A 54,338-nucleotide genomic window follows, 5' to 3' on the forward strand; every position below is an offset into this window, starting at 1 on the left:
ATCACCACGCTGATGCCGGCCAGCGCGATGTACGCCTGCGCCGACTGGCTGTGGTCCGGCATCCCGCTGCGCTTCCCCGCGCTGCGCGTCCTCATCGTGGAGGGCGGCGTGGGCTGGCTGCCGATGCTGGCCGAGCGCGCCGACTACGCCCTCGACCACCCCGTGGCGGGCGAGGCGCAGTGGGAGGGCGGGCTCAAGCCGAGCGAGGTGCTGCGCCGCAACTTCTTCTTCGGCAGCCTGGACGACCAGGCCCTGTCCGGCGTACGGCTGGCGGTCGGCCTCGACCACGTCCTGCTGGAGAGCGGCTACCCGCACTCCGACTCGACCTGGCCCGACACCCAGACCGCCGTCTCCAAGAACCTGGGCGCCCTGCCTCCCGCCGACATCGCCAGAGTCGCCTACGGCAACGCCGCCCGCCTGTTCGGCCACCCGCTGCCCTCGCGGGCGTGGCTCAGGCGGGAGGAACTGTAGCGCCCTGAATGATCTTGCGCTCCCAGTCGACGTAGCGCCCGCTCTCGCCGAGCAGCGACCCCATCAGCCAGAGGAACACCCCGAAGTCGTCGGCCACGCCGATCAGCACCAGGAAGTCGGGGATGACGTCGATCGGCGAGACGATGTAGACCACGCCGAGCGCGAGCAGCGCCAGCCTGCCCTTGGCCATGCCGGGGTACTTTCCGCGCGTCACCGCGCCGAGCATGCGCGGGATCGCGCGCACTCTTGCCATCAATCCGGGCGTACCCGGCTGACTCACTTCGCGGTACGTGCGCCAAGCCGCTGCGGCGCGGGTCACTTTCGCCATCGTGAGCACCTCCGTGGTGGCGTCTACCCAAGACTTCTCACGACATAACGTGTCACGCTCGGCGATTCGTTCCCCCGGTGGTCAGCGCATGGCCGGGTGCTCGAACGGCGTGGCGGCCTCGATCTGGGCGGCGAGCCGTACCAGGAGGTCCTCGCGGCCCGTGGCGGCGATGAGTTGCACGCCGACGGGGAGGCCGGCCGGAGTCCGGTGCAGGGGCAGGGAGATCGCGGGCTGTCCGGTCGCGTTGATCGGCGAGGAGAACGAGACGGCCCGCGTGGTACGGCCGAAGGCGGTGCTCAGGTCGTCCGGCGAGATCCAGCCCAGCGGGTACGGCGTCACCCCGATCGTGGGGGCGAGCAGCAGGTCGAAGCCGGAGGCCCCACCACTCGGCCATGCGGCGGCGGAAGGCGTCCATCCACTGCAGGGCGGTGATGTGCTCGACCGCGCCGCGGCGCCGCCCGCCCTCGGCCATCAGCCGGTTGCGCGGCTCCAGCTCGGCGAGATCCACCGGCTTGCCCCGCCAGGCGGCGATGTTCTCCAGCTCGGCGGCGACGTTCGCGGACACGATGGCGGCGAAGTGCAGCGGGAAGTCCGGGTCGCCGAGCGGCTCGGGGCAGCCGGGCAGCACGTCGTGGCCGAGCGACTCCAGTAGGGTCGCCGCCCCGGCGACGGCCTCGGTCAGGGTGGCGTCCTCGGGCACGTCGCCGCGCGGGTGGGCGCTGACGAACCCGATGCGCAGCCGTCCCGGGTCCGCGCCCACCTCGGCGGCCAGCGGGCCCGGCAGCGCGGGCGCGTCGTAGGGGTCGCCGGGCACGTACCCGGCGATCAGGTCGAGGGCGGCGGCGGTGTCGCGGACCGTCCTGCTGACGAAGCCCGCCACCGAGAACCCGCTCCAGCCCTCTCCCGTGGCGGGCCCGTAGCTGGAGCGCCCCCGGGTCGGCTTGAGCCCCACGAGCCCGCACAGGCTGGCCGGGATGCGAATCGAGCCGCCGCCGTCGCTCGCGCTCGCCAGCGCGACCATCCCCGCCGCGACCGCCGCCGCCGAGCCGCCACTCGACCCGCCGGGCGACTGGCCGAGGTCGTAGGGGTTGCGGGTGGGGCCGAACGCGACGGGCTCGGTGGTGATCGTGGTGCCGAACTCCGGGGTGTTGGTCCTGCCGAGCACCACGAACCCGGCCGCGCGCAGCCGGGCCACGCTGTGCCCGTCGGCGGCCACACGCACCCCGTCCAGCGTCCGCGAACCCGCGTTGTACGGCTCGCCCGCCTGCCCCCAGCCGAGATCCTTCAACAGGATCGGCACGCCGCGGAAGGGCCCTTCGGGAGCCTGGTCCGCCTCGGCCAGCGCCGCCTCGAAGCGGCGGTGCACTACCGCGTTCAGCTCGCCGTCGTGCGCCTCGATCTTGGCGATCGCCGCCTCGACCAGCTCCCGCGGCGAGGCCAGCCCCTCCCGTACGGCCTGCGCCTGCCCGACCGCGTCCAACCGCAGCAGTTCGTCCATCGCTATCCCTTCGGTGCCAGCCCGCGGACGGCCTGGGTGATGGAGACCTCGCCGCCGGGGATGGGGGCGAGGACGGGGGTGTCGAGCCCGTTGGCGACATACTCCTCGATCCGGGCACGGCAGGTGGCCGCGTCGCCGTGCACGATCAGCGCGTCCACGACCTCGTCCGGGATCGCCCTGAGCACCGCCTGCCGGTCTCCGGCCCGCCAGGCCTCGTGCATCGGCCGCAGCACCTCGTCCCGGCCGAGCCAGTCGTGGAAGGCGGCGTAGGCGGGGACGGTCAGGTAGGCGGCGAGCATCCGGCGGCCCATCTCGCGCACCTTGGCGGCGTCCTCGCTGACGCAGACGAAGATCCTGGCGATCAGCTCGGTGCCGGGGCCGATCTCGGCGCGCACCCGCCGGACGTCGTCCGGCGAGAGCCAGTTGGTGATCGCGCCGTCGGCCTCCTCGGCGGCCAGGCGCAGCATGCGCGGCCGGAGCGCGGCCAGCACGATCTTCGGCGCGATCCTCGGCGCGCGCTCCAGCTTGAAGCCCTTGACCTCGAACGTCTCGTACGCCTCGGTGACCTTCTCCCCGGCCAGCGCGCTCCTCAGGAAGCGCAGCGTGTCCCGGGTGCGCGCGTACGGCTTGGCGAACTCCGCGGCGTTCCACCGCGACACGATCGCCGGCGAGGACGAGCCGATGCCGAGCACGAAGCGCTCGGGGGCCAGGTCGGCCAGTGTGGCCGCGGACATGGCCAGCACGCCGGGCCCGCGCGTGTAGACGGGCACGATCGCGCTGCCGAGGCGCAGTCCGGGCGCCCACTCTGTGGCCATCGCCAGCGGGACGAAGGCGTCCGCGCCGTTGACCTCGGCCGACCAGACGTCGGTGTAGCCCAGCGCGGGCAGTTCCCCGATCAGTTCCCTGGCCTCGGCCAGCGAGCGGTCGAAGAAGGGGATCGTCATGCCCCAGTTCTGAGTCATCGCGGGCCTCCCGGCTGTAGCTTGCCCCGGTATGCGGGGGCTCCGTCAAGATACCAACCGGGCGGTATGTTCAGCCGGAAGCCCACAAGGCCGTCTGAAGGCCGCGCACGGCCCGCCCGGCACCCGGGGAGGGGATCACTCCCGCAGCTCGTGTACCGCCGCGATGAAGTCCTTGGTGATGCCTCTCAGCCCCGGCAGGTGGGACAGCCCGACCAGACGATCGACCAGCGGCACCGTGACCTCGATCAGCCGGTAGGTGCGCCGGCAGCCCGGCGAGGTGTCGTGCACCCAGAACAGCACGATCCCCATCGACATCAGCCAGAGCAGCTCCGGCAGCTCCTCGCGCAGCTCCGCGTCCATCCGGTCCCGCGAACCCTCGACCACCTGCCGGTAGATGGCCACGGACGCCTCCCGCGCGGGCGACGACTGCGCGCTGAACGGGCTCAGCGGATTCGTCGGCTCGGCCGCGTGCTTGAAGAACTTCACCGCGAACTCGTGGTACGGCTCCGAGACCCGCACCCACTCCCGGAAGACGCCGCTCAGCCGCGCCGCGAACGACCGCTCGGTGGCCAGCAACTCGCGGCAGGCCCGCTCGTGCTCGTCCTGGGCCCGGTCGTAGTAGGCCTGGATCAGCGCTTCCTTGGAGGCGAAGTAGTAGTAGGCGTTGCCCACGGAGACCCCGGCCTCGGCGGCGATGGCCCGCATCGTGGTCGCGTCGAAGCCGCGTTCCCGGAACAGGCGCAAAGCCGTCTCGACGATGACCTCTCGGGTGCTCTCCGATCCTCGGTTTCGGGGTTCGGACACGCACGTCACTTTACGTTAGGAGCGGCCCTTTCGGTCACGCGACAGCACCGTGATCACCGCCACAGGGTAAAGATCCACTCCGAGCGCGGATCATGTGGGCTCCACGGTGGCATTGATCCTTCTGGCGGAAGGGCAATCCGCGAGAAGGCATCGATATGTGGATACGTTGGTCGGTGCGGCTGCTCATCGCCGCGCTCATCGCCGTACAAACCTGCATCATCGCGGTGGCAACGGCCGCCTCCGCCGCACCCGTCACCCCAGGTGACCGGGTACGGCCGGCGCCGCCACCCGTGATCAGGACCTACGAGATCGAGGGAGTAATCGAGACCGCCCGCTGGTACGCCGCCAGGCTGGACCAGAGCACGAGCGACGACCTGTCCAGGACCAGGCTCCGCGAAGCCGGACGCATCTCACACGGACTCGCGATGGGTCTGCTGAGAGACGCGGGCCTGCGCCGGAAGTCCTCAGGCCACTGCACGGACCGGAGGATCCGTGTCTGCACCTCACTGGAGGCGGTCAGATCCGCCACGCTCCACCGGGTGATCGAGCTCAAGAGGGCCAGCGGCTGCCCCATCATGGTCACCGGTGGCACCGAGACCGGGCACGCGCCCGGCCCGTTCAGCCACGCGAGTGGCCACAAGCTCGACATCTCACGCAACCGATGCGTCGACCGCTTCGTGACCGGCAACTACCAGCCGATCTCGGTCCGCGGCGACGGCGCCCGCCTCTACCGGGCATCCGACGGCACCGTCTTCGCCGACGAGTCCGACCACTGGGACATCCTGTTCCGCTGACCGCGAGAGCCCGGCACCCTGGAAGCAGGGTGCCGGGCTCAAGCGGAACAGGTCAGAACTCGGCCGCGACCAGCTCGGCGATCTCGGCGGCGTTCAGCGCCGCACCCTTGCGCAGGTTGTCGCCGCACACGAACAGGTCGAGGGTGTTCGGGAAGTCGAGCGCCTGGCGGATCCGGCCCACATAGGTCGGGTCGGTGCCCACGACGTCGGCGGGCATCGGGTAGACGCCGTTCGCCGGGTCGTCCAGGACGACGACGGTCGGCGCGGCGTCGAGGATCCGGCGCGCGTCGGCCACCGTGATCTCACGCTCGAAGCGCGCGTGCACGGCCAGTGAGTGCGTGGTGATGACCGGCACCCGGACGCAGGTCGCCGAGACCTTCAGGTCCGGGATACCGAGGATCTTGCGCGACTCGTTGCGCAGCTTCAGCTCCTCCGACGCCCAGCCGCCGTCCTTGAGCGAACCCGCCCACGGCACGACGTTGAACGCCACCGGCGCGGGGAACGGCGACTCCTCGGGCAGCTTGTTCTGCAGCGCCTTGCGCACGTCACCGGCGCTCTGGCCGATCGTGCGGTCGCCGGCGAGCGCCTCGACCTCGTCATACAGCCGGGCCGAACCGGCCACCCCGGCGCCCGAGACCGCCTGGTAGGAGGCGACGACGAGCTCGCTCAGGGTGTACTCGGCGTGCAGCGCGCCCATCGCGGCCATCATCGACAGCGTGGTGCAGTTGGGCGTCGAGATGATGTTCCGCGGACGGCTCGCCGCCGCCTGCGGATTCACCTCGGGCACCACCAGCGGGACCTCGGGCTCCATCCGGAACGTCCCCGACTTGTCGATCGCGATCGCGCCCCGCTCGGCCGCGACCGGCACCCACACCGCGGACACCTCGTCGGGCACGTCGAAGATGGCGATGTCGACGCCGTCGAACACCTCCGGCGCCAGCGCCTGGACGACCACGTCCTCGCCGCGGACCTGGAGGACCTTGCCGGCCGAACGCGGTGAGGCGACCAGGCGGATCTCGCCGTAGATGTCCTCACGGCCGGAGATGATGTCGCGCATGACGGTGCCCACGGCACCGGTCGCCCCGATCAGCGCGAGAGTCGGCTTCCTGCTCATCGTCCACTACCTCCATACACCACGGCCTCAACCTGCTCCGAATCGAGGTCGAACGCGCGGTGCGCGGCGGAGACCGCCGCGTCCACGCCGTCCTGCCCCACGATCACCGAGATGCGGATCTCCGAGGTGGAGATCATCTCGATGTTGACCCCCGCGTCGGCGAGAGCCGCGAAGAACGTCGCGGTGACGCCGGGGTGCGAGCGCATGCCCGCCCCGATCAGCGACACCTTTCCGATCTGGTCGTCGAACAGCAGCGACTCGAACCCGATGCGCTCCTGGATGCGCTTCAGCGCCGTCAGCGCCGTCGAGCTGTCGGCCGTGGGCAGCGTGAAGGAGATGTCGGTGCGACCCGTCGCCGCGGCCGAGACGTTCTGCACGATCATGTCGATGTTGATCTCGGCGTTGGCCAGCGTTTTGAAGATCGCGGCAGCCTCGCCGACCTTGTCGGGCACCCCGACAACGGTGATCTTGGCCTCGCTCCGGTCGTGTGCGACGCCGGAGATGATCGGCTGCTCCATCTCGGTTCCTTCGGTGTAAGGGTCGGACACGACCCACGTGCCTTCCTTCTGGCTGAACGAGCTGCGCACGTGGATCGGCAGGTTGAACCGGCGAGCGTACTCGACGCAGCGCAGGTGCAGGATTTTCGCGCCGCAGGCGGCCATCTCCATCATCTCGTCATAGGAGATCCTGGGGATCTGCTGGGCCGCGGGCACGATGCGCGGGTCGGCGGTGAAGATGCCGTCGACGTCGGTGTAGATCTCGCAGACGTCGGCCTCCAGGGCCGCCGCCAGCGCCACCGCCGTCGTGTCGGAACCACCGCGGCCGAGCGTGGTGATGTCCTTGGTGTCCTGCGAGACGCCCTGGAAGCCGGCCACGATCGCGATGTGGCCGAGGTCGAGCGCCTCGCGGATGCGGCCGGGCGTCACATCGATGATGCGCGCCCTGCCGTGCGTCGAGTCGGTGATCACGCCGGCCTGCGAGCCGGTGAACGAGCGGGCTTCGTGGCCCAGGTTGGCGATCGCCATGGCCAGCAGGGCCATGGAGATGCGCTCGCCCGAGGTGAGCAGCATGTCCAGCTCACGGGCCGGAGGCAGCGGCGAGACCTGCTGGGCCAGGTCGAGCAGCTCGTCGGTGGTGTCACCCATCGCCGAGACGATGACGACGACGTCGTTGCCGGCTTTTTTCGTCGCGACGATCCGCTGCGCGACCCGCTTGATGCAGGACGCGTCGGCGACGGACGAACCACCGTACTTTTGCACAACGAGCGCCACGAGAGTCTCCCGGTCTGGACTGTGAGCTGCCAGTCTACTGGCGGCCCCAGATGAGCCCGGGGATACGGACCACTATGTGGACATCAGGCGGTGGTGACCTCTTCTGCGACATCCAGGCGGGTGTGTGCCGCAAGCGCCTGAAGTGCACGCATGGCCGCGCCCGCGTGGTTGCCCCAGGTGTTGAAGTAGGAGTACTGCCACCACCACAGCGCCTCGTGCGGGCGGCCCGCGTGGAAGTGACGCAGCCCGTGGATCAGGTCCGCCGCCACCGCCGTCAGATCGTCCGACAGGCGATAGGGGGTGACAGCGGTGTCCTTGTACGGGTCGAACACCTCGGCGTAGTCGTCGACGGCGCCGAGCCGCTCCGCCAGCGCCGTACGGACGCCGTCCACGTCCGGGTCCTCGCTCAGCGGCGGCTCCCAGTTGCCGGAGAGGATCACGTCCTGGCTCGCGCCGAGCTTGGCGCCCGCCAGGCTCACCTGCGCCACCTCGACCAGCAGCAGCGACCAGATGCCGTCGCCACCCTCACCGCCCGCGACCCTGGTCAGGCCGTCCACATAGTTCTGCGCGTGTCCGGCGATCTCGTCGGCGAGAACGCTCCACTCGTCAGACATCCAGCAGCCTCCGTCCTTCGAACGCGCGGCCCAAGGTCACCTCGTCGGCGTACTCGAGGTCACCGCCTACCGGCAGACCGCTGGCCAGTCGTGTCACTTTCAGACCCATCGGCTTGACCAGACGGGCTAGGTAGGTCGCCGTCGCCTCCCCCTCCAGATTGGGGTCGGTGGCGAGGATCAGCTCGGTCACCCTGCCGTCGGCGAGGCGGGTCATCAGCTCGCGGATGCGCAGGTCGTCGGGACCGACGCCGTCGATCGGGCTGATCGCGCCGCCGAGCACGTGGTACGTCCCCCGGAACTCGCGCGTCTTCTCGATCGCGACGACGTCCTTCGACTCCTCCACGACACAGATCACCTGGGGATCGCGCCGGGCGTCCCGGCAGATGCGGCACTCCTCCTCGGAGGCCACGTTGCCGCACACCCTGCAGAACCTGACCTTCTCCTTCACCTCGAGCAACGCGTGCGCCAGCCGCTTCACGTCGACCGGGTCCGCCGCCAGCAGGTGGAAGGCGATCCGCTGCGCGCTCTTGGGACCGACGCCGGGCAGCATGCCCAACTCGTCGATCAGGTTCTGGACGACCCCTTCGTACATGGCCTAGAACCCCGGTAGCTGACCGAGGCCGCCGCCGCCGAGCCCCTGCGCGAGCGGCCCGAGTTTCTCCTGCTGGAGGTCGGCGGCCGCGCGGACGGCGTCGCGGACGGCCGCGATGGTCAGATCCGCGATCGTCTCCGCCGTGTCCTGCGGGTCGCTCGCGTCGATCACACTCGGGTCGATTTTGAGCTCCAGCAACTCGCCCGAACCGTTGACGAGAGCCCTGACCAGGCCGCCCCCGGCCGAGCCCTCGATCTGCGCCTCACTGAGCTCCTGCTGGGCGCTCACGAGCTGTTGCTGCATGAGCTGGGCCTGCTCCAGCAACTGCTGCAGATTGACATCCCCTGGGTTCACCGTCGTGCGCTCCTCGTAGCTCCGCGTCCGTGACTTCCACGAGCCTACGGTGTTTGAGCGCTGTCATGCACGGGCGGGAGCAGGTGTTTTGGCGCCGCCGATGCTCTTGGCCGGGTCCCGGCCCCCCTCCAGCGTCCAGGACCCGGCCACGCACGCCGACCGGAGCGGCCGCACCATGCCGACGTGTCCCGTCAAGGTATCCACCCCGACGTTGCACACACGTTGCGTTCGCTCAATCACCCTGCGCAATCCCCCGAACGGGTTGCGCGAAGCCACCCCCAGCCCGGATGCTTCGCCCATACGCTGACTACTGGGAGTGGCTGATGAGTAACGCCGACCTCGCCGCCTACTCCCGCCGCCCGCGACCCACACACGAGGCGGCGGTGACGGACGGCGGAACGCCGCGAGCCCTCATCTCAGCGTCCTGGAGACGATCCATGGACGCGGGCGTCGACCCGGACGCCAGCACCGCCCCCCTCGTCTTCGACGCCTCCCGCCTCGGCGACGAACGCGCCGCCCACCCGCTCGCCCCCCTGCTGCCGCTGCTGGCCGAGACCCTGCACGGCGTCACCGACGAGACCGGCCTCGTCATGATCGTGACCGACGCCGAGGGCCGAATCCTGTGGCGCGACGGCAACCACGCCACCATGAGCAGCGCGGACATGGTCAGGCTCACCGACGGGTTCCAGTGGGCGGAGCGCTCCGTCGGCACCAACGGCATCGGCACCGCGCTCGCCGCCCGCACACCCGTCAGCGTCTTCTCCGAGGAGCACCTGGTCAAAGCGCTGCACGTGTGGTCGTGCAGCGGCGCGCCGATCATCGACCCGGACACCGGCGACGCCCTCGGCTGCGTCGACGTCAGCGGCACCTCCCCCGCCCTGCACCCCGCCACCGTCGCCCTCGTCGGCGCCGCCGCCCGGCTCGCCGAGAGCCACCTCGCCCTGCGCATGCACGAGCGGGACATGCTGCTGCGGCTCCGGTACGACTCGCTCAGGCGGAACTCCGGCGTCCTGGTCACCGCGACCGGCCGGATCATCGCCGGCGACGCCGCAGGCGCGCTCGGCAGCCGCATCCACCTGCCCCCACCCGGAGGGCGGGTCAGCCTGCCCAACGGCCGCACGGGGCGTCTGGACGCGTTCTACGACGGCTTCCTGCTGCGCGCCGCCGACTGCGACGAACCCGCCGCGCTCAGGCTCAGCCTGCTCGGCGACGGCCAGCCGACCGTCCGTCTCGGCGACCAGCACCTGACGCTGTCGCTGCGCCACGCCGAGATCCTCGCCCTGCTCGCGCTCAACCCGCGCGGGCTCACCGCCGAACAGCTCTCCTTCTACCTGTACGGCGACGACGGCAACCCCGTGACCATCCGGGCCGAGATCCACCGGCTGCGGGCCCAGCTCGGGCAGGCCATCGCCGCCAAGCCGTACCACCTCGCCGCGCCGGTCGAAGCCGACTTCCTGGAGCTGAAGCGGCTGCTGGGCGGGCACGACCCGGCGGCCCTGGCCCGCGCGTACACCGGGCCGCTGCTGCCCCGCTCGGAGTCGCCGGAGATCCGCAGGGAACGCGACGAACTCGAAGTCCAGGTCCGCGCCCGGCTGCTGCGCAGCGGCTCCCCCGACGACTTGTGGATCTACGCCCAGACCGCCAACGGCCGCACCGACCTCCAGGTCCTCGAACGCGTCACCGCCTCCCTTCCCCCCGCCGACCACCGCGCCGCCGCCGCCCGCATCCGCCTACTCTCCGACTAACCCCATCCCCTCTCCACAACAAGCCCCCTTCCTCCACCTGCACACCTCGTCTTCTGTACGGCAAGCCCACCCTCCCGCCACCCTCCGCACGTGGCCGGCGCCCCTCCAGGGCCACGCTCCTCAAGCGCACATGGAACGGTCCACAAACGCCACCCGACAAACCTTGAGCTCGCAGTCCAGCTCAGATGTGTGAGGCTCGCGGTGTCCGACTCAGGTGTGGTCGATTTCGCCGATGACCTGAGCGCCCAGTTCGCGTTGGAGTAGGGCCATGCCGCTGAGTGCGTCCACGTCGGCGTCCGCGTCGTTCAGTGGGTCGACCTCGTCGGACTCGGGGCCCTTCTGGCGGCCGGGGATCGCTTCGGGCCATCCGGCCGTGCCGCCGTTCTGCCGCCCGGTGCGCGGTCCTGCCTGGGCCGCCGCGTGAGCGGCCGATCTGGCCGCCGCCCTCGCGGCGCTGGGGGCAGCAGCTCGGGGGCTCGCCTGCGCCGGGCTGGGCGAAGGCGGAACCCCTGGGTCGGGATCGTCGGGCGCGGTGGGCCAGGACTCGTCCGTGACCTGCCTCTCCCCTGCGCCTCCTGCTGATCCGGAACCCTCCTGGGCCTCGCCACCCCACTGCCGGGCCGCTTCCCCAGCCTGTCCCTGACCTGCCTGCGCGCCAGCCGCTCCTTGCCCGGCAGCCGCATCCTGCCCCAGGCCGGCCGCCTGCCCCGAGCCGCCCTGCCCATGACCACCGGTCCCCTGGGCACCAAACCCCTGACCGCCAGCCCCTTGGGCACCAACCCCGTGACCCCCGGCCGCCTGGCCGCTGGCCTCTTGGGTACCGAACCCCTGATTCCCGCCCCCGGGACCACCAGATCCTGGACCACCGGCCGTCGAACCGTTGGTGCCGCCTGGGGCTCCACCCGGCTGGCCTTGTGCCGGGCCGGTGTGCCCGTGAGCAGGACCTGAGGGCTGGCCGGGGGACGTGGGCCGAGACGGAGGCCCCTGGGGGGCGCGGGCAGCGCCCTGGTGGCCGGGGGCGCCGCCGACAACCGCTTCGACTCGCCAGGTGCCGCCGAGCACGTCGCCGAGCGCACTGGCCACCACGGCGTCCTTGCCGCCGCCGGTGAAGTTCTTCATCGCGCCGACCTGGCTGAACCCGAGCGTGACCAGGTTCCCCTCGACGCCGACCAACTGGGCGTTGGTGTTGACGTTCGCCCAGACCACGATGCTGCGCTGCTTGAGCGCGGCCAGCACAGCGGGCCACTGCTGCTGCAGCCCCGACGTCCCTGACGGCCCGGTCGCGGGAGCGTGAACGGGGGCGGGCGAAGCGGCGGCCTGAGGCTGAGCCGCCTGCGCCGCAGCACCCGGCCCAGCCTCCGGAGCTCCCGGCCGAACGGTCTCCGGCCAGTCGTCGGCCCCTTGCGAGGAACCGCCCTGTGAAGGACTGCCCTGCGAAGAGCCGCCCGACGAAGAACCGGCTGTGGAAGAGGCCGTCGGGGAGGAAGCGGGTGGGGGGGACGAAGGCGCGGACGGAGAAGGGGCAGGCGAGGCAGGGGCGGCGCTAGCCGTACCGTATGGAGGGGTTTGGGGGAGTGTGGAGGGGCGGGCCAGTTGGGCTACGACGCCGCCGCGTTCCAGGCGTTCGAGGCGGGTCAGTAGGGAGCTCTCGTCCTGGGTGGCGGCGGGGAGCAGGACGCGGGCGCACATCAGTTCCAGCAGCAGGCGGGGTGAGGTGGCGCCGCGCATCTCGGTGAGCCCGGCGTTGAACACCTCGGCCGCGCGGGTCAGCTCCGCGGGGCCCATCGACGCCGCCTGGCCCACCAGCCGGTCGAGTTCGTCGGCCGGCCGGTCGAGCAGGCCGCTGGTGGCCGCCTCGGGGACGTTCGCGAGGATCACCAGGTCGCGGAAGCGTTCGAGCAGGTCGGCGGCGAACCGGCGGGGGTCGTGGCCGCCCTCGATCACCCGGTTCAGCGTGTGGAAGACCTGGGCGCCGTCGCGGGCGGCGAACGCGCCCACCACCTCGTCGAGTAGGTCGCCGTCGGTGTAGCCGAGCAGCGAGACGGCCTTGGCGTAGGTGATGCCGTCGTCCTCGGCGCCCGCGAGGAGCTGGTCGAGGATGGACAGTGAGTCACGCGCCGAGCCCGCGCCCGCGCGTACGACCAGCGGCAGCGCGGCCGGCTCGAACGGGACGCTCTCGGCGGAGAGGATCTCCTCCATCAGCGCCTTGAGCGTCGCGGGCGGCATCAGCCGGAACGGATAGTGGTGCGTGCGCGACTTGATCGTGCCGATGACCTTCTCGGGCTCGGTCGTCGCGAAGATGAACTTCAGGTGCGGCGGAGGCTCCTCGACGAGCTTGAGCAGCGCGTTGAAACCCTCGCGGGTCACCATGTGCGCCTCGTCGATGATGTAGATCTTGTAGCGCGCGGACACCGGGGCGAAGAAGGCCCGCTCGCGCAGGTCGCGCGCGTCGTCGACACCACCATGGGAGGCGGCGTCGATCTCGATCACGTCAAGGTGCCCGGGGCCCGTCGGGGCGAGCGCCACGCAGGAATCGCACTCTCCGCACGGATCGGGCGTCGGCCCCTTCTCGCAGTTCAGGCTTCTCGCGAGGATGCGCGCGCTGGAGGTCTTGCCACATCCGCGCGGGCCGCTGAACAGGAAGGCGTGGTTGATACGGCCGGTCCGCAGCGCCTGCCTCAAGGGATCGGTGACATGCTCCTGGCCCTTGACCTCCGCAAAGGTGCCGGGTCGGTACTTGCGGTAGAGCGCAAGACTCATACGACCATCCCGCCTGCGAGGGGCTTGAAACGAAGAGACCCCCCGCACACCCGCCAGAGCCCGCTTATCCTTGCTGCCTTCCGGCCCTGGGGAGGTTCACAGGATGACGCCGCGCGAGGGGTCCTTCGACAGTCTAGCCCCGGATCGCAGTGCTCGCTGCCGCTAAATGACTGTCACTTCTCCGTCCGGAGTCCGGTAGGCTTCTCGACGGAGGATTCGCGTAGTGGCCGAGCGCGCACGCTTGGAAAGCGTGTATGGGGCAACCCATCAGGAGTTCAAATCTCCTATCCTCCGCCAGTTCAGAAAGGGCGGACCGTGATCACGGTCCGCCCTTTCTGGCGTTCGGGGCGGTATAGACGCCCTGCCCACTACGCCGTGATCATGGCTCGCGACCGGTCGGTGGCCAGTGAGATGGCCATGCCGCCGAGCACGGTCCCGGTGACGTACCGCTGGATCCGCAGCCACACCGGCTTGCGGAGCAGGAAGGCCGCCAGCGAGCCCGCCGACAGCGCGATCAGGCCGTTCACCACGGTCCCGACGGCGATCTGCACCGAGCCGAGCGCCAGGCTCTGCAGCAGGACGTTCCCGGCCGCGGGGTCGATGAACTGCGGCAGCAGTGACAGGTAGAGAATCGCGATCTTGGGGTTCAGCAGGCAGGTGAACAGCCCCATGCCGAACAGCCGTCGCGCCGGCTCGGGCTCCAGTTCACGCGTCTCGAAGACGGAGACTCCGCCCGGCTTGAGCATCTTCCACGCCAGCCACAGCAGGTAGGCGGCGCCGGCGAGCTTCAGCCCGGTGTACGCGGCGGGCACGAGCGCGAAGACGGCGGTCAGCCCGAGGCAGGTGGCGGTCAGGTACACGGTGAATCCGAGCGCGACCCCCGCCAACGAGATCATCCCCGCGCGTGGCCCCTGAGTCAGCGACCGGGACACCAGGTAGATCATGTTCGGGCCCGGCGTGAGCACCATGCCGAGCGAGACCAAGGCGATTCCGAGCATGCCGGCAGCATTCATGTCGAGGACAGCCAACCCCGTCCGCAGATCTATTCCACCACTACGGTGCGTATTCGACCCCCTACACGGGGATGATCCCCTCTGCCCGATGTCCAGGCGGAGGGGGACGCCAGACATGCAGTTCGACGACGACGCCAAACTCGATCCATCCCAGGTCGAGGACGTCCGAGCGGGCGGTCGGGAGCCTCGGGGCGGCGGCCGGATGCCCAGCGGGTGCTCGCTGCCGATCGGCGGCAAGGGCGGCGGGTGTCTGCTGCTGGTGCTGGCCGTGGCGGCGCTGTTCGTGTTCAGGATCGTGCCGACCCCGTTCACCGGCGACAGCGAGCAGCAGCAGGGGGCGCCGACGGCGCAGGCCTCGCCGAGCGGCAACCTGGCGGCCCGCTGCAAGACGGGCGCGGACGCCGACCAGTCGGAGGACTGCCGCATCGTCGGCACGGTGAACAGCATCCAGTCCTACTGGACGCGGGCCTTCCAGGAGCGCGGCGGCAAGCCGTACAGTCCGGCCAGGACCGTGCTGTTCTCGCGGGCGGTCAGCACCGCGTGCGGCGCCGCGGACTCGGCGGTCGGGCCGTTCTACTGCCCCGGCGACCGCAAGGTGTACCTGGACCTGGCGTTCTTCGACACGCTCCAGCGGGACTTCGGCGCGCAGGGCGGGCCGTTCGCGCAGGCTTATGTGATCGCGCACGAGTACGGTCACCACGCGCAGAACCTGCTCGGCACCATGAACCGGGTCGGCCAGGACCGCCAGGGCGCCACCAGCGGCGCCGTACGGCTGGAGCTGCAGGCCGACTGCTACGCGGGCGTGTGGGCCAAGCAGGCGGTGGACACCGGGTTCTACAGCGAGCCGTTCACCCAGGCCGACATCGACCAGGCGCTGAGCGCGGCGGCGGCGGTGGGCGACGACAGCATCCAGCGGCGCACGCGGGGCCGGGTCACCCCCGACGCCTTCACCCACGGCACCTCGCGGCAGCGGGAGAAGTGGTTCACCGTCGGCTACGAGAGCGGCGACCCCAAGCGCTGCGACACCTTCAGCGGTTCGATCTAAGGGCAGGGACTCCGGGGCATTCACCCACGGGACTTCTCTACAACGGGTCACCTGGTTCCAGACCGGCTACGGCAGCGGCGATCCGGCCTCGTGCGACACCTTCGGGAAGCGGGGCCAAGGGCCGCCGGCAGCGCGAGGATGCGGAAACTCTCCTAAAATCGATGGGGTGATCTTCAAGCTGGTCGGCGACGGACGCCCTTATCCCGAACACGGTCTGACCCATCGCGAATGGGCGCAGATCCCACCGCGGCAGGTCCGGCTCGACTCCCTGGTCACCACCAAGGCCATGCTCGACCTGCACTCCCTGCTCGCCGCCGACTCCACGTTCTACGGCGACCTGTTCCCGCATGTGGTGCAGTGGCAGGGCGAGCTCTACCTGGAGGACGGCCTGCACCGCGCGCTCCGCGCGGCCCTGCACCAGCGCTCCATCCTGCACGCGCGGGTGCTGGAGCTACCCAACTGACATAGAGAGACGGAAAAGGGAGCCGCTGTCGCGGCTCCCTTTTCGTGTGGCGGTGGTGGTGGGATTTGAACCCACGGATGAGTTGCCCCATCACACGCTTTCGAGGCGTGCGCGCTCGGCCACTACGCGACACCACCGCGCACGAGCTTACCGGATCCGCCGAGTACCGAAGAACTCCTTTAGTACGGCGGAGCACTCCCCGGCGAGCACCCCCATGATCACTTCGGGCCGGTGGTTCAGCCGCCGGTCCCTGACCACGTCCCACAGAGAGCCGACGGCCCCGCCCTTCTCGTCCACCGCTCCGTAGACGATCCGGTCGACCCTGGCCAGAACCGCCGCCCCCGCGCACATCGTGCACGGCTCCAGCGTGACCACCAGCGTGCAGCCGCTCAGCCGCCATCCGCCCAGGTCCCTGGCCGCCTGGCGGAGCGCGAGCACCTCCGCGTGCGCGGTCGGGTCGGCGCTCGCCTCGCGGTCGTTGCCGGCCGCGGCGAGCACCTCGCCGGAGGCGCCGAGGACGACCGCCCCCACCGGCACCTCACCCCGGCCCGCCGCCCTGCCCGCCTCGGCCAGCGCGAGCCGCATGGCCGGCTCGAAGGTCATCGAAGCCGGTCGAGCTCGTCGGCGAAGGCGAGCCGCTCGGCGATCACCGAGAGGATGTCGGCGGGGTGCACGCCCTCTTCCATGCTGAGTTCGAGCAGCTCCTCCTTGCTCACGCCGAGGTCGCTGAGCAGCTCGAAGTCGCCTGCGGGCCGTACTCCCAGGTCGGGGGTGTCCTTGTCGGGGGCGACGCCCGCGAACTCGGCGAACAGCTCGCCCAGCGGGTCGGTGAGGCCCGCCTGCGCGTCGGACAGGAACACCCGCGGCTCGTCGTCGCCCCGGTATCGGACGATGGCGAACCATTCGTCCTCCACCTCGACGCACAACAACGCCAACTCGTCACCGGCCAGACCGAGGCTCTCCTGTACGGCGTCGCCGAAGTCGTCGACGATCTCGGCGGCGTCCAGGTCGACCTCGGCCCCGCTCCACCCGTCGGGTGTCCGGACGAATGCGGCCGAGAAGGTCATGGGTGAGGGCATGGCCGTGCTCCCGAGATCAGCCGTAGACCGAGTCGATGGCGCGTTCAAAGGGCTCGGAGAAGCCGAGCCGTGCGGCGATGCTGGACAGCACGTCCTCCGGAGGAAGCGTGACGTCCGCGGACAGGATGGCGAGCTCCATCTCGTCCAGGCCGAGGTCGACGAAGATCGACAGGTCGCCCACGGGGAGCACGTCCTCCTCGCCGGGCAGGATCTCGTCCAACTCGTCCTCGTCGGGGACCGGCACGTCCAGGTAGTCGAGGACCTGCTGGGCCAGCGGATAGTGCCAGGAGGCGGCGATGTCGGACAGGAAGACGTCGACCCGCTCGCCGAGGACCCGCAGTGCCACGAAGAAGTCATCCCCCACGGCGGTGAGGCCAATCGTCCCGCTTTCGCTGGGCTGCTGCCGGAGCGCGTGGATCAGTCCGTGAAGGTCGGAGGTCAACGCGACGGGCAAGGGCTCCGCGTCCCAGCACTCGTCCTCTCGATAGACCACGATGGCGAAGTCGAGCGCGTCTTCGTCTGTCATCGTCCACTCCACCCGACGTGGCCTCTCCGGCCCTCAATGCTTTCAGAAGCGTCCACTGAGCGTAGGCCCCTCCGACCAAATTGTGATCAAATCCAAGTACGCGACGTGCCGGTACCTACCAGACAAGATAGCGTTGTCCCTTATGCAGACCCTCGTCGTCGATCACCCCCTCGTCGCGCACAAGCTCACCGCGCTTCGTGACGTCCGCACCGACTCGCCCACCTTCAGGCGGCTCGCGGACGAACTGGTGACGCTCCTGGCCTACGAGGCCACGCGAGACGTCCGGGTCACGGACGTGACCGTGCAGACCCCGGTCGCCGAGGCCCACGGTGTACGGCTCGCGCGGCCGTACCCGCTGGTCGTCCCCATCCTGCGGGCCGGCCTCGGCATGCTGGACGGCATGACCAGGCTGCTGCCGACGGCCGAGGTCGGGTTCCTCGGCATGATCCGCAACGAGTCGACGCTGCAGGCCGAGACCTACGCCACCCGGCTGCCCGACGATCTGTCCGGCCGCCAGTGCTACGTCGTCGACCCGATGCTGGCCACCGGCGGCACGCTGGCGGCGGCGATCCAGTTCCTGCTCGGCCGCGGCGCCGAAGACGTCACCGCGCTCTGCCTGCTGGCCGCGCCCGAGGGCCTGGCGTACATGGACAAGGTCTTCGCGGGCTCCGGCAAGCCGGTCAGAGTGGTCACGGCCGCGCTTGACGAGCGCCTGAACGAGAACGGCTACATCGTTCCCGGCCTCGGGGACGCGGGAGACCGTCTCTACGGCGTCGTCTGATCACCTCTTTTCCTCCCCTGAACCTCCACTCTCGTTACATACTGTTCCGGCGTGGGTACGAAGAGTAACGAAGGCATCTCTTCAGCGTCCCTTTTGGGGGGATGCACGTCAGGGAGCAGCATGAGCGAGCGAGACGAGAGACCAGGAGCGGATCCGCGTCCCTATGCGGAGGTCGAAAGCGCCCTCAGGGACGAGTTCACCGGGGTCCATTCCGCGGCCACGGTCACCCGATGCGTGGAGGCGGCGCACTACGGTGCGCTCGAGGTGACCGGCTACGCCCATCCAGGGCTGGTCGAACGCATCGCCCGTAAGCACCTTCACGTCCTCGCGCTGGTCGCGAGCGATCGCGGTTAATCAAGGTCGGAACCCACCTCCGCGACGCGCGAGACATGTCGTGGTCTGTTGCGCTTTACCCAGCCACCTCGGTGGGTAATGTATACGGCGGGTGTAGTGGGTAAGTGGTAGTGGAGGCGACAGTGCAGGTCAAAAAGGTCCTCACCTATGGTGGTATCGCGTTTGTCGCGTACTACCTCTTCGCGCGACCATCGGATGCGGCGGACGTCGTACGGGGGGCGTTCGACTCAGTGTTCAACGCGGCCGACTCGCTAGCTCAATTCTTCAACAACCTCGCATGAGACTTGTGACCCACGGGGACTCTGCTCCGTCGTCGGTCAACCGCTACCTACTCCCCCACGAACACCAGGTCATCATGGTGCGGCGCCACCCGGCCGTACTCCTGCGTCCGGTCGCCGAGGTCTTCGGCGGCCTGATCGTCGCGGGACTGCTCAGCAAGTTCTTCGGCGATCAGGGTGGTGGTACCGCTCTCGTCGTCGTGTGGTGGCTCTGGCTGCTGCTGTTGATCCGTTTCGTGTGGAAGGTCGCGGAGTGGTCGGTCGACTACTTCGTGGTGACCTCGAAGCGCATGCTGCTGACCACCGGGCTGATCACGCGCAAGGTCGCGATGATGCCCCTGGGCAAGGTCACCGACATGAGCTTCCAGCGCTCACTGCTCGGCCGCTTGCTCGGTTACGGCGAGTTCATCCTCGAGTCGGCGGGACAGGACCAGGCCCTGTCGACCGTGGAGTACATCCCGTACCCCGAGACGCTTTATCTCGAGGTCTGCCAGATGCTTTTCCCCGGCAAGGACGATGGGGATGATTAATCCCTTGATGTCCAACCTGTGAAGAGATCCCCACCAGATTCTTCTGGTGGGGATACCCGATTCGGCTGCTTCATGCAATCATGACGAGGTGTTGACCCTTCCCCGCCCTGAGAGATGAGATGCCGAGTCAGGGAACCATCGGTGACCGCGTCCGCGGACTGCGGCTGAACAGGCGGATGTCCCAGGCCCAACTGGCCGGACCCGACCTGTCGGACAGTTATGTCTCGCTCATCGAGTCGGGCAAGCGCACGCCGACTCCGGTGGTCGCCCGCCTGCTCGCCGAGCGGCTCGGATGCACCACCGAGTTCCTGCTACATGGGATCGAACCCAGACAGCGCATCGACACCGAGCTCGGCCTGCGACACGCGGAGCTGGAGCTGCGCCACGGTGACCCCACCCTGGCCGCGGACCGCTTCACCGAGATCGTCAAGGCCGCCGGCGAGGAGAACGCGCTGCTCGCCGCGCACGCCCGGCTCGGCAGGGCCCGCGCCCTCGAAGCCCAGGGCAAGCTCGGCCCCGCCGTCGAGGCGTACGAACGCCTGCGCCGCGAGGCCGCCGCGCACCCCGAGCGGCTCGCCGACCTGCCGCTGACCGTGGCGCTGTGCCGCTGCTACCAGCGCGCCGGCGACCGGCTGCGCGCCCGCGACCTGGGCCTGCGCGCCCTGGAGCAGGCCGCCAGGCTGTCCGTCACCCAGGGTGAGATCGCCGTCGACCTGGCCGCCGCCCTGATGGAGACGCGCAGCGAGCACGACAAGGCCTCCGCGGAGCTCGACTACGTGCGTCAGGTGCTGGCCGCCAGTGGCATCCCTGAGCCAATGGACCGTTCCGCTGAGGTCCACGCCCTGTGGAAGGCCAGCGTGGTGGCCGCCACGGGCGAGGACTCGGCGCTGGCCGTCAGGCTCGCCGACGACGCCATCGCCGCAGGCCGGCCCGCCAGGCTGACCCTGCAGCTGGCCAGGATCGCCATGGGCTGGGCACGGCTCGCGGTCTCCTCCGTGGACGAGGCCGAGGAGCTCGCGACGGCGGCCCGCCAGGTCTTCGCCACCTTCTCCGAGGCCGGCCACGAGCTGGGCGAGAGCCTGATCGTGCACGCGCATGTGAAGCTGCGGAGCGGCGAGACGGCCCAGGCGACCGAACTCGCGAACTCCGCCGCCGACCTGCTGCACGACGCCAAGGGCACCGGTCCGATCACCGCGCACCTCGTGCTCGCCGAAGCCGCCCTCATGGGCGGTGGCACCGAGGCCGCCGGTCACCTCCAAGCCGCCCGCGGCCTGCTCGAATCGCTCAACGACCCCATCTACGGCACCGACCGTCAGGCCGCCATGGCCTGGCGTTCTCTCGGCGATCTGTACGGCCAGGCGGGTGTCCGGAAGGAACAGACCGCCGCGTATCGTAGAGCTCTCGAGGCCGCAGGTGTGCGTTCGGCGATGGCGGGAGTGGCGACCGACGCCAGCGTGTCGCACTGACCTCCTGGAGCTCCAGACTTGTGTTTTCGTGTCTGGAATAATTAGGGTCGACCAGTCATTGACTCATAGGATGATTGGTTTCCCCGGAGGAGGCAGACTGTGAGTCTGCGTACGGCGCAGCGAGCTTCGCTCGTCGACCAGGTGATCGATCAGCTCAAAGAGCAGATCACCTCAGGTTCGTGGCAGATGCACGGCAAGATCCCGACGGAAACCGTCCTGGCCGAGCAGCTGGGCGTGGGCCGCAACACCGTCCGCGAGGCGGTGCGCGCCCTCACCCACGCCGGCCTGCTCGAATGCCGCCAGGGCGACGGCACCTACGTCCGCGCCACCAGCGAGCTGTCCGGCGCCATGCTGCGCCGGCTCCGCCAAGCCGAACAACTCGAAATCCTCGAAGTACGGCGCGCGCTCGAAGTCGAGTCCGCCCGCCTGGCGGCCACCCGGCGCACCGACGAGGACGTCAAGCTGATCGAGGCCCGGCTGGCGGAGCGGGACAGCGCCTGGGAGGCGGGAGAGCCTGAGGCGTTCGTCGAGTCCGACCTCGCGTTCCACATGGCGGTCGTACACGCCACGCACAACCTGGTGCTCATCGATCTGTACGAGGACTTCTCGACGGCGTTGCGGGCGAGCATCACGGCGGCTGGGACCTCGCTGAACAAGTCGTACATTCCTCATGACGCGATTGCGCGGGCCATCGCGGCGGGCGACGCGGCAGCAGCGGAACGCGCCGGCCACGCCTGCATGGAACACATCCTGATCGCCCTCACCGACCAGGACTAACTCCCCCTCCTGGGGTGCCTCACAACTTCCGCGTCCCTCTGGCCCTGGCTGGGCATCTGCCCTGGCCAGGCTGGGTCTTCGGCCTTCACGCCGGAGGGCGTGTCAAGAAAGACGGAGAGACATCACGAGGTACCGGAACGCGGGAGCCGCGTCGCCGGGAACGTCGGTGATCAAGGCAGGGCGGGTCGGTGACTCCATGTTGAGCCTGACCGACTCCGTCTCGATCCCGGTCAGACCGTCAAGCAGGAACTGGGACTGGAAGGCGATCTGGATGTCGTCCCCGCGCAGCTCACACTCGAGCACCTCAGCGCCGCGCCCGATGTCACCCCCACCCGCCTGGATCAGCACCTGCCCCTGGGTGAAGGACAGCCGGATCGCGGTGTTGCGCTCGGCGACCAGAGCGACGCGCTTGATCGCGTCGATGAAGGGGGCCACCCGTACATCGGCCCGCAGCGACCACTCGGCCGACAACCTCGTCTTGTAGTCGATGAACTGCTCGTCCAGCAGCCGCACGGTCGTACTGCGCCCGACGCTCTCGAACCCGGCCACGCCGTCGCCCATGGCGATCGACACCTCGCCCCCGCGCAGTGACTTGGCCACCTCGACCATCACGCGCGCGGGCACCATGGCGGAAACCGCCGTGTCAGGACGCTCCGGACGCCAGACGAAGTCGCGGGCGGCGATGCGGTAGCGGTCGGTGGCGGCCATGGACACCGAGTCGCCCTCGATGTCGACCCTGATGCCGGTCAGCATGGGAAGCGTGTCGTCACGGCTCGCGGCGGGAGCGACCTGCCCAACCGCACTCGCGAACACTCCACCGCCGACCGCCCCGATGCTCGGCGGCATCTGCGGCAGCGTCGGGAAGTCCTCCACCGGCATGGTGACCAGCCCGAACTCCGCACTGCCGCAGGTCAGCACCGCTTCGGCGCCGTCGGTGACGATGTCGACGGGCGCCTGGGGCAGGCTTCTGCTGATCTCCGCTAGCAACCGCCCGGGAATCAGCACCTGACCCGGCTCCGCCACCTCGGCCTCGATCCTGGCCTGTGCGGAAACGTCGTAGTCGAAGGCGGAAAGGCTCAGCTCGTCGCCCGCCTCCAGCAGCAGCCCTGAGAGCACGGGAGCCGCCGGCCGAGTCGGCAGAACCCTGGCCGCCCACGCCACCGCGTCAGCCAGCACATCGCGGTCAACCCGGAACTTCACCAGCTCCACCCTTCGTCGCCCAACCCTCACCAGAAAGGTAGCCTGCGCAACCGACAAACAGAGCACTCACTCTCAAGCTCCCCTCACAAACCCCACTCCCACCGACCAGGTCATCGATCCGTCAGTACGGCGAGGACGTGCCGTCGACCGCCTCGACGATCTGCAGCATCGTGATCTCGGAGGCGGGCCGCGCGAGCCGGAACCCGCCCCGCGGACCCGTGGTCGCGGCCAGCAGATAGCGTCGTAGTGAGAGAAGGAGAGGTCATCATGCGGATCGCCATTGCCGGCGCGACCGGGAATATCGGCGCCCTCACCGTCGCCGCCCTCGAACGGGACGGGCACGACGTCGTGCGCATCAGCCGCTCGCTTGGCGTGGACCTGTCAACCGGTGACGGGCTCGACGACGCCCTGGCCGGCGTCGAGGCGGTCGTCGACGCGACCAGCGCACCGGTGACCGGCCGGGCCGAGACGGTGGCCTACTTCGGCACCGCCACGCGGAACCTGCTCGCCGCCGAGGAGCGAGCCGGTGTCCGTCACCATGTGCTGCTCTCGATCGTCGGGGTCGATCACATCGAGGGCAACGCGCACCACGCCGGCAAACGGGAGCAGGAGCGCCTGGTGGCCGAGGGGCCGGTGCCGTGGACGATCGTCCCGGCCACACAGTTCCACGACTTCGCGGCGATGGTGGCGAGCTGGACCGAGCAGGACGGTGTCGCCACGATCGCGCCGCTGCTCGTGCAGCCGATCGCGCCCGCGGACGTGGCCGACGTCCTCGCCGAGATCGCGGTGGGCGAGCCGCAGGGACGATACGTCGATGTCGCCGGGCCGGAACCGCAGGACCTGGTGGACATGGCCCGGCGCACCAACGAGGCACGCGGCCATGTGGTGAAGCTCGTGCCGACCTGGTCGACAGTGTTCGGCCCGGCGATGGCCGGCAATGTGCTGCTGCCCGGCGAGAGCGCCCGCATCACGCCGACCACCTTCGACGAGTGGCTCGCGGAACAGCGATAGAGCCAACCCAGGGACCGGGGCTCGGTTAGCGGCTTGCGGCGTTGAGGTAGGTGAGGACTGCCAGGACTCTGCGGTTGTCGTCGTCCGAGGGGGCCAGGTCGAGCTTGGCGAAGATGCTGGCCGTGTGTTTGGCGACCGCGCTGTCGCTGAGGTAGAGCCGTTGGGCGATCGCCGCGTTGGAGCGGCCTTCTGCCATGGCTTCCAGGACTTCTCGCTCGCGCGGGGTGAGCCTTCCCAGCGGTTCGTGGCGGGCGTTGCTGGCCAGCAGTTTGGCGATGACCTCCGGGTCCATCATGGTGCCTCCTTCGGCCACTCGCCGAACGGCGTCGATGAACTGCTCGGCGTTGAAGACCCGGTCCTTCAGCAGGTATCCGATCGCGCCGGAGCCATCGGCGAGCAGTTCGCGTGCGTAGAGCTGCTCCACGTGCTGGGACAGCACGAGGATGGGCAGTCCGGGCACCACTTTGCGCGCCGCCAGGGCGGCCTGCAGGCCCTCGTCGGTGAAGGTCGGCGGTAACCGTACGTCCACGATGGAGACGTCTGGGCGGAGTTCGATCAGTGCCTGGTGGAGATCGGGGCCGCTCTCCACCGCGCCGACGACGGTGAAACCGTGTGCTTGGAGCAGGTGGACGAGCCCGTCGCGGAGGAGGTAGAGATCTTCAGCGATCAGTACGCGATTCAGCATTTCTCGAACCATGGTCGTCGGGGGTGTGCTTCTGCCATCCAACGTTCGGCGGAATGCTGGAGAGGAATGTAGAGGGCGGCGCCGTACATCGCCACGCCCAGGCACATCATCAGGATGATCGTCGGCCACTGCCACGGAGGTGAGAGGTACAGGGCGAGGAACCAGGCCTTCTCGTGTTCATCGATGTTGAAGGCCTTGAAGACGCCGGCCACCACGCCTTGAGGGAAGAGCGGCAACCAGCCAAGTGACCAGCCCACGACCACGATCGCGCTCTTCCAGCGTGGCAGGCGGCTGCTGCCCCCGGCATACTCCTCAGGCAGGGCGTCCGGGACGGACATACTGACTGTGGTGGGCCCTCCGGGAGGGCTCATCAGCGCGATCACTCCGTCGAAGGCGGCGAGTCGGCGTTCGATGCCGCGCAGGCCGCTGCCCTTGGAGGGATCCGCCCCGCCAAGCCCGTCGTCCATGACCGTGACGCAGAGCATACGTCCCCTGTGACTGATGTCGATGGTCACCTGATCCGCACTGCCATGCCTGGCGGCGTTGGACAGCAGCTCACTGACCGCGAAATAGATCGCCGCCTCCACAGGCGGTTGCGGGCGGTGCGGCAGGTCCAGCTCCACGGTCACTTTGAGGGGGCTGTCGAGAGCCAGCGCCCGTACCGCGTCGCCGATCCCTCGCTCGGCGAGGACGGGTGGATGGATGCCGCGAACCACCCTGCGCAGCTCCGCCAACGCCTCACTCGACGTCTCCATGGCCTTGTTCAGCAGAGCCTTGGCCGCGACGGGATTCGTGTCGACCAGTTGGTCGACCGCCCCGAGGGTGAGGCCGAGCGCGACCAGCCGGGCTTGGGCGCCGTCGTGCAGGTCTCGCTCGATCCGCCTCATCTCGGCGGCCTGCGAGTCGACAGCCTGGGAGCGCACCACGTTGAGCCGGACGACCTGGCCGACCAGCTTGCTCTTGGCCGTGGGCGCGAGCAAGAAAGCCGCCCATTTGCCGTAGGCGTGGAGCGCGTGGGGAGCCAGGAACAAGAACGGGAGCGCGAGCGCGAGCTTCACCAGCGGGTCGAGTAACAGCCAGAGGAAGTCGCGCCAGGTCGCCGGATCGGCGAACATCCACTTCCAGCGCGCGTTCCACATCGGGATTCGCGGCGTTTTGTACAGGGTGCGGTCGTATCGGTAGAGGCCGTCGGCCTGTGGAATCGGTGGGGGTGGCGGAGGAAGGTACGGATCCTCGATCTCTACTCCGCACCACTTGGTCACCTGGCGGCGGGTGACGCCGGCGGTCCGTCTCACCAGACGCACGAGCGGGGGATAGAGAGGCACGAGACCGAGGCCGAACGCCAGGATCAGCGTGAGCGCCGTGGCCAGAATCAGCGGCAGCTCGACGGTGATCATTGCGAGGATCACGAGCCCCCGTCCGACCTTGCGTAGCATGCCACCTAGTGTGCGGGATCGAGGCTGTGGGGTCACTCCTGGTGGGACCCGTTCCGGGGTGTACCTAGGTACACCCCAAGTCTGCACGCAGCGGGATTCTCGCTGACAGCCGGCGTCTCTAGCGTCGTCACCATGAAGGTCATCGAGGTAGAGCACCTCCACAAACGCTACCGCGACCACGTGGCGGTAGCCGACGTCTCATTCGCCGTGGACGAAGGCGAGATCTTCGGCGTCCTCGGCCCCAACGGCGCCGGGAAGACGACCACGGTCGAGTGCGTCGCAGGACTACGCGTACCCGACGGAGGCACTGTGCGGGTGGCCGGTCTCGATCCCCAGGCTGACCGGAACGGTGTCAGGGAGATCCTTGGCGTACAGCTCCAGAGTTCCCACCTGCCGGAGAAGATCAAGGTTTGGGAGGCCCTGGACCTCTACGCCTCCTTCTACGCCAAGCCGGCCGACTGGCGTGAGCTGCTCGACAGGGTCGGGCTCACCGACAAGCGCGACACCTTGTTCGGCAAGCTCTCCGGCGGTCAGCGGCAACGGCTGTCCGTGGCGCTCGCCCTGGTCGGCAATCCACGCGTCGCCGTACTCGACGAGCTGACCACCGGCCTCGACCCGCAGGCCCGCAGGAACACCTGGGAGCTGGTCGAGCAGGTGCGCGACTCCGGCGTGACGATCGTCCTGGTCACGCACTTCATGGAAGAGGCCGAGCGGCTGTGCGACAGGGTCGCGCTGATCGACGCGGGCAGGGTCGCCGCGATCGACACCCCGGCGGGACTCGTCGCCCAGGTCGACAGCGAGCAGCGGCTCAGGTTCAGGCCGTCGGGCCCGATTGACGACAGTGTCCTGCTGGCCCTGCCGGAGGTCGCCACGGTCAGCAGGAACGGCGGGCAGATCCTGGTCACCGGCACCGGCAACCTCGCTCAGGTGGTCACCATGACCCTCGCCCACGCCCAGATCATCCCGCATGAACTGCGCCTCGAGCAGGCCTCACTCGATGACGCCTTCGTCGCCCTCACCGGCCGCAGCCTCTCCGAGGAGACCGCATGAAGAAGATCCTGATCGTCGAGACCAAGCTCCACCTGCGCGAATGGCCGGCCATGCTGTTCACGATCGGCCTGCCTCTCGGCCTGTTGCTGATCCTGGGGAGCATGCCCGGCTTCTCCAAAGCCGATCCCGCGCTGGGTGGGGAGAGCGTCAACGACACGCATATGCCCGCGATGATGACCATGCTGGCGATGATGACGCTCGCGTTCAGCGTGCTGCCGGGATTCCTTGCCTCCTACCGCGAGCAGGGGATTCTGCGCCGCATGTCCACCACTCCCGTAGGACCCGCGCGGGTGCTGGGTGCGCAACTGGTGGTCAGCTGGGTCACCGGCATCATCACGACCACCTTGATCATCGTGCTGGGGCGACTTGTGCTGGGCACCGCCGTACCCAAGCAGTTTCTGGGATTCGTGCTGATGTTCCTGCTCGGTTCTGCGGCCCTGCTCGCCATGGGGCTGGTGCTCTCAGCGCTGGTTCCCAACGGGAAGACTGCTTCGGGGGTGGGTTCCTTGGTGATGTTCCCGTTGATGTTCGTGGGCGGCATGTGGATTCCTCGCGAGAGCATGCCCGATGTCATGCGCATCATCGGCGACTACTCCGTGGCGGGGCCGTTCGCTCAGACCATGCGCGACACCTGGGCGGGCAACGCCCCTCAACTGACGCACGTCCTGGTGGTGTCAGTGGCCCTGCTCGTGTTCGGCGGCCTAGCCGTCCGCCTGTTCCGCTGGGAGTAACCCGCCGGTCGAACAGCCGCAGCTCTTCACAACCTCCTCTTTCCGGGTACGGCAGGCTGGCGTGTCCCTGGGTTGGTTTGTCACTGTCGCTGGTCGGCGCGGGGGCCGACCTCGATCGGTGGTGTGGGGATTTGATCGGTGGTGGGGTGCGGCGGTCGTTTGGGTTTGTGGGTTTGGGGGGCTATGAGGGCGGCGAGGACGATTAGTCCGCCTAGGGCTTGGGCTGGGGTGAGGGCCTGGTGGAGGGCCAGCCAGCCGAGTGCGGTGGCCACCAAGGGACTGAGGAGGCCGAGGAAGGTGACATTGGTGGGAGAAAGGGCGCGGATGCCGCGGAACCAGAGGGTGTAGGCGAGGGCGGAGCCGATGATCGTGAGGTAGGCGTATCCGGCCAGGTTCGTGGGGGTGAGTGTTGAGGGTGGGGGACCTTCGACGAGGAGGGTGACCGGGAGCAGGAGGAGGCCGCCGGCGACGAGTTGCCAGCCGGTGGTGGCGAGCAGGGGGGCGGGTGAGGGCCAGCGTTTGCTGAGGACGACTCCGGTGGCCATGACGACCGCGCCGCCGAGTGCGGCGGCGATGCCGAGGGCGTCCAGGCGTGCGTCCGCGCGGAGGACGAGCAGGCTGACGCCCGCCACACCCGCGATGGCGGCGATCGTGGTGCGCAGCGAGAGTCGCTCGGCGAGGAGGCCGGAAGCCAGGAGGGCGACGAGGAGTGGCTGTACCGCGCCGACGGTCGCGGCGACGCCGCCGGGCAGGCGGTAGGCGGCGATGAAGAGCAGGGCGAAGAAGACGCCGATGTTGAGGGCACCGAGGACGAATGCGCGCCACCACCACACGCCTTGTGGCAGGCGTCGGGTGAGAAGGACGAGGAGGAGGCCGGCGGGGAGGGCGCGTACCACCGCGGCCAGGAGGGGGCGGTCGGGCGGGAGGTACTCGGTGGTGACGAAATAGGTGGTTCCCCAGATGGCGGGCGCCAGTGCGGTCACCATGACGGTCCTGGCTTGATTGCTTAGCACTAAGACAACATATCTCAGCGCTAAGGGATTTTGGCAGTGATGTATCTCACCGCTAAGACATCGGCTAGGGTGGACCGGTGGGGGATCACGTCGATCGTGTGCTGGAGCAGTGGGGTGAGCAGCGCCCCGACCTGGATGTATCGCCGATGGCGGTGATCGGGCGGTTGTCGAGGCTCTCGCGGCTTATCGACGGTGAGCTGCGCCGTACCTTCAGTGCGCACGGGCTCGATGCCGCGTCGTTCGACGTACTCGCGACCCTGCGCCGCAGTGGGGCGCGGCACCAACTGACGCCTGCTGAGCTGATGCGGACGTCCATGGTGACTTCGGGGGCCATCACCCAGCGTCTCGATCGTCTGGAGGCTCGCGGTCTGGTGACCCGTACTCCCAGTGAGACGGATGGGCGGGTCGTGCTCGTCGCGCTCACCGCCGAGGGGCTCGCGCTGATCGACCGAGCTCTGCCTGACCATGTCGACACCGAGAACCGCGTGCTCGCCACGCTCACCGGCAGCCAGCGGGATGCCCTCGCCGACGTACTTCGAGGTCTTTTGGAGTCGCTCGGCGACTCCGCCGACTGACGGGCTAGGCGCCGGTGACGTTGAGGAAGAGGGAGTACAGAGAGGAGGAGGCGGTGACGAAGAGGCGGTTGCGCTTGGGGCCGCCGAAGACCAGGTTGGAGGTCACTTCGGGGAGCTTGAGCTTGCTGAGGAGGGTGCCGTCAGGGTCCAGGCAGTGCACGCCGTCGCCCGCCGCCGCCCAGATCCGGCCGGAGAGGTCGAGACGGATGCCATCGAAGTTGCCCGTCTTGTTCTCAGCCAGAACCTTGCCTCCCGACAGCTTCCCGTCGTCGTCGACGTCGAAGACGCGCAGGTGGTTGCGTCGGCTGTCCACGACGTACAGCTGCTTCTCGTCCAAGGAGAAGGCCAGGCCGTTCGGCCGGATGAAGTCGTCGGCGACGATGTCCACCTCCCCGGACACGGGGTCGACGCGGTACACGTGGCAGCCGTCGATCTCCTGCTCGGCCCGGTGCCCCTCGTAGTCGCTGGTGATGCCGTACGGCGGGTCGGTGAACCAGATCGAACCGTCGGACTTCACCACCACGTCGTTCGGGCTGTTGAGTCGCTTCCCCTGCCAGTGCGAGGCGATGACGGTGATGGACCCGTCGTGCTCGGTCCGGCTCACCCGCCGGTCGCCCTGTTCGCATGACACGAGGCGGCCCTGGGCATCACGGGTGTTGCCGTTGGTGTACCCGGCGGGCTGCCGGAAGGTGCCGACGGCGCCGGTCGTCTCGTCCCAGCGCAGCATCCGGTCGTTGGGGATGTCGCTCCACACGAGGAATCGTCCGGCGGGGAAGTACACGGGGCCTTCGGCCCAGCGCGTGCCGACGTAGAGCACCTCGGTCCTGTTGTCGCCGCCCAATCCGGCGAAGCGCTCGTCCAGGACCTCGAACTCTGTGGCAATGGTGTTCGTCATGGTTGAAGCAAATATCACAGGATGTGGTTTGGTCAAATCGTTGATCTGCCAAATATGATACGGATATGGATGACGTTGACAGGACTTTGATCAGGCTGCTCCAGGAGGACGCGACCCAGCCGTACTCCGCGCTCGGCAAGGCGGTGGGGCTGTCCGGTGGGGCCGCGCACGAGCGGGTGCGCAAGCTGCGCGAGCGCGGGGTGATCCGGCGTACGACCGTGGAGGTGGATCCGGCCGCGGTGGATCGCGGCGTGCTGGCCTACGTCATGGTCAACGGCAGCACCTGGATGGGCGACACGGCGCTGGCGCTCGCGGCGATCCCCTCGGTCGAGGAGGCCCATGTGATCGCGGGACCGGCGTCGGTGCTGGTCAAAGTGCGTACGGCGACCACAAAGGAGCTGCAGGAGGTGCTTCGGCGCCTGTTCGCGGTGGAGGGGGTGACGGGCACGCAGACCATCGTGGTGCTGGAGAGCTTCTTCGAGCGTGCCATACATGTCGAGGCCTGACCTGGCTATCGTGACTCCATGGTGATCTTTGCGCAGGTCAGTGACATTCACATCGGCGGGTCGGACGAGAGTGCCGAGCGGGCGGAGCGGGTGATGCGGCACCTCGCCGCGCTGCCCGGGCGGCTCGACGCGATCCTGGTGACCGGGGACATCGCCGATCACGCGCTGGTCGAGGAGTACGAGGTCGCCCGCGAGCTGCTGCGTACGGACGTGCCGTTGATCGTGTGCCCGGGGAACCATGACGCGCGGGCCGAGTTCGAGAAGTTCCTCGGGCCGGTCAACCAGGTGCTACGCCTCGACACGGTGACGCTCGCGCTCGCCGACTCCAGCATCGCCGGCCGCCCCGACGGGTATCTGGCCGACGAGACGCTGGCCTGGCTCGACGAGGTGCTCGCCGAGCGGCCCGACGTCCCGGCCTTCGTCGGCATGCACCACCCGCCGGTCGAGCTGGGCATCCCGTACGTCGACGAGATCCGCCTCGGTGCCCCCGACCGGCTCGGGAAGCTGCTGGAGCGGCACCCGCACGTGGTCGCGGTGCTCGCGGGCCACGCGCACACGGGCGCGGTCAGCAGCTTCGCCGGACGCCCGCTCGTCGTCGCCCCCGGGGTCGTCTCGACCGCGCTGACCACGACGGAGTGCGCCGACTACTTCCCCGTCACCTACGACCTGCCGCCCGCCTTCGCCCTGCACCGGTTCGACGGCGAGAGCCTGGTGACCCACTTCCGCCCGGTTCGGTAAACCTCAACTAAGCTTGTGGTCATGACCCAGGTCGCATGGAACTCCAAGGAGCTGACCGTCGGCCAGCTCTCCGAGCGGAGCGGCGTGGCGGTATCGGCCCTGCACTTCTACGAGGCCAAGGGCTTGATCGCCAGCCGTCGCACGGCGGGCAACCAGCGCCGCTTCACCCGCGACACCCTGCGACGGGTCGCCTTCGTACGGCTGGCGCAACGCATCGGCATCCCCCTCAAGACCATCAAGGAAGCCCTCGCCGAACTGCCGGACAAACGCACCCCCAACCGCAGCGACTGGGCCAGGCTGTCGGAGGCATGGCGCAGTGAGCTGGACGACCGGATCGAGCAGATGCTGCGGCTGCGCGACGACCTCACCGACTGCATCGGCTGCGGCTGCCTGTCCCTGGACCGGTGCGCGCTGGCCAACCCGCGTGACCGCCTCGGCGACGACGGGCCGGGGGCCAGGCGGATCGACACCCGCCTGGCCCCGCCCGGCGGCCCGTGCCGGACGGAATCCTCAGCGAGCGGGCGGCGGGACGATCAGGGTGGGTCGGTGGGCGTGGTGCAGGATGTGGTTGGAGACGCTGCCGAGCAGGACCGACCGCACCCCTGCCAGCCCCCGGGATCCGCTGATCACGAGTGACGCGTCGACCTCGTCGGCGGTGTCCACGATCGCCTGCCAGATCGACGTCCGGTCGGCCACCGCGCGGTAGGTGACGTCGGGCATTCCGGCGGTGGCGGCCAGCTCGGCGCCCTGCCTGGCGAGCTGTTCCGCCTGGCTCTTCGCGGCGTCGGGGTTCTCGTCGGGCACCAGGTAGCCGACCGCGTGCCTGGCGAGCTGGACGATGAGCGGCTCCCACACGGTGACGACGACGGTCGGCGCGGGGGCGAGGTGCTTGGCGGCGAACTCGATCGCGTGGCGGGCGTCGGCGGAGCCGTCGTAGGCGATGAGGATGGTCATGATCGGTGTCCCTTCGCTGTACTCACCCCGTGCAGCGCCGGAATGATCAGCGGGGATTCCGGTCCGGGCTGTCTGATGTGTCACAGCGGGAAAACCAGTCGCGGCCCGTCCCGGTCGGGTGCGACGATGGCCGCCCATCCGTGATGCCCCAGGAGTAGAAGAATGCGGCAGAGCCTCGACATCTCCCAGCGCCCCATCGGCCCAAGAGTTCTCGAGGTCTCCACCACCCATGCAGGTCCTGAACATCGGCATCCTCGCGCATGTCGACGCGGGTAAGACCAGCCTGACCGAGCGGCTGCTGTTCGACACCGGCGCCATCGCCCGGCTCGGCAGCGTCGACTCCGGCAGCACCCAGACCGACAGCGGTGCCATCGAACGCCGTCGCGGCATCACCATCCGCACCGCCGTCGCCTCCTTCATCGTCGGCGAGCTGCAGGTCAACCTCATCGACACCCCGGGGCACAGCGATTTCATCGCCGAGGTCGAACGCGCCCTCGGCGTACTCGACGGCGCGGTGCTGGTGCTGTCGGCGGTCGAGGGCGTCCAGGCGCAGACCCGCGTGCTGATGCGGACGCTGCGCCGGATGCGCCTGCCGACCCTCATCCTGGTCAACAAGATCGACCGGGCGGGCGCGCGGCAGGAGGAGATGCTGGCGGACATCCGCCGCAAGCTCTCGCCGTACGTCATCGCCATGAACACGGTCGAGGACATCGCCACCCCGGCGGCCCGTACCCGTCGCCGCCCGATCGAGCACGCGGCGGAGGCTCTGGCCGAGCACGACGAGCGGCTGCTGGCCGACCTCGTCGAAGACCGCGTTCCCGGTCCTGACGTGCTGCTCGACCGCCTGCGCGGCCAGACCGCGGCGGGGCTGACGCATCCGCTGTACTTCGGCTCGGCGATCGGCGGGCAGGGCATGGCCGAGCTCGTCGACGGCATCACCGGCCTGCTCCCGGCCGCGCCGCCGACCGGCGGACCGCCGCGCGGCACCGTCTTCGCCGTCGAACGCGGCGGCGGCGGGCAGAAGATCGCCTACCTGCGGCTCTTCGAGGGCGAACTGCGCCCACGCCAACTCCTGACCCTGTACCGGCCCGGCGGCGAGCACACCGAACGCGTCACCGCGCTCCGCACCGTCGGCACCACCCCGGCGATCACCAAGGTGTGGGGCCTGTCCGGAGTACGGGTCGGCGACCGCGTGGGAACCGCGCCCACCCCATCCGAACACCCGCACTTCGCCCGCCCCACCCTGGAGACACTGGTACGGCCCCGCCACGCCTCCGAAGCGGCACGGCTGCACACCGCCCTGGTCAGCCTGGCCGACCAGGACCCGCTGATCCAGACCCGCACGGTCGAGGGCGAGGGCGTCTCGGTGCTGCTCTACGGCGAGGTGCAGAAGGAGGTCATCGCCCAGACCCTGCTCGACGACTTCGGCGTGGACGCCGTGTTCGAGGAGAGCCGCCTGGTCCACCTGGAGCGCCCGCGCGGCAGCGCCGAGGCGGTCACGGAGATCGGCCCGGGCAACGACCTGCCCGCCACCGTGGGACTGCGTGTCGAGCCCGGCACCGGCATCACCTTCCGGCGCGAGGTCGAGCTCGGCTCGCTGCCGCCGGCCTTCCAGCGGGCCATCGAGGACAGTGTGCGCCAGGCGCTCCAGCGAGGACCGCACGGCTGGCCGGTCGCCGACTGCGCGGTCACGCTGACCCGCACCGGCTACATGTCGCCGGTCACCGCGGCCGGCGACTTCCGCGCGCTGGCCCCGCAGGTGCTCCAGCGAGCTCTCAGGCGGGCGGGGACCGCCGTGTTCGAGCCGTGCCACGCCTTCGAGCTGGAGGTGCCGCACGAGGCCCTGAGCGCGGCCACCACCCTGCTGGCCGGGCTCGGCGCGCGGGTCACCGACACCTCCGGGCAGCGGACGTGGCTGATCAAGGGCGAGATCCCGGCCAGGAGCGTGCAGGAGGTCGAGCGCCGGATTCCGGGCCTGTCCCACGGCGAGGGCGTGTGGTGGTCCCAGCCGTCCGGCGACCGGCTGGTCGGCTAGTGCTGGGCCATGTCCACGAAGCGGCTGTAGTGGCCCTGGAAGGCGACCGTGACTGTGGCGGTGGGACCGTTACGGTGCTTGGCCACGATCAGGTCGGCCTCTCCAGCTCGTGGTGACTCCCGCTCGTAGGCGTCCTCGCGGTGCAGCAGGATGACCATGTCGGCGTCCTGCTCGATGGAGTTGTGCAGGCTGATCCCGTTGGCGATGAAGTTGTGCGTGCCCAGGACCGTGGCGTCGTAGACGGGCTGCTCGCCGAGCGCCTCGACGGAGGCGATCTCGTCCCAGTGGACGTCGTTGGTGGCCAGCAGGTCGAGGTCGGAGTGGTCGAGGACGGCCGCGACCCGGCCGGCGACGGCGCGCCGCGACGCCGTCCCGGTCATCGCCGACCGGACCTGGTCCCAGACGTGCTCCGGGACCGCGTCGGCGGAGCCGCCCCCGGCGATCCGGCGCAGGTGCGTCACGCACTCGCGGGCCGCCTCCGCGTGATCGGCGGGCACGCCGACGTCCTGCAGGAAGCGGAGCTGGTTCTCGGCGCCGTGGACGTGCAGGCGGTGGCCGTCGATCCGGGTCATCACGTTGAAGCGGAGCAGCAGCCGGGCCACCTCGTCCGCAGCCCTCCGGTCGGTGGAGGCGTAGGAGAGATCGGCCTCGTCGAGGGCGGGGTCCCATCGCACGTCGCCGCCCTGCGCCCACAGCCCGCGCAGGGAGAGCGCGATCTGCTTCTTGGACTGGGAGGGCACCCCGTCAAGTGGGGCGGGGACGTGCCGGGCTACGGCCACCCGAGCCCCTGGGTCCAGGTCGCCCAGTGCGCGCCACCCGTCGTAGGTCAGGAACGGGTGGTTGGCCGTGGCGTCCACCTCGCGGCCCGAGCGCAGCCGTACCCGGTAGACCTGCTTGACTCCGCTTGAGAAGACGTGGGTCATCGTCCTCGGGACGAGTTTGAGTCGCTCGTCGAGGGACCAGACGGGGATGTCGCGCGCTCCCGACTCCAGCAGCTCGCCGAGGGACACCTCCGCGCCCGTGTCGGCTCGCAGGATGCGGGTGGCCGCCGTGAGGCAGCCGGACTCACGCAGGTCGCTGACCGCGGGGCGCTTGTCGGTGCGCTGCTCGGGACCACGGTTCAGCTGGGAGATCGCGATGACCGGGACCTCCAGCTCCTTGGCGAGCAGCTTGATGGCACGGGAGATCTCCGAGACCTCGTTCTGGCGGCTCTCGGTCTTCTTCGGCGAGCTCATCAGCTGGAGGTAGTCGATGACCACGAACTTCAGGTCGTTGCGCTGCTTGAGGCGGCGGCACTTGGCCCTGATCTCCATCATCGACATGTTCGGCGAGTCGTCGATGAACAGCGGCGCCTCGGCGACCTCGCTCATCCTGCGGGCCAGCCTGGTCCAGTCGTCGTCGCTCATCAGGCCCGAGCGCATGCTGTGCAGCGCGACCCGCGCCTCGGCCGACAGCAGACGCATGGTGATCTCGTTGCGCGACATTTCCAGCGAGAAGATGACCGTGGTCATCCCGTGCTTGATCGCGGCGGAGCGGGCGAAGTCGAGCCCCAGCGTGCTGTTGTGGGTGGGGACGCACGTCCTGCCCGCGAGGTACAGGTGGTCCGGGTTGTCCACCTCGACGCAGCGCACTGGCCGAGAGGGCACAGGACGCACGTCCACGATGCGCCAGGCGCCCGGTTCGTCCGGCACGGTGAGCTCGACGCCGTCCTGCTCGACCCGTAGCGTCGCCGCCCGGCCGAGCGTCAGCGCGAGCTCCTGGACGTCGCGCGCGAGCCGCTCATCGGCGGGGGCGAAGCGAACCGACCGCGTCGACCCCGCGGTGGCCGGTCCACCGGCGTCCAGCAGCCCCGACAGCAGCGGGCCGCGCTGCTGTGCCGAAGCCCGCAGATAGACCTCCGGGATACGCCTCCCACCGGCACCGGCGAGCAGCAGCCCCACCTCGTACGGCGGATGCGGCAACTCCCGATCGGGCAGCTCGAACGGCGCGGCGCCCTCGACCACGTGCCCCGCGCCCAGCGTCCCGGCGATCTCCACCGTGGTCATCACGGACGTGCGGGTCCGCCACTGGTGCTGCGCGTCGGCGACGATGACCGTGCCGTCCCCGAACTCCACCTCGTAGCAAGGCCGGTCACGCAGTACCGGAGTCGCCGCGACGACCTCGGTGGGCCGGCCGTCCGCCCCGATGAGCAGGTCACCCTTCTCGACCTGCCCCATCGTGGTCCAGCCGGTGGGGGTGGGCAGCGGGGTGTCGAGCGCCAGCGCCTTGCCGATGGCCGGACGAGCGGCCACGACGATCATCTGTCCCGGGTGCAGCCCGTTGGTCAGGGAGTCGAGGTCCTGGAAGCCGGTGGGCACGCCGACCATCTGGCCGCCTCGGCTGCCGATGGCCTCCAGTTCGTCGAGCGCGCCGGGCATGATGTCCGCGAGCGGCGCGTAGTCCTCCGAGGTCCGTCGTTCGGTGACCTTGTAGATCTCCGCCTGGGCGCGGTCGACCAGGTCGTCGACCTCTTCGTTCTGCCCGCCGTACCCGAAGGAGACGATGCGGGTGCCGGCTTCGATCAGCCGGCGCAGGATGGCCTGCTCGCGAACGATCTTCGCGTAGTAGCCCGCGTTGGCCGCGGTCGGCACGACGGCGGTGAGCGTGTGCAGGTAGGCGCCGCCGCCCACCCGGGACGCCTCGCCGCGTTTCTGCACCTCGTCGAAGACGGTGACCGCGTCGGCGGGCTCGCCCCGGCCGTAGAGGTCGGTGACGATGTCGTAGATGATCTGGTGCGCCGGCCGGTAGAAGTCGTCGGAGCGGAGAATCTCCACGACGTCCGCGACAGCGTCCTTGGACAACAGCATGCCGCCGAGCACGGACTGTTCCGCCTCGATGTTGCTCGGCGGTGTGCGCTCGAATCCCGGCCCCGCACTGGACTCCTGGTCCATGCTCACCGCGCCCCCCTCACAACACTTGCAGGCGGTCGCACCACCCCCACTTGTAGTCGACCGGTGTGACAGTTTCGCCGGTATCGGGGCAGAGGGCAACGCGGCCTGTGGACAAGCCTGTGGTCAAGCTGTGCAGTACACGGCCCAGGGTGTGGGAGCGCTGTGGACGAGCCTGGGGATAACTCCTGTGTACAACTAACAATCAAGCTCTGACCTGCGAAAACATTGTCCACCGTCTGTGGAGGAAAGAAAGTTGGGGCGACACGCGGAACGATCTAGACGTAAGGGGCATAATAGCCGAATGCCACTTACCGTCCACGACCGCGAAATCCTGCGGCTGGCCGTCCCCGCCCTCGGCGCCCTCGTCGCCGAACCGCTCTTCCTCCTCGCGGACTACGCCATCGTGGGGCACGGCCTGGGCACCACGGCGGTCGGCGCGCTCGGCGTCGCGGGCATGGTCCTGGCAACGCTGGTGAACCTCTGCGTCTTCCTCGCGTACGGCACGACCGCCGCCGTCGCCCGCCAGATGGGCGCCGGACGCCACGAGCACGCCATGCGCAGCGGCGTCGACGGCCTGTGGCTGGCCCTCGGCATCGGAATCGCGCTGATCGTGATCTGCTGGCCACTCGCCCCAGTGATCATCGACCTGTTCGGAGCGGGCCAGGACCAGGCGACCGAGGCCGTGACGTACCTGCGGATCAGCCTGCTCGGCACCCCCGGCATGCTCATCGTGCTGGCCGGCACCGGCGTGCTGCGCGGCCTGCAGGACACGCTCACCCCGCTGATCGTCGCGATCGGCTCGTTCGCGCTCAACGCCGCGCTGAACGCCTGGTTCGTGCTCGGCCTGGACTGGGGCATCGCCGGATCGGCCTGGGGCACGGTCATCGCGCAGACCGCGGGCGCGCTCGTCTACCTCAGAGTCGTGGTGAACGGCGCCAAACGACTCGGCGTCCCGCTCTCCCCCCACCCCCGCGGCATCAGAACAGCCGGTACGGCCGGCCTCGCCCTGCTGGTCAGAACGCTCCTGATGCGGGTCGTGCTGGTGACGGCCACCGTCGTCGCCACCCGGCTCGGCCGCCCCGAACTGGCCGCGCACGCCATCGCCACCCAGCTCTGGACGCTGCTCGCCTTCATCCTCGACGCGATCGCCATCGCCGGCCAGGCCATCACCGGACGCGCGCTCGGCGCCGGCGACGTGGCCGCCACCAAGGCGGCGACCAGGCGGATGGTGCTGTGGGGCGTCTGGTCGGGGGTCGCCCTCGGCCTGCTGGTGCTGCTGGCCAGGCCGTTCCTGCCGGGCCTGTTCGGCGCCGACCCCCAGGTGACCGCCGAGCTGGTCGCCGTGCTCTGGGTGGTGGCGCTGTTCCAGCCGATCTCCGGCATCGTGTTCGTCCTCGACGGCGTGCTGATCGGCGCGGGCGACCAGCGGTACCTGGCCTGGGCCTCGGTGTGGACGACCCTGGCCTACGTGCCCGCCGCGCTGCTGGCCACCAACCTCGGACTGGTGGCGCTGTGGCTGGCGCTCGGGGTGTGGATGCTGGCCCGGATGGTCGCTCTGGGGCTGCGGGCGCGCGGGACTGCCTGGCTGGTGACCGGGGCGTAACCGTCCCGTGCTTGTCGTGATGCCGTGGGTGAGGCAGTGTGGGCGCTCGCGACGTCGATTGGTACCCTCCCGTGTCCTCGATACTCCGCCGCCTGCCGCCCGAAGAGGCCATAGCTCTGCGTACGGGCGCCCGGCACCGCCTTGCCCAGGTCTACCGACCCGCCGACCTCGTGGTACTCGGTCTCGGCGTGATGATCGGCGCGGGCATCTTCGGTATCGCCGGCCGCCAGGCCGCCACCACCGCCGGCCCGGGCGTGATCCTGTCCTTCATGATCGCCGGTATCGCGTGCATGCTGGCCGCGCTCTGCTACGCCGAACTGTCCTCGACGATCCCGACCTCCGGCAGCGCCTACACCTTCGCCTATGTGATCTTCGGCGAGGTCTGGGCGTGGATCATCGGCTGGGCGCTGATCCTGGAGATGGATCTCGCCGCGGCCGTGGTGACCCGGGTCTGGGCCATCTACGCGGCCCAGGCGCTGAACGACTTCGGCATCATGATCCCGCAGACCGACCTGGTCTTCGACCTGCTGTCGGTGCTGATCCTCACGGTGATCACCATCACCGTCTCGGTGGGCGCCCGGATCGGCCTGCGCCTGCTGTGGGTGATGGTGACTGCCAAGCTCGTGGCCATCGCCGCGGTCATCGTCGTCGGCCTGCGCCACTTCGACCCCGCCAACCTGGGCGACTTCTACGTGCCCCCGGCCCCCACCAAGCAGAGCGCCGAGACCGTGCTCGGGCTGGTGCTCGGCCAGACCGACTCCTTCGGCTGGTTCGGCATCTTCACCGCGGCGGCGGCCATCGCCTTCGCCTACCTCGGCTTCGACATCATCGCCACCACGGCCGAGGAGACCGCGGACGCGCCGCGGACGGTGCCGAAGGGCATGATCCGGAGCCTGGCCGTCGCCACGGTCATCTACATCGCGGTGGCACTGGTGATGGTCGGCATGGTGCCGTACTCGAAGATCTCCGAGCGTGCGCCGCTGGCCGAGGCGTTCCGCATGGTGGGCGAGGACGCGATGGTGCACGTCATCAACATCGGCGCCGTGCTCGGCCTCACCACCGTGGTGCTGGTGCTGATCGTGGGCCAGACCCGGGTGCTGTTCTCGATCGCCCGCGACGGACTGCTCCCCCGCAGCCTCAGCACGGTCAGCCGCCGCTTCCACACCCCCTCCACGGCCACGCTGGTCATCGGTGTGGTGTCGATGCTGCTGGTCGTGTTCGTCCCGGTGCTCCTGCTGGAACAACTGGCCGTGATGGGCACGCTGTTCGGGTTCATGTTCGTGGCGACGGGAGTCATCGTCATCCGCCGCCGCATGCCCAACCTGCCCCGCGGCTTCAGCGTGCCGTTCTCCCCGCTGGTCCCCGCGGTCTCCCTGGTCGCCACCCTCTGGGTGATGGTCAACCTGTACGTCCAGACCTGGCTCTACTTCGCCGTCTGGATGGCCTTCGGCCTCCTGGTCTACCTCGTGTACGGCAGGCGCCACAGCCTGCTCGCCCGCGCCCTCCCGGACGCCGTCCACCTCAGGGGCAGGCACCGTCGCTAGAGTCGCCCCGACCCGATCACGCTGCGCAGGAACTCCCTGGTCCGCGGATGCTCAGGCTCGGTGAAGATCTGCTCAGGACTGCCCCGCTCCAGCAGCACGCCGCCGTCCAGGAAGCACACGGTGTCGGCGATGTCCCGGCAGAACCCCATCTCATGCGTGGTCAGCACCATGGTCATGCCCGACTCCTTCAGCTCCCTGATGATGCCGAGCACCTCGACGACCAGCGCCGGGTCGAGCGCGGAGGTGACCTCGTCGAGCAGCATCAGCCGGGGCCTGGTGGCCAGCGCCCTGATGACCGCGACGCGCTGCTGCTGGCCGCCGGAGAGCTGGTCGGGGTAGGCGCCCGCCTTGTCCGCCAGCCCGAACCTGGCCAGCAGCTCACGGGCCTGCTGCTCGGCCTCCCCCTTGCTCACGCCGTGCACCTGGCGCGGGGCCAGGGTGATGTTGTCCAGCACGTTCATGTGCGGGAAGAGGTTGTACGCCTGGAAGACGATGCCGAGCCGCTTGCGCACGTCGTCGACGTCCACCCGGGGGTCGGTGATCTCCTTGCCGTCCAGCAGGATCGTACCGTCGTCGACGGTCTCCAGCAGGTTCACGCAGCGCAGCAGGGTGGACTTGCCCGAACCCGAGGCGCCGATCAGGCAGACCACCTCATGCGGCGCGACCTCCAGGTCGATACCGCGCAGCACATGGTGGCCGTGGAAGTTCTTCCACACCCCGTCGATGGTCAGTACGCTCACGCGCCTCGCCGCCTCTGGGTCCGGGCGGCCAGGTAGTCGGTGAACCTGGCCAGCGGGATGGTCAGCAGGATGAACAGCAGCGCGGCCACCAGGTAGGCGGTGTAGTTGAACGTGCTCGCCACGTGGATCTGCGCCTGCCGCAGCGCCTCCACCAGGCCGATGGTGGCCACCAGCGCCGTGTCCTTCTGCAGCGAGACGAAGTCGTTGAGCAGCGGCGGGACGACCCTGCGGACGGCCTGCGGCAGGACCACGAACCGCATCGTCCTGCCGTGGCTCAACCCGAGCGACCTGGCCGCCGCCACCTGGCTGGGATGGACGGAGTCGATGCCCGACCTGAACACCTCGGCGACGTACGCGCCGTAGGACAGCGTCAGCGCGATGACCCCGAGCGTCGCCAGGTCCGTGGGGACTCCCTGCAGTTCCAGGGCGGGCAGGCCGAAACCGATCAGGTAGATGACCAGCAGCGTCGGCACGCCCCGGAAGACGTCCACGTACAGCGTGGCCAGCGCGCGCAGCGGGAAGAAGACCGGCGCCTTCAGTCCCCTGGCCAGCGCGACCAGCAGGCCGACGATCAGGATCAGCGGCTCGGCGATCAGGAAGATCTTGACGTTGAGCAGGAAGCCGCTGAGCACGTCGGGGAAGGACGCGGCGAACTGCTCGGGCGAGAAGAACGTCTCCTGAACCCTCGGCCAGCCGGGCGAGTTGGTGACGCCCCACACCACCAGAACGAGGAAGACGATCGTCGAGGCGGTGGCGACGGACGCCGAGCGGCGGCCCCGCGTCCTGCGGACCCGCTCACGCTCGACCTGCCGCTCGCTCTTGACCCAGGTCATCGGGCTACTTCAGCTCGGGCGCGCCCGCGGCCGAACCCAGCCACTCCTGCTCGATCTTGGCCAGGTCGCCCCTGGACTTCAGCGTCTCGACGGCCTTGTCCACGCAGGACTTGAGCGGGCTGCCCTTCTGCATGACCAGGCCGAACTCCTCCGGCGTGTCCCCCGTGGAGCCGAACTGGCCAACGATCGCGGAGTCGTCGATCTGCGCCGCGGTGACGTAGAACGCGGTCGGCAGGTCCACCACCAAGGCGTCGACCTGCTTGTTCTTCAGCGCGTTCACCGCGTCGATCTGCTCGTTGTAGACGTTGGGGTCGGTGGCCGGCTGGATGACCTTCTTGACCGCGTTCAGCGACGTGGTGCCGACCTGGACGCCGATCTTCACGTCCTTCAGCGCGGCCAGGTCCTTCGCCTCGGCGGCCTTGGAGCCCTTGAGCGCGACCACCGCCTGCTTGACCGTGTAGTAACCGCTGCTGAACGCGACCACCTTGGAGCGTTCCGGGGTGATGGAGACCTGGTTGACGTCGAAGTCGAACTGCTTGGCGCCGGGCGCGAACGCGGAGTCGAACTTCACCGTGCTCCAGTCGACCTCGTTGCGGTCGAAGCCCATCTCCCCCGCCACCGCGAAGGCCACCGCGCTCTCGAAGCCCTGGCCGTTCGACGGGTCGTCGTCCTTGAACCACGGCGCGAAGGCGGGCTTGTCGGTGCCGATCGTCAGGCGGCCCGCCTTGACGAGCTTGAGCTGGTCCTTGGTGCAGGCCGTCGCGGTCGTCGGGGCGGCCACGGGGGCGCTCGTGTCGTTCGCGGGGGCGCAGGCGACCGCTGCCGCAGCCACTGCGCCGAGCGCGAGCAGCATCGAGGGACGGACCATGGCTGAGCCTCCAGGGGACAAACGAGAAGGAAAACACAGAGATTCTATGCGTCCCGAATAGGGAATCGGTTCGTCCGATATGTCGGAAGACGCGAAAGGCCCCCCTCGGCCTCGCCGAGAGGGGCCTGACGTGAGACGCAGCGGGTCAGCCCGCGACGACCTCCACGTCCACGGAGGCCGAGACCTCCGGGTGCAGCTTGACGCTGACCTTGTGGGAGCCGACGCTCTTGATCGCGTTGACGATCTCGATGCGACGACGGTCGAGGACCGGGCCACCGGCCTTCTTGACCGCGTCGGCGATGTCGCCGGTGGTGATCGAGCCGAACAGGCGGCCGGACTCGCCGGCGCGCGTGGTCAGCTTCACCTTGAGGGCGCCGAGCTGGCCGGCGACCTCCTTGGCGGTGCCCAGGTCGCGGATCTCGCGAGCGTCACGAGCCTTCTTGATGGACTCGATCTGCTTTTCGCCGCCCCGCGTCCACAGGATCGCGAAGCCCCGCGGCACGAGGTAGTTACGGCCGTAGCCGTCCTTGACCTCGACGACGTCGCCGGGGGCGCCGAGGCCGGAGACCTCAGTGGTGAGGATGAGCTTCATGTCAAGGCCTCCTTAGCGCGCGGTGCTCGTGTAAGGCAGCAGCGCTACCTCACGGGCGTTCTTGATCGCGGTCGCAACGTCGCGCTGGTGCTGGGTGCAGTTGCCCGTCACCCGGCGAGCACGGATCTTGCCGCGGTCGGAGATGAACTTCCGAAGCAGCGCCGTGTCCTTGTAGTCGACGTAGGAGATCTTGTCGTGGCAGAACAGGCAAACCTTCTTCTTGGGCTTGCGCAGTGCCGGCTTAGCCATCGTGGTGCTCCTTTCAGAGCCCCGCCGTAAGGCGGGAATGGACTCGGGCTATGGACAGGTGTATCTAGAAAGGCGGTTCGTCGCTGAAGTCGTTGCCGCCGCCGCCGCCGAAGCCGCCGCCCTGCTGCTGCTGGCCACCGCCGCCGCCGTAACCGCCGCCGCCGCCACCACCGAAGCCGCCGCCCTGGGGCGGGGCCGGGGAGGCCGAGGCCCACGGGTCGTCGGCGGGACCGCCGCCGAAGCCGCCGCCGCCACCCTGCCGGGAGGTGCGGTTGACCTTGGCGGTCGCGTTACGCAGGGACGGGCCGATCTCGTCGACCTCGACCTCGTAGACCGTGCGCTTCTCGCCTTCCTTGGTCTCGTAAGACCTTTGCTTGAGCCGCCCCTGGACGATGACCCGCATGCCACGGGTGAGGGACTCGGCGACGTTCTCCGCCGCCTGCCGCCACACGTTGCAGGTCAGAAAGAGGCTTTCGCCGTCCTTCCACTCGTTGGTCTGACGGTCCATGAACCGCGGAGTGGACGCGATGCGGAATTGGGCCACGGCTTGCCCCGTCGGGGTGAAGCGCAGCTCCGGATCGTTGACAAGATTGCCGACGATGGTGATTACGGTGTCGCCTGCTGCCATGGCTTGTCGCTCGCCTTCCTGCGGGCCTTCGCTTGAGTTACGGCTCAGAGTACGGCTCGCCCCCGACAGAAAAGCCGGGTGACGATCCGCTTAGTGCACGTCGGGGCGGAGGACCTTGGTGCGCAGGATGCCCTCGTTGAGGTTCATCTGGCGGTCGAGCTCCTTGACCGTCGCCGGCTGGGCGGACAGGTCGATGACGGCGTAGATGCCTTCCGACTTCTTGTCGATGTCGTAGGCGAGGCGGCGACGGCCCCAGACGTCGACCTTCTCCACGGTGCCGCCGTCATTGCGGACGACGGTGAGGAACTGGTCGAGGGACGGCGCCACAGTGCGCTCATCGAGCGAAGGGTCCAGGATGACCATTACTTCGTAACGACGCATGGTGGACTCCAACCTCCTCTGGACTCTTGCGGTCACGACGATCTGCCGTGACAGGAGGACGCTGACGTCTTGGCCCGGCGCGCCCCTTTCGGCGCCCCGGGATGATGGTTCACCCATCACAACGCAGCCTGACCAGGTTACCAGCCACCACCGGATGGGAATTCCTCTTATCAACAAGGGGGTGGTGACCCATGCCGCACATGCTGCATCCCGCCGACAACGAGCACTTCAAGCTCACCCTGAACACCGATGGACACCCGCACCCACGGGAGAACGCCCTGTCCATCGCTACCCTGGTCTGCGGTCTCATCGCGTTCTGGGCCGCGTTCGTCCCCGGCGGACACGTGATCGCGTCGTGGCTGGGCGCCCTCGGTTTCACCGGCGGTCTGCTCTCCCAGTACCTGTCGGCCACGACCGCGGAGCGCTCGCTCAACATCATCGGGATCGTCGCCTCGTTCGTCGGGGTCGCGGTCGGCATCGCGCGCGGCGGCTTCCTGCCGTGAGAAAGGCCCCGGACGGCCGGGGCCTTTCCTAACCGATGTGCAGATTGCCGCCGAGCAGCAGCACGAACCACAGGAAGACGGCGAGCAGTGCCTCGGCCAGGTCCTTGAGCAGCGGCGCGTTGATGTAGTCGTAGATCCAGGCGACGTACAGGCCGACCAGGATGTAGATCAGGAAGATAAGGCTGACACCTCTGCGGTATACGGCCATCCGTTCCTCCTCATGTCGGGGGGCACCCGCCGACTGCCCCTTGGCCCGCCCTTCAAACGGATAGGCTCGACGGCATGGTGCGTATCGGAGCTCACGTCGACCAGGACGACCCCGCCGCCCACGCGGCGGCTCGCGAAGCGGAGATCGTCCAGTTCTTCCTCGGCGACCCGCAGGGCTGGAAGGGCCCGGTGGCGCCGGACAAGCCCGTCGAGGGCGTCGAGATCTACATCCACGCGCCCTACGTCATCAACGTGGCCACCGCCAACAACCGCATCAGGATCCCCAGCCGCAAGCTGCTCGACCAGCATCTGCGGGCGGCGGCCGACCTCGGCGCCAAGGGCCTGATCGTGCACGGCGGCCATGTCGGCAAGGACGACGATCCGCAGGTCGGCTTCGACAACTGGCGCAAGGTGTTCGAGCGCATGGAGTCGCCGATCCCGGTGCTGATCGAGAACACCGCGGGCGGCGGCAACGCGATGGCCCGCAAGCTGGAGCGCATCGCCCGGCTGTGGGACGCCCTGGACGGCTTCGACGTGGGTTTCTGCCTCGACACCTGCCACGCGCACGCCGGCGGCGAGGAGCTGGTCGACGTGGTCGAGCGGGTCAAGGCCATCACCGGGCGGATCGACCTGGTGCACTGCAACGACTCTCGCGACGCCTTCGACTCGGGCGCCGACCGGCACGCCAACCTGGGCCAGGGCCAGATCGACTCCGAGCTGATCCTGGCGGTCTGCCGGGCCGCCGCGGCGCCGATCATCGTGGAGACGCCGTTCGCCGGGCAGGCCGACGACATCGCCTTCCTGCGCAAGAACCTGTAAACACACAGCCTGTGGATAACTTCCCTGGATTACCGAGCACGGAATCCGGGTAGAGATTCTCACCCTGCCCAGGCGCCGGTCAGGAAGCGGAGGCCGTTCAGCATCATGAGCGGCCCCAGCACCAGGGCGTAGCCGATGATCACCCACCGCCGCCGCGCGGCCAGTTGCCCGATCGCCACCCACAGCGGGAACCACAGCAGCAGCGAGCGCGGGATCGACAGGTAGTACGCCGAGGTCATCAGCGCCCCCGCCTGCAGCCCGACGTAGACGAACTCACTCCAGCGGCGCCGCGCCAGCAGCCAGAGCAGTACGGCCACGGCGACGACCGCCCCCACGATCTCCATCCGGAACGCCACCGCCGAGTCGCCGGACCCGATCGCCGTGCCCCAGGTGGTGTTCCACGCCTCCCACGGCCAGACCATCTTCCTGCCCCAACCGGCTTCCTGGGCCCCCTTCCAGGCCAGCAGGTCACCGGTGCGGGTGTACAGGTAGAAGGAGTAGGCGATCAGCGGCAGGAACGGGACCAGCAGCCACGGCGCCTGCCGGAGCCTCGGGCGGCTCAGCGCGAACTCCACGATCAACGCCACGGCCAGGAACAACCCGGTGATCCGCACCGTCGACGCCCCCGCCGCGAGCAGGACGGCGAGCGGCCACTGCCGCTTGCGGGCGGCCAGCCACGCGGGAATCGCCAGGGCCAGGAACAGCGACTCGCTGTAGCCCGCGGTCAGGAACACCGCGGTGGGAAACAGCACGAGCGCCAGTACGGCAGGCCACCCCGCCCCCGCCGGCCCCTCGAACTCCGCCAGCCGTGCCAGCGCGACCGCCGCCACCGCCCCCGCGACCAGCGAGACGATCAGCCCGCACACCGTCCAGTCGGGCACCACCGTGTGCAGCAGGCGCAGCAGCGCGGGCAGGCCGGGGAAGAACGCGGGCAGCCCGGGGTCCTCCGGCTCGGCGGGGTCGCCGGCATAGCCGTACTTGGCGATCTCGATGAACAGTGTGGTGTCCCACTGCCGCCATCGATCGAGCTGTTCGCCCTCTTTGACCAGGAAGGAGACGCCCAGGACGCCGCTGAGCAAGAGTCCCAGGCGGGAGCATAACCAGATGAGCAGGGCGTCGCCCGTGGTGGAGCGAGTGGTCATCGCGTGCTGGGGACGAGCGTGAACCTGTCGGGCGCGTGGTCGAAGACGCCGCCGGCCTGGTCGTCGACGCCCGCCTGCCGTACCACGTCGTGGTCGGGGCGGAGGATGTCGCGGACCACGAAGGCCATCATGATCACGATGGTGATCACCCGGCCCCAGACGGCGGTGTGGTAGGTGCCGTCGCCGATGCCGAGGTGCTCGGTCGCGGGGTCCTGGGAGAGCAGGTAGAGCCAGATGGCGAAGAAGTACCACACCTCGGCGAGCTGCCACAGCGCCAGCGGCTTCCAGTTGGGCCTGGCCAGCACGGCGAACGGGACGAGCCAGAGGACGAACTGCGGCGACCACACCTTGTTCGTCATCATGAACGCGGCCAGTGCCAGGAAGCAGATCTGCGCGAGCCGCGGCCGGCGCGGGGCCATCAGGGTGAGCAGCGCGATGCCCAGGCAGAGCAGCGCCAGCGACCCCATGCCGAGCAGGCTGACGTCCATGGAGCCCAGGATCGGCCAGTCCTGGAGGTGGAAGTAGCGCCAGGGCGAGCCCCAGTCGACGCCGCGCTCCTCGGAGAAGGCGTAGAACCGGCGCCAGCCCTCCCAGGCCAGGATCATGAACGGCAGGTTGACCGCCAGCCAGGCGGCGGCGGCCGAGGCCATCGCGACGAGGAACGGCCGCCAGCGCGCGGTCCGCAGCGTGAGCAGGAACAGCGCGCCGACGAACATCAGCGGGTAGAACTTCGTGGCGATCGCCAGGCCGAGCAGCACCCCGGCCAGGAGGTGCCGGTTCCTGGCCCAGGCGAGCAGCATGCCCATGGACAGCGCGCCGGCGACCAGGTCCCAGTTGATGTAGGCGGCCAGGATCACCGCGGGTGCCACCGCGTACCACAGCGCGTCCCAGCGCCTGGTCGGCCCGGCCACCGCGGCCATCAGCAGGACGCCGGCGACCAGGCAGAGCCCCAGCAGGATGACCGTGATGTCATAGAACGCCGTGGCCTGCCTGACTACATCACCCAGCGGCCTGACCACCCACGAGATCACCTGCATGACCTCGCCCAGCACGACCGGGTACTCCACCTGCTTGTCGAACGGCACGTCGGCGAAGTAAGGGTTCTGCGTCGCGAGCTGCCGGTCGAAGTAGAGCGGGTAGATGTCGGTGTAGCAGAAGTTCGTATAGGTCTCGATGGTGTTGTTCCAGCCACCGCTTCTGCACGGCAGCTTCCACAGGTAGGCGAGCACCGCCCCCAGGGCCGCGAACAGCCCCAGGGGAAGGTACGGCACAGCTCGCGCCGCCAGCGGGAACCTCACCTGGAGACCCGTCATTCGTCTTCGTTCTTACCGACCATCGGATCGGGCACGCCCGCGCCGCCGGGTTGGCTCTCCCCGTTCATGCCCGTGTCCTCGAAGTCGGAGGCCGGCTCGTTGGGATTGCCGGTGTCCGGGGTGCCGTTGTCGTCGGTGACGTTCCCATCGCACCCTTCCAGCATCGGGCAGTCGCCGTCCGGGCCGTCGTCGAACGGGTTGTCGCCGGTGTCGAACGGGTCGTCCGGCGTCGGCGTCGGGGTCGGCTTCGGCTTCTCCACGAGGTCCTCCGGCGTGCCGTAGTCGGCCCGCTCCGGGAACGGCACGATCTCCTTGCCCTCGTGGGCGGCGAGCATGAACGCGCGCCAGACCTCGGTGGGCGGGCCGGCGCCCTCGAAACCGAGGGACACCTCGTCGGCCCTGCTGTAGGGGTTGTTCGCGTTGTACTTCTTGTGCGGCTTGCCCCGGGGGGTGCTCGGGCAGTTGGCGTTGATCGGCTGCACGGTCTTGCCGGACTTGGTCACGCACACCTCGCGGTACATGCCCACCGCGGCCGAGAGCTGCGGGGTGTAGCCGACGAACCAGGCTTCCTTCTCGTCGTTGTTCGTGCCGGTCTTGCCCGCGGCCGGGCGGCCGATGCCCTTGCCCGCGGCCGTGCCGGACTTCAGCACCTCCGCCATGGCGACGGTCGAGTCGGCGGCGGCCTCGGGCGAGATCACCTGCTTGGGCATCTTCGCCTCGGGCACGACGAGGGTGTCGCCCTGCCAGACTCCCTGCACCACGTGCGCGTTGACGTGCTTGCCCTCGTTGGCGAAGATCGAGTAACCGGCCGCCTGCTCCACCGGAGTCACCAGGGCGCTGCCGATGGCGAACTGGTAGTGGTGCTCGTCGATGTCCGCCTGGAGCCGGGTCTTGTCGAGACCCGCCCCTTCCGCGACCTTCTTGACGTCCTCGAGCTGGCCGGGGAGCTTGTAAGCCATGGACAGGAATGCGGTGTTCACCGACTGCGCGGTGGACTTGACGACGTCGACGGCCACGCCGACGTTGTGGCTGTTGCGGAAGCCGCCCTTCTGCTGGCCGGGCAGCACCTCGGGCACCGTCTTGTTGCCGGGGACGAGGCTCGTGAGGCTCTTGCCGGCGTCGAGCCAGGCGGCCAGGACGTACGGCTTGAAGGCCGAGGCCGCCTGCTTCTTGGCGTCGAACGGCTCGTTGAACCCGTCCTTGACGTAGTCGGTGCCGCCGTAGAAGGCGACCACCCGGCCGTTCTTCGGGTTCACCGCGGCCAGGCCGGTGTGGTACTCGGAGGTACGGGTCTTCATGACGCCCTGCACCGCGTTCTTGGCGGCGATCATGAGGCGCCTGTCGAAGGTCGAGACGATCTTGTAGCCGCCGCTGCGCACCTGGGGCGGCTGGATGCCGCGCTTCTTCAGCTCCTCGTAGACCTGGATGACCATGTAGCCCTTGATGCCGCCGAGCTCGTTCGCGTTGTTCTCGGGCTTGGTCTTGGGGAACTTGGCGGTCGCGGCCAGGTTGCCGTACTTCTCGGGGTAGAACGCGGTCATGTTGCCGACGACGGTCTTGAACCTGTCCCGCAGCCCGGGCGCGTCGGCTTCCCACGCGGGGGTCTGGATGCGCGCGGCGAGGTAGGCGGCCTGGGAGGGGGTCACCTTGAGCGCCGACTTACCGAAGTAGGCCTGGGCGGCGGCCTCGATGCCGTAGGCGCGACCGAAGTTCACCGTGTTGAGGTAGTTGAGCAGGATCTGGTCCTTGCTCATGTTCTTGTCCAGCTTGACCGCGACGAGGATCTCTTTGAGCTTTCGCTTGATCGAGACTTCCTGGCTGAGGCCCTCGTAGTAGTTGCGGGCCATCTGCTGGGTGATCGTCGAGGCGCCCTGGCGCTGCTGGCCGGTGGCGGTCATCCACACCGACCGGACCATGCCGGGGATGGAGATGCCCGCGTCCTCGTAGAAGGTCTTGTTCTCGATGGCCACCACCGCGTCCTTCACGGCGGGCGAGATCTGCTCGTTCGTGACGATCTGGCGCTTCCAGCCGAGCCTGGCGATCTCCGTCTTGCCGTCGCTGTAGTAGAGGACACTGCCCTGGGCCAGCGCCTCGTCCTGCTTGTCGGTGGGCAGGGGCATGTTGGCGTACGCCACGGCGATCATGCCGAAGACACCCGCGACCAGAACCACCATGCTGGCCATGACGATCTTCCAGTTCGGGACGAACCGCTTCCACCCCGACTTGCCGGGCTTGTCACCGCCCTTCCCCGGCCCCGACGGCCCTCCGGGCCCCGAAGGGCCTGACGGCCCCGATGGGCCACCCGAGCGGCTGCCGCGCGCCCTGCGGGGCTGCTGCGGCGGCTGCCCGGCCACCATCGTCTCCTCGTTGCTGCGGCGACGGCCGCCCTGCGTCTGCCCCTCACCCGGCATGTTCGCGGCGGCCATGGCGCCGGTCTGCTCGAAGGCGGCTTCCGCACGGCGCGGCGGCTCCGCCCCGCCCCATCCCCCGTCACCGGTTTGCGGCGGCTGTCCCGGGGGCACGGAACGGGAGGTTGCGGAAGTGGAGCGACGGCGCCGTCCCTGTCGAGCCCCCTCAGGGCGCTCTGAGCGTCCAGTCGGCTCGGGGCCATAGCTGCTGTTACTCACACGTCCTCGCATCGTCGTCGGATAGCACGGCGGGTAGGCGTGGGCGGCCAGTCGCCCTCCTCGTTCTCACGGGCGACCGGCGGAGGCCGCATCGTCCGCTGCCGAGGACGAGCGAGAGCGTCAGGTGGTTCCCAGCCCAACCTTGGCACACCTCGGCCACAGTAATCATGAGCCATAAGGATGAGCTCCGACGTGGCCTTTACCCGACCGGCATGGCGTCCCGGGGAATCCCCATGGACATAGGCCACGTTGGTGACGTTCTCCCTCTCGCATACCGGGCAGAGCCCGTCAGCATGAAGGAAGCCACGCGAGAGCGAGTGGGCCACCGCCCGTCTCCCGAGTCCGTAGTCCACCACCCTTCGCTGTGACCACATGGGCGCCAGACTACGGCTTTTTACCGATTGCCCCCAACCTCTTGGCAAAGTCATTAATTGCATGCATATAGCGAGCCGACGTATCCTCTGGATGTATCGACTCGATACATCGACGCGAGAGGGGGCGGTTCCATTGGCCAGCGGACAGGGCAGGGTCCTGGAACTCGCCGTGCTCGGGTCGCTGCACGAGACTCCGCTACACGGCTATGAGCTGCGGAAACGGCTCAACGCCCTGCTCGGGATGTTCCGCGCCTTCTCCTACGGGTCGCTGTACCCGTGCCTGCGATCACTGCTGAACGACGGTCTCATCGCGGAGGAGCACCCCGCGGCGACGACCGGGCGATCCAAGATCGTCTACAAGCTGACCACGGAAGGCAAGGAACGATTGCAGGAGCTGTTGACCCAGGCGGGCCCCTCCGCCTGGGAGGACGAGAGCTTCGGTGTCCACTTCGCCTTCTTCAGGCACACCGAGGCCGAGGTGCGCCTGCGTATCCTCGAAGGCCGCCGCAGCCGGTTGGAGGAGCGACTCGACGGTGTCCGTACCGCGCTCGCCCGGACCAGGGAGCGCCTGGACAGTTACACGCTCGAGCTGCAGCGTCACGGCCTGGAATCGGTCGAACGCGAAGTGCGTTGGCTGAACGAGCTGATCGCCACAGAACGCCGGGCCTCGGAAGAGCCCGCGAAAGATAACCCGGAGCCGGGGGTCGCTCCGGGGTCAACGTCAACTGATGAGTAAGGGAGCGAGTGCGATGGGTTCCGTTCGCGTAGCCGTTGTCGGTGTCGGCAACTGCGCGGCGTCGCTGATTCAGGGCGTGCACTTCTACAAGGACGCCGACCCGGACACACGAGTGCCGGGCCTGATGCACGTCAAGTTCGGCGAGTACCACGTCGGTGACGTCGAGTTCGTCGCGGCTTTCGACGTCGACGCCAAGAAGGTCGGCCGTGACCTGTCCGAGGCGATCGTGGCCAGCGAGAACAACACGATCAAGATCACGGATGTGCCGCCCACGGGTGTCGTCGTGCAGCGTGGCCACACCTTCGACGGTCTCGGGGAGTTCTACCGCGAGATCATCGAGGAGTCGGACGAGCAGCCGGTCGACGTCGTGCAGGTCCTGCGGGACGCCCGGGTGGACGTGCTGGTGTCGTACCTGCCGGTGGGCTCGGAGGAGGCCGACCGCTTCTACGCGCAGTGCGCGCTGGACGCGAAGGTCGCCTTCGTCAACGCCCTGCCGGTGTTCATCGCCTCCGACCCCGAGTGGGCCGAGAAGTTCGAGAAGGCCGGGGTGCCGATCGTCGGCGACGACATCAAGTCGCAGGTCGGCGCCACCATCACGCACCGTGTGATGGCCAAGCTGTTCGAGGACCGCGGTGTCGAGCTGCTGCGCACGTACCAGCTCAACTTCGGCGGCAACATGGACTTCATGAACATGCTGGAGCGCAAGCGCCTCCAGTCGAAGAAGATCTCCAAGACCCAGTCGGTCACCTCGCAGATCCCGCACGAGATGGGCAAGGCCGACGTGCACATCGGCCCGTCCGACCACGTGCCGTGGCTCGACGACCGCAAGTGGGCCTACGTCCGCCTGGAGGGCCGCTCCTTCGGCGACACCCCGCTCAACCTGGAGTACAAGCTCGAGGTGTGGGACTCCCCCAACTCGGCCGGCATCATCATCGACGCCGTCCGGGCCGCCAAGATCGCCCTGGACCGGGGTATCGCGGGGCCGATCCTGTCGGCTTCGTCCTACTTCATGAAGTCGCCGCCGGAGCAGTACTCCGACGACGAGGCCCGCGACTACGTCGAGAAGTTCATCCGCGGCGAAGTAGACCGCTGACCCCAGGAGCCCCTTCGGGGGCTCCTTCTTCTTCTGGTACGGCTACCCGCGAGCGGCCGGCGGCAGCTCCTCAGGATCGGCGACCGGCCAGGTCAGCGGATCGGCCCCCAGCTCGTCCAGATGCGGGACCTGCTCCAGGCACCACGGCGAGATGGCCAGGAGCCTGGAGCGCACCCCTTCGACGAACTCCTTCCACGGCATCCACGCCGTCTCCCCCACCTCCTCCGGGTTCGGGTGGGCGTCCCCGGAGACCACCACCCGGTAGACCGGGCACAGCTCGTGCTCGACGATGCCGTTGCCCATCACCGCCCGGTAGGAGAAACGGGGCAGCAGCAGATCGGCGCGCTCCACGGTGAGACCGAGCTCGTAGGACAGGCGCCGCAGCACCGCCTGGTCGAGCGGCTCGCCGGGAAGCGGGTGCCCGCAGCAGCTGTTGGTCCACACGTCCGGCCAGGTGATCTTGTGGGCGGCCCGCCGGGAGAGCAGCACCCGGCCGTTCTCGTCGAAGACGTAGCTCGAGAACGCCAGGTGGAGAGGCGTGTCCGGCCCGTGCACCGACATCTTCGGCGCGGTGCCGATCGCGTTTCCCGCACCGTCGACCAGTACCACGTGCTCATCAGTCGTCACGCACAGAGAGTACGAGATCTTTTCCGTTTCCCGGCTACCTTTGCCGACCTGTCATTCCAACCTCTTCCACTTCAGGGTTGA

58 protein-coding genes, 2 tRNA genes, 1 other RNA gene and 3 pseudogenes (1 of these 64 only partly in view) are annotated in these 54,338 nt (G+C 69.0%); 26 read left to right on the forward strand and 38 right to left on the reverse strand.

Annotation, left to right across the window (positions count from 1 at the left end; genetic code table 11):
• Positions 1–471, forward strand: the final stretch of a protein-coding gene (locus ABZ911_RS18280) for an amidohydrolase family protein (RefSeq protein WP_358056596.1). The gene continues 726 nt to the left of window position 1, outside the view; 471 of the gene's 1,197 nt are visible here — the last part of the coding sequence; its start codon lies off the left edge, out of view; its stop codon occupies positions 469–471.
• Here the strand turns inward: ABZ911_RS18280 and ABZ911_RS18285 are convergent.
• The 5 genes and pseudogenes from ABZ911_RS18285 to ABZ911_RS18305 all read right to left on the reverse strand — a co-directional run bounded on the left by ABZ911_RS18285 (position 452) and on the right by ABZ911_RS18305 (position 4,063).
• Positions 452–724 carry a YkvA family protein gene (locus tag ABZ911_RS18285; protein ID WP_358056598.1) on the reverse strand — a complete coding sequence of 91 codons (273 nt, stop codon included), beginning with the start codon at positions 722–724 and terminating at the stop codon, positions 452–454. The two genes, ABZ911_RS18280 and ABZ911_RS18285, sit on opposite strands and share 20 nt — an antisense overlap.
• Positions 725–880: 156 nt before the next feature.
• The gene (locus tag ABZ911_RS18290) at positions 881–1,138 is read right to left on the reverse strand and encodes an amidase family protein (RefSeq protein ID WP_358056882.1); all 258 of its coding nucleotides are present in this window, start codon (positions 1,136–1,138) and stop codon (positions 881–883) included.
• A 271-nt stretch (positions 1,139–1,409) separates the two neighbouring features.
• Positions 1,410–2,297, reverse strand: a pseudogene (locus ABZ911_RS18295) (amidase); the annotation flags it as partial.
• 2 nt (positions 2,298–2,299) lie between these two features.
• Complete coding sequence (locus ABZ911_RS18300) at positions 2,300–3,259, reverse strand: LLM class F420-dependent oxidoreductase (protein WP_358056600.1); 960 nt, start codon at positions 3,257–3,259, stop codon at positions 2,300–2,302.
• A 135-nt stretch (positions 3,260–3,394) separates the two neighbouring features.
• Positions 3,395–4,063, reverse strand: a complete 669-nt coding sequence (locus ABZ911_RS18305) for a TetR family transcriptional regulator (protein WP_358056602.1) — start codon at positions 4,061–4,063, stop codon at positions 3,395–3,397.
• A 155-nt stretch (positions 4,064–4,218) separates the two neighbouring features.
• Between ABZ911_RS18305 and ABZ911_RS18310 the strand changes: the two genes are divergently transcribed.
• Entirely contained in the window at positions 4,219–4,857 is a 639-nt protein-coding gene (locus tag ABZ911_RS18310) for a hypothetical protein (protein WP_358056604.1), read from the forward strand.
• A 52-nt stretch (positions 4,858–4,909) separates the two neighbouring features.
• Here the strand turns inward: ABZ911_RS18310 and ABZ911_RS18315 are convergent, their stop codons facing one another.
• From ABZ911_RS18315 to ABZ911_RS18335, 5 genes are all read right to left on the reverse strand, one after another.
• On the reverse strand, positions 4,910–5,971 hold the full coding sequence (locus ABZ911_RS18315; protein WP_358056606.1) for an aspartate-semialdehyde dehydrogenase: 1,062 nt from the start codon (positions 5,969–5,971) through the stop codon (positions 4,910–4,912).
• Positions 5,968–7,242, reverse strand: a complete 1,275-nt coding sequence (locus ABZ911_RS18320) for an aspartate kinase (protein ID WP_358056608.1) — start codon at positions 7,240–7,242, stop codon at positions 5,968–5,970. The genes ABZ911_RS18315 and ABZ911_RS18320 overlap by 4 nt, the downstream gene beginning before the upstream one ends.
• Positions 7,243–7,325: 83 nt before the next feature.
• The gene (locus ABZ911_RS18325) at positions 7,326–7,856 is read right to left on the reverse strand and encodes a DUF5063 domain-containing protein (protein WP_358056610.1); all 531 of its coding nucleotides are present in this window, start codon (positions 7,854–7,856) and stop codon (positions 7,326–7,328) included.
• The gene (gene recR, locus ABZ911_RS18330; RefSeq protein ID WP_358056612.1) at positions 7,849–8,448 is read right to left on the reverse strand and encodes a recombination mediator RecR; all 600 of its coding nucleotides are present in this window, start codon (positions 8,446–8,448) and stop codon (positions 7,849–7,851) included. Before recR ends, ABZ911_RS18325 begins: the two co-directional genes overlap by 8 nt.
• Positions 8,449–8,451: 3 nt before the next feature.
• Positions 8,452–8,802, reverse strand: coding sequence for a YbaB/EbfC family nucleoid-associated protein (locus ABZ911_RS18335; protein WP_358056614.1), 351 nt, complete (start codon positions 8,800–8,802; stop codon positions 8,452–8,454).
• A 323-nt stretch (positions 8,803–9,125) separates the two neighbouring features.
• On the opposite strand from ABZ911_RS18335, the gene ABZ911_RS18340 reads away from it, so the two are divergent.
• The gene (locus ABZ911_RS18340) at positions 9,126–10,547 is read left to right on the forward strand and encodes a GAF domain-containing protein (protein ID WP_358056616.1); all 1,422 of its coding nucleotides are present in this window, start codon (positions 9,126–9,128) and stop codon (positions 10,545–10,547) included.
• Between the two features lie 210 nt (positions 10,548–10,757).
• Here the strand turns inward: ABZ911_RS18340 and ABZ911_RS18345 are convergent, their stop codons facing one another.
• Both ABZ911_RS18345 and ffs read right to left on the reverse strand, forming a co-directional pair.
• A complete protein-coding gene (locus tag ABZ911_RS18345; RefSeq protein ID WP_358056618.1) occupies positions 10,758–13,307 on the reverse strand; it encodes a DNA polymerase III subunit gamma and tau in 2,550 nt (849 codons plus the stop codon).
• Between the two features lie 30 nt (positions 13,308–13,337).
• An RNA gene (gene ffs, locus ABZ911_RS18350) (signal recognition particle sRNA small type) lies at positions 13,338–13,433 on the reverse strand.
• Positions 13,434–13,516: 83 nt separating this feature from the next.
• Here ffs and ABZ911_RS18355 point away from each other — a divergent pair.
• Positions 13,517–13,604 (forward strand) — tRNA-Ser (locus ABZ911_RS18355).
• Between the two features lie 71 nt (positions 13,605–13,675).
• Here ABZ911_RS18355 and ABZ911_RS18360 read toward each other — a convergent pair.
• Complete coding sequence (locus ABZ911_RS18360) at positions 13,676–14,305, reverse strand: LysE family translocator (protein ID WP_358056620.1); 630 nt, start codon at positions 14,303–14,305, stop codon at positions 13,676–13,678.
• A 130-nt stretch (positions 14,306–14,435) separates the two neighbouring features.
• Here ABZ911_RS18360 and ABZ911_RS18365 point away from each other — a divergent pair, with 130 nt between their 5' ends.
• From ABZ911_RS18365 to ABZ911_RS18375, 3 genes and pseudogenes are all read left to right on the forward strand, one after another.
• A complete protein-coding gene (locus tag ABZ911_RS18365) occupies positions 14,436–15,365 on the forward strand; it encodes a neutral zinc metallopeptidase (RefSeq protein WP_358056622.1) in 930 nt (309 codons plus the stop codon).
• A gap of 28 nt (positions 15,366–15,393) precedes the next feature.
• Positions 15,394–15,456, forward strand: a pseudogene (locus ABZ911_RS18370) (hypothetical protein); the annotation flags it as partial.
• A gap of 75 nt (positions 15,457–15,531) precedes the next feature.
• Entirely contained in the window at positions 15,532–15,828 is a 297-nt protein-coding gene (locus ABZ911_RS18375) for a type II toxin-antitoxin system VapB family antitoxin (RefSeq protein WP_358056624.1), read from the forward strand.
• Positions 15,829–15,875: 47 nt separating this feature from the next.
• On the opposite strand, the gene ABZ911_RS18380 is transcribed toward ABZ911_RS18375, so the two are convergent.
• From ABZ911_RS18380 to ABZ911_RS18395, 4 genes are all read right to left on the reverse strand, one after another.
• Positions 15,876–15,965: transfer RNA gene (locus ABZ911_RS18380), tRNA-Ser, on the reverse strand.
• Between the two features lie 10 nt (positions 15,966–15,975).
• Positions 15,976–16,431 (reverse strand): tRNA adenosine(34) deaminase TadA, encoded by a 456-nt coding sequence (tadA, locus tag ABZ911_RS18385; protein WP_358056626.1) that lies wholly within the window; start codon positions 16,429–16,431, stop codon positions 15,976–15,978.
• A complete protein-coding gene (locus tag ABZ911_RS18390; RefSeq protein ID WP_358056628.1) occupies positions 16,428–16,907 on the reverse strand; it encodes a tRNA adenosine deaminase-associated protein in 480 nt (159 codons plus the stop codon). The genes tadA and ABZ911_RS18390 overlap by 4 nt, the downstream gene beginning before the upstream one ends.
• Before the next feature lie 16 nt (positions 16,908–16,923).
• Positions 16,924–17,433: a tRNA adenosine deaminase-associated protein gene (locus tag ABZ911_RS18395; RefSeq protein ID WP_358056630.1), complete on the reverse strand. Its 510-nt coding sequence runs from the start codon at positions 17,431–17,433 to the stop codon at positions 16,924–16,926.
• A 142-nt stretch (positions 17,434–17,575) separates the two neighbouring features.
• Here ABZ911_RS18395 and upp point away from each other — a divergent pair, with 142 nt between their 5' ends.
• From upp to ABZ911_RS18420, 5 genes are all read left to right on the forward strand, one after another.
• A complete protein-coding gene (upp, locus tag ABZ911_RS18400) occupies positions 17,576–18,214 on the forward strand; it encodes a uracil phosphoribosyltransferase (RefSeq protein ID WP_358056632.1) in 639 nt (212 codons plus the stop codon).
• A gap of 120 nt (positions 18,215–18,334) precedes the next feature.
• Complete coding sequence (locus ABZ911_RS18405) at positions 18,335–18,568, forward strand: hypothetical protein (protein ID WP_358056634.1); 234 nt, start codon at positions 18,335–18,337, stop codon at positions 18,566–18,568.
• Positions 18,569–18,845: 277 nt separating this feature from the next.
• Complete coding sequence (locus ABZ911_RS18410; RefSeq protein ID WP_358056636.1) at positions 18,846–19,376, forward strand: PH domain-containing protein; 531 nt, start codon at positions 18,846–18,848, stop codon at positions 19,374–19,376.
• Between the two features lie 119 nt (positions 19,377–19,495).
• Entirely contained in the window at positions 19,496–20,842 is a 1,347-nt protein-coding gene (locus tag ABZ911_RS18415; protein WP_358056638.1) for a helix-turn-helix domain-containing protein, read from the forward strand.
• Positions 20,843–20,941: 99 nt separating this feature from the next.
• Complete coding sequence (locus tag ABZ911_RS18420; RefSeq protein WP_358056640.1) at positions 20,942–21,619, forward strand: FadR/GntR family transcriptional regulator; 678 nt, start codon at positions 20,942–20,944, stop codon at positions 21,617–21,619.
• Between the two features lie 102 nt (positions 21,620–21,721).
• Here ABZ911_RS18420 and dnaN read toward each other — a convergent pair whose 3' ends face one another.
• The gene (dnaN, locus tag ABZ911_RS18425; protein ID WP_358056642.1) at positions 21,722–22,819 is read right to left on the reverse strand and encodes a DNA polymerase III subunit beta; all 1,098 of its coding nucleotides are present in this window, start codon (positions 22,817–22,819) and stop codon (positions 21,722–21,724) included.
• A 121-nt stretch (positions 22,820–22,940) separates the two neighbouring features.
• The gene (locus tag ABZ911_RS18430) at positions 22,941–23,054 is read right to left on the reverse strand and encodes an Rrf2 family transcriptional regulator (protein ID WP_358056884.1); all 114 of its coding nucleotides are present in this window, start codon (positions 23,052–23,054) and stop codon (positions 22,941–22,943) included.
• Positions 23,055–23,086: 32 nt separating this feature from the next.
• Here ABZ911_RS18430 and ABZ911_RS18435 point away from each other — a divergent pair, with 32 nt between their 5' ends.
• Entirely contained in the window at positions 23,087–23,830 is a 744-nt protein-coding gene (locus tag ABZ911_RS18435; RefSeq protein WP_358056644.1) for an NAD(P)H-binding protein, read from the forward strand.
• Between the two features lie 25 nt (positions 23,831–23,855).
• On the opposite strand, the gene ABZ911_RS18440 is transcribed toward ABZ911_RS18435, so the two are convergent.
• Both ABZ911_RS18440 and ABZ911_RS18445 read right to left on the reverse strand, forming a co-directional pair.
• Positions 23,856–24,515 carry a response regulator transcription factor gene (locus ABZ911_RS18440; protein ID WP_358056646.1) on the reverse strand — a complete coding sequence of 220 codons (660 nt, stop codon included), beginning with the start codon at positions 24,513–24,515 and terminating at the stop codon, positions 23,856–23,858.
• Positions 24,509–25,951, reverse strand: coding sequence for a histidine kinase (locus ABZ911_RS18445; protein WP_358056648.1), 1,443 nt, complete (start codon positions 25,949–25,951; stop codon positions 24,509–24,511). The genes ABZ911_RS18440 and ABZ911_RS18445 overlap by 7 nt, the downstream gene beginning before the upstream one ends.
• 132 nt (positions 25,952–26,083) lie before the next feature.
• Here ABZ911_RS18445 and ABZ911_RS18450 point away from each other — a divergent pair, with 132 nt between their 5' ends.
• Together ABZ911_RS18450 and ABZ911_RS18455 are read left to right on the forward strand one after the other, a co-directional pair.
• A complete protein-coding gene (locus tag ABZ911_RS18450) occupies positions 26,084–27,001 on the forward strand; it encodes an ABC transporter ATP-binding protein (protein WP_358056650.1) in 918 nt (305 codons plus the stop codon).
• Complete coding sequence (locus ABZ911_RS18455) at positions 26,998–27,732, forward strand: ABC transporter permease (protein WP_358056652.1); 735 nt, start codon at positions 26,998–27,000, stop codon at positions 27,730–27,732. The genes ABZ911_RS18450 and ABZ911_RS18455 overlap by 4 nt, the downstream gene beginning before the upstream one ends.
• 80 nt (positions 27,733–27,812) lie before the next feature.
• Here ABZ911_RS18455 and ABZ911_RS18460 read toward each other — a convergent pair whose 3' ends face one another.
• Positions 27,813–28,745 (reverse strand): EamA family transporter, encoded by a 933-nt coding sequence (locus tag ABZ911_RS18460; protein WP_358056654.1) that lies wholly within the window; start codon positions 28,743–28,745, stop codon positions 27,813–27,815.
• A 77-nt stretch (positions 28,746–28,822) separates the two neighbouring features.
• Here ABZ911_RS18460 and ABZ911_RS18465 point away from each other — a divergent pair, with 77 nt between their 5' ends.
• Positions 28,823–29,320, forward strand: a complete 498-nt coding sequence (locus tag ABZ911_RS18465) for a MarR family transcriptional regulator (protein ID WP_358056656.1) — start codon at positions 28,823–28,825, stop codon at positions 29,318–29,320.
• Positions 29,321–29,324: 4 nt separating this feature from the next.
• Here ABZ911_RS18465 and ABZ911_RS18470 read toward each other — a convergent pair whose 3' ends face one another.
• Positions 29,325–30,215 (reverse strand): SMP-30/gluconolactonase/LRE family protein, encoded by an 891-nt coding sequence (locus tag ABZ911_RS18470; protein WP_358056658.1) that lies wholly within the window; start codon positions 30,213–30,215, stop codon positions 29,325–29,327.
• A gap of 65 nt (positions 30,216–30,280) precedes the next feature.
• On the opposite strand from ABZ911_RS18470, the gene ABZ911_RS18475 reads away from it, so the two are divergent.
• The 3 genes and pseudogenes from ABZ911_RS18475 to soxR all read left to right on the forward strand — a co-directional run.
• Positions 30,281–30,721: an Lrp/AsnC family transcriptional regulator gene (locus ABZ911_RS18475; protein ID WP_358056660.1), complete on the forward strand. Its 441-nt coding sequence runs from the start codon at positions 30,281–30,283 to the stop codon at positions 30,719–30,721.
• Positions 30,722–30,739: 18 nt separating this feature from the next.
• Positions 30,740–31,459 (forward strand): metallophosphoesterase, encoded by a 720-nt coding sequence (locus ABZ911_RS18480; RefSeq protein WP_358056662.1) that lies wholly within the window; start codon positions 30,740–30,742, stop codon positions 31,457–31,459.
• Between the two features lie 21 nt (positions 31,460–31,480).
• A pseudogene (gene soxR, locus ABZ911_RS18485) lies at positions 31,481–31,924 on the forward strand (redox-sensitive transcriptional activator SoxR); the annotation flags it as partial.
• A gap of 45 nt (positions 31,925–31,969) precedes the next feature.
• Here soxR and ABZ911_RS18490 read toward each other — a convergent pair.
• A complete protein-coding gene (locus tag ABZ911_RS18490) occupies positions 31,970–32,413 on the reverse strand; it encodes a universal stress protein (RefSeq protein ID WP_358056664.1) in 444 nt (147 codons plus the stop codon).
• Between the two features lie 229 nt (positions 32,414–32,642).
• Here ABZ911_RS18490 and ABZ911_RS18495 point away from each other — a divergent pair, with 229 nt between their 5' ends.
• Complete coding sequence (locus ABZ911_RS18495) at positions 32,643–34,448, forward strand: translation factor GTPase family protein (protein ID WP_358056666.1); 1,806 nt, start codon at positions 32,643–32,645, stop codon at positions 34,446–34,448.
• Here the strand turns inward: ABZ911_RS18495 and dnaB are convergent.
• The gene (dnaB, locus tag ABZ911_RS18500) at positions 34,445–37,294 is read right to left on the reverse strand and encodes a replicative DNA helicase (protein WP_358056886.1); all 2,850 of its coding nucleotides are present in this window, start codon (positions 37,292–37,294) and stop codon (positions 34,445–34,447) included. The two genes, ABZ911_RS18495 and dnaB, sit on opposite strands and share 4 nt — an antisense overlap.
• A gap of 385 nt (positions 37,295–37,679) precedes the next feature.
• Between dnaB and ABZ911_RS18505 the strand changes: the two genes are divergently transcribed.
• Both ABZ911_RS18505 and ABZ911_RS18510 read left to right on the forward strand, forming a co-directional pair.
• Positions 37,680–38,981, forward strand: a complete 1,302-nt coding sequence (locus tag ABZ911_RS18505; protein ID WP_358056668.1) for an MATE family efflux transporter — start codon at positions 37,680–37,682, stop codon at positions 38,979–38,981.
• A gap of 71 nt (positions 38,982–39,052) precedes the next feature.
• The gene (locus ABZ911_RS18510; RefSeq protein ID WP_358056670.1) at positions 39,053–40,525 is read left to right on the forward strand and encodes an amino acid permease; all 1,473 of its coding nucleotides are present in this window, start codon (positions 39,053–39,055) and stop codon (positions 40,523–40,525) included.
• Here the strand turns inward: ABZ911_RS18510 and ABZ911_RS18515 are convergent.
• The 7 genes from ABZ911_RS18515 to rpsF all read right to left on the reverse strand — a co-directional run bounded on the left by ABZ911_RS18515 (position 40,522) and on the right by rpsF (position 44,816).
• Positions 40,522–41,265, reverse strand: coding sequence for an amino acid ABC transporter ATP-binding protein (locus tag ABZ911_RS18515; RefSeq protein ID WP_358056672.1), 744 nt, complete (start codon positions 41,263–41,265; stop codon positions 40,522–40,524). The two genes, ABZ911_RS18510 and ABZ911_RS18515, sit on opposite strands and share 4 nt — an antisense overlap.
• Complete coding sequence (locus tag ABZ911_RS18520) at positions 41,262–42,098, reverse strand: amino acid ABC transporter permease (RefSeq protein WP_358056674.1); 837 nt, start codon at positions 42,096–42,098, stop codon at positions 41,262–41,264. The genes ABZ911_RS18515 and ABZ911_RS18520 overlap by 4 nt, the downstream gene beginning before the upstream one ends.
• Positions 42,099–42,102: 4 nt before the next feature.
• The gene (locus ABZ911_RS18525) at positions 42,103–42,966 is read right to left on the reverse strand and encodes an ABC transporter substrate-binding protein (protein WP_358056676.1); all 864 of its coding nucleotides are present in this window, start codon (positions 42,964–42,966) and stop codon (positions 42,103–42,105) included.
• A gap of 145 nt (positions 42,967–43,111) precedes the next feature.
• Positions 43,112–43,558: a 50S ribosomal protein L9 gene (gene rplI, locus ABZ911_RS18530; RefSeq protein WP_358056678.1), complete on the reverse strand. Its 447-nt coding sequence runs from the start codon at positions 43,556–43,558 to the stop codon at positions 43,112–43,114.
• A 12-nt stretch (positions 43,559–43,570) separates the two neighbouring features.
• Entirely contained in the window at positions 43,571–43,807 is a 237-nt protein-coding gene (gene rpsR / locus ABZ911_RS18535; protein ID WP_020543048.1) for a 30S ribosomal protein S18, read from the reverse strand.
• Positions 43,808–43,871: 64 nt separating this feature from the next.
• Complete coding sequence (locus ABZ911_RS18540; protein WP_358056680.1) at positions 43,872–44,435, reverse strand: single-stranded DNA-binding protein; 564 nt, start codon at positions 44,433–44,435, stop codon at positions 43,872–43,874.
• A 90-nt stretch (positions 44,436–44,525) separates the two neighbouring features.
• A complete protein-coding gene (gene rpsF, locus ABZ911_RS18545; protein WP_106242878.1) occupies positions 44,526–44,816 on the reverse strand; it encodes a 30S ribosomal protein S6 in 291 nt (96 codons plus the stop codon).
• A gap of 191 nt (positions 44,817–45,007) precedes the next feature.
• Between rpsF and ABZ911_RS18550 the strand changes: the two genes are divergently transcribed.
• Complete coding sequence (locus tag ABZ911_RS18550; RefSeq protein WP_358056681.1) at positions 45,008–45,319, forward strand: hypothetical protein; 312 nt, start codon at positions 45,008–45,010, stop codon at positions 45,317–45,319.
• 28 nt (positions 45,320–45,347) lie between these two features.
• Here ABZ911_RS18550 and ABZ911_RS18555 read toward each other — a convergent pair whose 3' ends face one another.
• Positions 45,348–45,527, reverse strand: a complete 180-nt coding sequence (locus ABZ911_RS18555) for a hypothetical protein (protein ID WP_358056682.1) — start codon at positions 45,525–45,527, stop codon at positions 45,348–45,350.
• A gap of 74 nt (positions 45,528–45,601) precedes the next feature.
• Between ABZ911_RS18555 and ABZ911_RS18560 the strand changes: the two genes are divergently transcribed.
• Positions 45,602–46,345: a deoxyribonuclease IV gene (locus ABZ911_RS18560; RefSeq protein ID WP_358056684.1), complete on the forward strand. Its 744-nt coding sequence runs from the start codon at positions 45,602–45,604 to the stop codon at positions 46,343–46,345.
• A 59-nt stretch (positions 46,346–46,404) separates the two neighbouring features.
• Here the strand turns inward: ABZ911_RS18560 and ABZ911_RS18565 are convergent, their stop codons facing one another.
• From ABZ911_RS18565 to ABZ911_RS18580, 4 genes are all read right to left on the reverse strand, one after another.
• Complete coding sequence (locus ABZ911_RS18565) at positions 46,405–47,487, reverse strand: mannosyltransferase family protein (RefSeq protein ID WP_358056686.1); 1,083 nt, start codon at positions 47,485–47,487, stop codon at positions 46,405–46,407.
• Positions 47,484–48,800 carry a glycosyltransferase 87 family protein gene (locus tag ABZ911_RS18570; protein ID WP_358056688.1) on the reverse strand — a complete coding sequence of 439 codons (1,317 nt, stop codon included), beginning with the start codon at positions 48,798–48,800 and terminating at the stop codon, positions 47,484–47,486. Before ABZ911_RS18570 ends, ABZ911_RS18565 begins: the two co-directional genes overlap by 4 nt.
• Positions 48,797–51,322 carry a transglycosylase domain-containing protein gene (locus tag ABZ911_RS18575; RefSeq protein ID WP_358056690.1) on the reverse strand — a complete coding sequence of 842 codons (2,526 nt, stop codon included), beginning with the start codon at positions 51,320–51,322 and terminating at the stop codon, positions 48,797–48,799. Before ABZ911_RS18575 ends, ABZ911_RS18570 begins: the two co-directional genes overlap by 4 nt.
• Positions 51,323–51,423: 101 nt before the next feature.
• Positions 51,424–51,864, reverse strand: coding sequence for a DUF5318 family protein (locus tag ABZ911_RS18580; RefSeq protein ID WP_358056692.1), 441 nt, complete (start codon positions 51,862–51,864; stop codon positions 51,424–51,426).
• Between the two features lie 70 nt (positions 51,865–51,934).
• Between ABZ911_RS18580 and ABZ911_RS18585 the strand changes: the two genes are divergently transcribed.
• Both ABZ911_RS18585 and ABZ911_RS18590 read left to right on the forward strand, forming a co-directional pair.
• The gene (locus ABZ911_RS18585; RefSeq protein ID WP_358056694.1) at positions 51,935–52,537 is read left to right on the forward strand and encodes a PadR family transcriptional regulator; all 603 of its coding nucleotides are present in this window, start codon (positions 51,935–51,937) and stop codon (positions 52,535–52,537) included.
• 13 nt (positions 52,538–52,550) lie between these two features.
• The gene (locus ABZ911_RS18590) at positions 52,551–53,630 is read left to right on the forward strand and encodes an inositol-3-phosphate synthase (protein WP_358056696.1); all 1,080 of its coding nucleotides are present in this window, start codon (positions 52,551–52,553) and stop codon (positions 53,628–53,630) included.
• 42 nt (positions 53,631–53,672) lie between these two features.
• Here the strand turns inward: ABZ911_RS18590 and idi are convergent, their stop codons facing one another.
• Positions 53,673–54,257 (reverse strand): isopentenyl-diphosphate Delta-isomerase, encoded by a 585-nt coding sequence (gene idi, locus ABZ911_RS18595; protein ID WP_358056698.1) that lies wholly within the window; start codon positions 54,255–54,257, stop codon positions 53,673–53,675.
• Positions 54,258–54,338: the final 81 nt, after the last annotated feature.

Origin of the sequence: Nonomuraea sp. NPDC046570 (assembly GCF_040645915.1) — a bacterium.
GTDB lineage: Bacteria > Actinomycetota > Actinomycetes > Streptosporangiales > Streptosporangiaceae > Nonomuraea.

Bases quoted from the DNA above. Each gene is read 5' to 3' on its own strand.
- ABZ911_RS18285 (WP_358056598.1), bottom strand. From the start codon at position 724: ATGGCAAGAGTGCGCGCGATCCCGCGCATGCTCGGCGCGGTGACGCGC.
- ABZ911_RS18300 (WP_358056600.1), bottom strand. From the start codon at position 3,259: ATGACTCAGAACTGGGGCATGACGATCCCCTTCTTCGACCGCTCGCTG.
- ABZ911_RS18310 (WP_358056604.1), top strand. From the start codon at position 4,219: ATGTGGATACGTTGGTCGGTGCGGCTGCTCATCGCCGCGCTCATCGCC.
- ABZ911_RS18315 (WP_358056606.1), bottom strand. From the start codon at position 5,971: ATGAGCAGGAAGCCGACTCTCGCGCTGATCGGGGCGACCGGTGCCGTG.
- ABZ911_RS18325 (WP_358056610.1), bottom strand. From the start codon at position 7,856: ATGTCTGACGAGTGGAGCGTTCTCGCCGACGAGATCGCCGGACACGCG.
- recR (WP_358056612.1), bottom strand. From the start codon at position 8,448: ATGTACGAAGGGGTCGTCCAGAACCTGATCGACGAGTTGGGCATGCTG.
- ABZ911_RS18340 (WP_358056616.1), top strand. From the start codon at position 9,126: ATGAGTAACGCCGACCTCGCCGCCTACTCCCGCCGCCCGCGACCCACA.
- ABZ911_RS18345 (WP_358056618.1), bottom strand. From the start codon at position 13,307: ATGAGTCTTGCGCTCTACCGCAAGTACCGACCCGGCACCTTTGCGGAG.
- ABZ911_RS18360 (WP_358056620.1), bottom strand. From the start codon at position 14,305: ATGCTCGGAATCGCCTTGGTCTCGCTCGGCATGGTGCTCACGCCGGGC.
- ABZ911_RS18365 (WP_358056622.1), top strand. From the start codon at position 14,436: ATGCAGTTCGACGACGACGCCAAACTCGATCCATCCCAGGTCGAGGAC.
- tadA (WP_358056626.1), bottom strand. From the start codon at position 16,431: ATGACCTTCGAGCCGGCCATGCGGCTCGCGCTGGCCGAGGCGGGCAGG.
- ABZ911_RS18390 (WP_358056628.1), bottom strand. From the start codon at position 16,907: ATGCCCTCACCCATGACCTTCTCGGCCGCATTCGTCCGGACACCCGAC.
- ABZ911_RS18395 (WP_358056630.1), bottom strand. From the start codon at position 17,433: ATGACAGACGAAGACGCGCTCGACTTCGCCATCGTGGTCTATCGAGAG.
- upp (WP_358056632.1), top strand. From the start codon at position 17,576: ATGCAGACCCTCGTCGTCGATCACCCCCTCGTCGCGCACAAGCTCACC.
- ABZ911_RS18405 (WP_358056634.1), top strand. From the start codon at position 18,335: ATGAGCGAGCGAGACGAGAGACCAGGAGCGGATCCGCGTCCCTATGCG.
- ABZ911_RS18410 (WP_358056636.1), top strand. From the start codon at position 18,846: ATGAGACTTGTGACCCACGGGGACTCTGCTCCGTCGTCGGTCAACCGC.
- ABZ911_RS18415 (WP_358056638.1), top strand. From the start codon at position 19,496: ATGCCGAGTCAGGGAACCATCGGTGACCGCGTCCGCGGACTGCGGCTG.
- ABZ911_RS18435 (WP_358056644.1), top strand. From the start codon at position 23,087: ATGCGGATCGCCATTGCCGGCGCGACCGGGAATATCGGCGCCCTCACC.
- ABZ911_RS18440 (WP_358056646.1), bottom strand. From the start codon at position 24,515: ATGCTGAATCGCGTACTGATCGCTGAAGATCTCTACCTCCTCCGCGAC.
- ABZ911_RS18445 (WP_358056648.1), bottom strand. From the start codon at position 25,951: ATGCTACGCAAGGTCGGACGGGGGCTCGTGATCCTCGCAATGATCACC.
- ABZ911_RS18450 (WP_358056650.1), top strand. From the start codon at position 26,084: ATGAAGGTCATCGAGGTAGAGCACCTCCACAAACGCTACCGCGACCAC.
- ABZ911_RS18455 (WP_358056652.1), top strand. From the start codon at position 26,998: ATGAAGAAGATCCTGATCGTCGAGACCAAGCTCCACCTGCGCGAATGG.
- ABZ911_RS18470 (WP_358056658.1), bottom strand. From the start codon at position 30,215: ATGACGAACACCATTGCCACAGAGTTCGAGGTCCTGGACGAGCGCTTC.
- ABZ911_RS18475 (WP_358056660.1), top strand. From the start codon at position 30,281: ATGGATGACGTTGACAGGACTTTGATCAGGCTGCTCCAGGAGGACGCG.
- ABZ911_RS18480 (WP_358056662.1), top strand. From the start codon at position 30,740: ATGGTGATCTTTGCGCAGGTCAGTGACATTCACATCGGCGGGTCGGAC.
- ABZ911_RS18490 (WP_358056664.1), bottom strand. From the start codon at position 32,413: ATGACCATCCTCATCGCCTACGACGGCTCCGCCGACGCCCGCCACGCG.
- ABZ911_RS18495 (WP_358056666.1), top strand. From the start codon at position 32,643: ATGCAGGTCCTGAACATCGGCATCCTCGCGCATGTCGACGCGGGTAAG.
- dnaB (WP_358056886.1), bottom strand. From the start codon at position 37,294: ATGCTGTTGTCCAAGGACGCTGTCGCGGACGTCGTGGAGATTCTCCGC.
- ABZ911_RS18505 (WP_358056668.1), top strand. From the start codon at position 37,680: ATGCCACTTACCGTCCACGACCGCGAAATCCTGCGGCTGGCCGTCCCC.
- ABZ911_RS18520 (WP_358056674.1), bottom strand. From the start codon at position 42,098: ATGACCTGGGTCAAGAGCGAGCGGCAGGTCGAGCGTGAGCGGGTCCGC.
- ABZ911_RS18525 (WP_358056676.1), bottom strand. From the start codon at position 42,966: ATGGTCCGTCCCTCGATGCTGCTCGCGCTCGGCGCAGTGGCTGCGGCA.
- rplI (WP_358056678.1), bottom strand. From the start codon at position 43,558: ATGAAGCTCATCCTCACCACTGAGGTCTCCGGCCTCGGCGCCCCCGGC.
- rpsR (WP_020543048.1), bottom strand. From the start codon at position 43,807: ATGGCTAAGCCGGCACTGCGCAAGCCCAAGAAGAAGGTTTGCCTGTTC.
- ABZ911_RS18540 (WP_358056680.1), bottom strand. From the start codon at position 44,435: ATGGCAGCAGGCGACACCGTAATCACCATCGTCGGCAATCTTGTCAAC.
- rpsF (WP_106242878.1), bottom strand. From the start codon at position 44,816: ATGCGTCGTTACGAAGTAATGGTCATCCTGGACCCTTCGCTCGATGAG.
- ABZ911_RS18550 (WP_358056681.1), top strand. From the start codon at position 45,008: ATGCCGCACATGCTGCATCCCGCCGACAACGAGCACTTCAAGCTCACC.
- ABZ911_RS18555 (WP_358056682.1), bottom strand. From the start codon at position 45,527: ATGGCCGTATACCGCAGAGGTGTCAGCCTTATCTTCCTGATCTACATC.
- ABZ911_RS18560 (WP_358056684.1), top strand. From the start codon at position 45,602: ATGGTGCGTATCGGAGCTCACGTCGACCAGGACGACCCCGCCGCCCAC.
- ABZ911_RS18565 (WP_358056686.1), bottom strand. From the start codon at position 47,487: ATGACCACTCGCTCCACCACGGGCGACGCCCTGCTCATCTGGTTATGC.
- ABZ911_RS18570 (WP_358056688.1), bottom strand. From the start codon at position 48,800: ATGACGGGTCTCCAGGTGAGGTTCCCGCTGGCGGCGCGAGCTGTGCCG.
- ABZ911_RS18580 (WP_358056692.1), bottom strand. From the start codon at position 51,864: ATGCAATTAATGACTTTGCCAAGAGGTTGGGGGCAATCGGTAAAAAGC.
- ABZ911_RS18590 (WP_358056696.1), top strand. From the start codon at position 52,551: ATGGGTTCCGTTCGCGTAGCCGTTGTCGGTGTCGGCAACTGCGCGGCG.